This window comes from Capnocytophaga cynodegmi (genome assembly GCF_002302475.1).
GTDB lineage: Bacteria > Bacteroidota > Bacteroidia > Flavobacteriales > Flavobacteriaceae > Capnocytophaga > Capnocytophaga cynodegmi.
On sequence record NZ_CP022378.1, the window covers coordinates 2,007,531 to 2,065,201 of the forward strand.

General features: G+C 34.8%; 45 protein-coding genes (2 of these 45 cut by a window edge). 28 read left to right on the forward strand and 17 right to left on the reverse strand.

Translation table 11 applies throughout. The features are described from left to right. The 5 genes from rpoB to CGC48_RS08990 form a co-directional block, all read left to right on the forward strand. A protein-coding gene (rpoB, locus tag CGC48_RS08970) for a DNA-directed RNA polymerase subunit beta (RefSeq protein WP_098029301.1) crosses the window boundary here: on the forward strand, positions 1-219 show its end. It extends 3,591 nt beyond the left edge of the window; 219 of the gene's 3,810 nt are visible here — the last part of the coding sequence; the start codon falls outside the window, past its left edge; it ends in the stop codon at positions 217-219. A gap of 87 nt (positions 220-306) precedes the next feature. Then, positions 307-654, forward strand: a complete 348-nt coding sequence (locus CGC48_RS08975; RefSeq protein ID WP_098029814.1) for an MmcQ/YjbR family DNA-binding protein — start codon at positions 307-309, stop codon at positions 652-654. Between the two features lie 95 nt (positions 655-749). Then, positions 750-5,036, forward strand: a complete 4,287-nt coding sequence (gene rpoC, locus CGC48_RS08980) for a DNA-directed RNA polymerase subunit beta' (RefSeq protein ID WP_098029302.1) — start codon at positions 750-752, stop codon at positions 5,034-5,036. 3 nt (positions 5,037-5,039) lie between these two features. Beyond that, positions 5,040-5,348 carry a DUF3467 domain-containing protein gene (locus tag CGC48_RS08985; RefSeq protein WP_018280441.1) on the forward strand — a complete coding sequence of 103 codons (309 nt, stop codon included), beginning with the start codon at positions 5,040-5,042 and terminating at the stop codon, positions 5,346-5,348. Between the two features lie 434 nt (positions 5,349-5,782). Continuing rightward, positions 5,783-6,955, forward strand: coding sequence for a porin (locus CGC48_RS08990; RefSeq protein WP_098029303.1), 1,173 nt, complete (start codon positions 5,783-5,785; stop codon positions 6,953-6,955). A 53-nt stretch (positions 6,956-7,008) separates the two neighbouring features. Here CGC48_RS08990 and CGC48_RS08995 read toward each other — a convergent pair whose 3' ends face one another. From CGC48_RS08995 to CGC48_RS09035, 9 genes are all read right to left on the reverse strand, one after another. Then, positions 7,009-8,163 carry a VWA domain-containing protein gene (locus tag CGC48_RS08995; RefSeq protein ID WP_098029304.1) on the reverse strand — a complete coding sequence of 385 codons (1,155 nt, stop codon included), beginning with the start codon at positions 8,161-8,163 and terminating at the stop codon, positions 7,009-7,011. Between the two features lie 18 nt (positions 8,164-8,181). Further along, on the reverse strand, positions 8,182-8,868 hold the full coding sequence (locus tag CGC48_RS09000) for an outer membrane beta-barrel protein (RefSeq protein WP_098029305.1): 687 nt from the start codon (positions 8,866-8,868) through the stop codon (positions 8,182-8,184). A gap of 181 nt (positions 8,869-9,049) precedes the next feature. Then, positions 9,050-10,408 (reverse strand): DUF5723 family protein, encoded by a 1,359-nt coding sequence (locus CGC48_RS09005; protein ID WP_098029306.1) that lies wholly within the window; start codon positions 10,406-10,408, stop codon positions 9,050-9,052. A gap of 121 nt (positions 10,409-10,529) precedes the next feature. Next, on the reverse strand, positions 10,530-12,521 hold the full coding sequence (gene uvrB / locus CGC48_RS09010) for an excinuclease ABC subunit UvrB (protein WP_098029307.1): 1,992 nt from the start codon (positions 12,519-12,521) through the stop codon (positions 10,530-10,532). A gap of 29 nt (positions 12,522-12,550) precedes the next feature. Continuing rightward, positions 12,551-13,933, reverse strand: coding sequence for a 5-methylcytosine restriction system specificity protein McrC (locus CGC48_RS09015; RefSeq protein WP_098029308.1), 1,383 nt, complete (start codon positions 13,931-13,933; stop codon positions 12,551-12,553). Beyond that, entirely contained in the window at positions 13,933-15,399 is a 1,467-nt protein-coding gene (locus CGC48_RS09020; RefSeq protein WP_317045455.1) for an McrB family protein, read from the reverse strand. Before CGC48_RS09020 ends, CGC48_RS09015 begins: the two co-directional genes overlap by 1 nt. Before the next feature lie 5 nt (positions 15,400-15,404). Then, the gene (locus CGC48_RS09025) at positions 15,405-15,962 is read right to left on the reverse strand and encodes a GNAT family N-acetyltransferase (protein WP_098029310.1); all 558 of its coding nucleotides are present in this window, start codon (positions 15,960-15,962) and stop codon (positions 15,405-15,407) included. Between the two features lie 19 nt (positions 15,963-15,981). Then, entirely contained in the window at positions 15,982-16,272 is a 291-nt protein-coding gene (locus CGC48_RS09030) for a DUF721 domain-containing protein (protein ID WP_041991131.1), read from the reverse strand. Positions 16,273-16,285: 13 nt separating this feature from the next. Next, positions 16,286-16,690: a hypothetical protein gene (locus tag CGC48_RS09035; protein WP_098029311.1), complete on the reverse strand. Its 405-nt coding sequence runs from the start codon at positions 16,688-16,690 to the stop codon at positions 16,286-16,288. 105 nt (positions 16,691-16,795) lie between these two features. Here CGC48_RS09035 and CGC48_RS09040 point away from each other — a divergent pair, with 105 nt between their 5' ends. From CGC48_RS09040 to creD, 3 genes are all read left to right on the forward strand, one after another. Further along, positions 16,796-17,419 (forward strand): hypothetical protein, encoded by a 624-nt coding sequence (locus tag CGC48_RS09040; RefSeq protein WP_098029312.1) that lies wholly within the window; start codon positions 16,796-16,798, stop codon positions 17,417-17,419. A gap of 94 nt (positions 17,420-17,513) precedes the next feature. Continuing rightward, positions 17,514-17,822, forward strand: coding sequence for a winged helix-turn-helix domain-containing protein (locus tag CGC48_RS09045; RefSeq protein ID WP_098029313.1), 309 nt, complete (start codon positions 17,514-17,516; stop codon positions 17,820-17,822). 81 nt (positions 17,823-17,903) lie between these two features. Next, positions 17,904-19,274, forward strand: a complete 1,371-nt coding sequence (gene creD, locus CGC48_RS09050) for a cell envelope integrity protein CreD (protein ID WP_098029314.1) — start codon at positions 17,904-17,906, stop codon at positions 19,272-19,274. A gap of 44 nt (positions 19,275-19,318) precedes the next feature. Here creD and CGC48_RS09055 read toward each other — a convergent pair whose 3' ends face one another. From CGC48_RS09055 to CGC48_RS09065, 3 genes are all read right to left on the reverse strand, one after another. After that, entirely contained in the window at positions 19,319-20,284 is a 966-nt protein-coding gene (locus CGC48_RS09055) for a hypothetical protein (RefSeq protein ID WP_098029315.1), read from the reverse strand. 87 nt (positions 20,285-20,371) lie between these two features. Continuing rightward, positions 20,372-20,848, reverse strand: a complete 477-nt coding sequence (gene ribH / locus CGC48_RS09060) for a 6,7-dimethyl-8-ribityllumazine synthase (RefSeq protein WP_098029316.1) — start codon at positions 20,846-20,848, stop codon at positions 20,372-20,374. Between the two features lie 91 nt (positions 20,849-20,939). Further along, the gene (locus tag CGC48_RS09065) at positions 20,940-21,728 is read right to left on the reverse strand and encodes a tetratricopeptide repeat protein (RefSeq protein WP_041991143.1); all 789 of its coding nucleotides are present in this window, start codon (positions 21,726-21,728) and stop codon (positions 20,940-20,942) included. A 288-nt stretch (positions 21,729-22,016) separates the two neighbouring features. Between CGC48_RS09065 and CGC48_RS09070 the strand changes: the two genes are divergently transcribed. The 10 genes from CGC48_RS09070 to CGC48_RS09115 all read left to right on the forward strand — a co-directional run bounded on the left by CGC48_RS09070 (position 22,017) and on the right by CGC48_RS09115 (position 40,624). Then, positions 22,017-22,535, forward strand: a complete 519-nt coding sequence (locus tag CGC48_RS09070; RefSeq protein ID WP_098029317.1) for an inorganic diphosphatase — start codon at positions 22,017-22,019, stop codon at positions 22,533-22,535. A 78-nt stretch (positions 22,536-22,613) separates the two neighbouring features. Then, positions 22,614-23,696: a glycine cleavage system aminomethyltransferase GcvT gene (gcvT, locus tag CGC48_RS09075; protein WP_098029318.1), complete on the forward strand. Its 1,083-nt coding sequence runs from the start codon at positions 22,614-22,616 to the stop codon at positions 23,694-23,696. 392 nt (positions 23,697-24,088) lie between these two features. Continuing rightward, complete coding sequence (gene ccoS / locus CGC48_RS09080) at positions 24,089-24,280, forward strand: cbb3-type cytochrome oxidase assembly protein CcoS (protein ID WP_098029319.1); 192 nt, start codon at positions 24,089-24,091, stop codon at positions 24,278-24,280. 16 nt (positions 24,281-24,296) lie between these two features. Continuing rightward, entirely contained in the window at positions 24,297-26,483 is a 2,187-nt protein-coding gene (gene ccoN / locus CGC48_RS09085) for a cytochrome-c oxidase, cbb3-type subunit I (RefSeq protein ID WP_098029320.1), read from the forward strand. 5 nt (positions 26,484-26,488) lie between these two features. Then, positions 26,489-26,686 carry a CcoQ/FixQ family Cbb3-type cytochrome c oxidase assembly chaperone gene (locus CGC48_RS09090; protein WP_098029321.1) on the forward strand — a complete coding sequence of 66 codons (198 nt, stop codon included), beginning with the start codon at positions 26,489-26,491 and terminating at the stop codon, positions 26,684-26,686. Next, on the forward strand, positions 26,683-27,534 hold the full coding sequence (locus CGC48_RS09095; protein ID WP_098029322.1) for a cbb3-type cytochrome c oxidase N-terminal domain-containing protein: 852 nt from the start codon (positions 26,683-26,685) through the stop codon (positions 27,532-27,534). Before CGC48_RS09090 ends, CGC48_RS09095 begins: the two co-directional genes overlap by 4 nt. Before the next feature lie 112 nt (positions 27,535-27,646). Next, a complete protein-coding gene (gene ccoG, locus CGC48_RS09100; RefSeq protein ID WP_098029323.1) occupies positions 27,647-29,071 on the forward strand; it encodes a cytochrome c oxidase accessory protein CcoG in 1,425 nt (474 codons plus the stop codon). A 250-nt stretch (positions 29,072-29,321) separates the two neighbouring features. Then, positions 29,322-37,592 (forward strand): T9SS type B sorting domain-containing protein, encoded by an 8,271-nt coding sequence (locus CGC48_RS09105; protein ID WP_098029324.1) that lies wholly within the window; start codon positions 29,322-29,324, stop codon positions 37,590-37,592. Positions 37,593-37,696: 104 nt separating this feature from the next. After that, entirely contained in the window at positions 37,697-38,620 is a 924-nt protein-coding gene (locus CGC48_RS09110; protein WP_098029325.1) for a PorP/SprF family type IX secretion system membrane protein, read from the forward strand. Between the two features lie 39 nt (positions 38,621-38,659). Further along, entirely contained in the window at positions 38,660-40,624 is a 1,965-nt protein-coding gene (locus CGC48_RS09115) for an OmpA family protein (RefSeq protein ID WP_098029326.1), read from the forward strand. 54 nt (positions 40,625-40,678) lie between these two features. Here the strand turns inward: CGC48_RS09115 and CGC48_RS09120 are convergent, their stop codons facing one another. Further along, positions 40,679-41,497, reverse strand: a complete 819-nt coding sequence (locus tag CGC48_RS09120; protein ID WP_098029327.1) for a nicotinic acid mononucleotide adenyltransferase — start codon at positions 41,495-41,497, stop codon at positions 40,679-40,681. A gap of 170 nt (positions 41,498-41,667) precedes the next feature. Here CGC48_RS09120 and CGC48_RS09125 point away from each other — a divergent pair, with 170 nt between their 5' ends. Next, entirely contained in the window at positions 41,668-43,293 is a 1,626-nt protein-coding gene (locus CGC48_RS09125) for a S8 family peptidase (RefSeq protein ID WP_198537136.1), read from the forward strand. A gap of 67 nt (positions 43,294-43,360) precedes the next feature. Here the strand turns inward: CGC48_RS09125 and purH are convergent, their stop codons facing one another. After that, on the reverse strand, positions 43,361-44,893 hold the full coding sequence (gene purH, locus CGC48_RS09130; RefSeq protein WP_098029328.1) for a bifunctional phosphoribosylaminoimidazolecarboxamide formyltransferase/IMP cyclohydrolase: 1,533 nt from the start codon (positions 44,891-44,893) through the stop codon (positions 43,361-43,363). A 72-nt stretch (positions 44,894-44,965) separates the two neighbouring features. Between purH and CGC48_RS09135 the strand changes: the two genes are divergently transcribed. Next, a complete protein-coding gene (locus CGC48_RS09135) occupies positions 44,966-46,210 on the forward strand; it encodes an ABC transporter permease (RefSeq protein WP_098029329.1) in 1,245 nt (414 codons plus the stop codon). 28 nt (positions 46,211-46,238) lie between these two features. On the opposite strand, the gene CGC48_RS09140 is transcribed toward CGC48_RS09135, so the two are convergent. Both CGC48_RS09140 and CGC48_RS09145 read right to left on the reverse strand, forming a co-directional pair. Then, on the reverse strand, positions 46,239-46,853 hold the full coding sequence (locus CGC48_RS09140) for a response regulator transcription factor (RefSeq protein WP_082020276.1): 615 nt from the start codon (positions 46,851-46,853) through the stop codon (positions 46,239-46,241). Positions 46,854-46,859: 6 nt separating this feature from the next. Next, positions 46,860-48,770: a sensor histidine kinase gene (locus CGC48_RS09145; protein ID WP_157909899.1), complete on the reverse strand. Its 1,911-nt coding sequence runs from the start codon at positions 48,768-48,770 to the stop codon at positions 46,860-46,862. A 266-nt stretch (positions 48,771-49,036) separates the two neighbouring features. Between CGC48_RS09145 and CGC48_RS09150 the strand changes: the two genes are divergently transcribed. The 8 genes from CGC48_RS09150 to CGC48_RS09180 all read left to right on the forward strand — a co-directional run bounded on the left by CGC48_RS09150 (position 49,037) and on the right by CGC48_RS09180 (position 57,256). Then, the gene (locus CGC48_RS09150; RefSeq protein WP_098029331.1) at positions 49,037-50,116 is read left to right on the forward strand and encodes a lipocalin family protein; all 1,080 of its coding nucleotides are present in this window, start codon (positions 49,037-49,039) and stop codon (positions 50,114-50,116) included. Between the two features lie 182 nt (positions 50,117-50,298). Beyond that, a complete protein-coding gene (locus CGC48_RS09155; protein WP_098029332.1) occupies positions 50,299-51,327 on the forward strand; it encodes a TolB family protein in 1,029 nt (342 codons plus the stop codon). Between the two features lie 162 nt (positions 51,328-51,489). After that, positions 51,490-51,819, forward strand: a complete 330-nt coding sequence (locus CGC48_RS11855; protein WP_232780489.1) for a hypothetical protein — start codon at positions 51,490-51,492, stop codon at positions 51,817-51,819. A gap of 189 nt (positions 51,820-52,008) precedes the next feature. Then, a complete protein-coding gene (locus CGC48_RS11860) occupies positions 52,009-52,608 on the forward strand; it encodes a TolB family protein (protein WP_232780490.1) in 600 nt (199 codons plus the stop codon). Positions 52,609-52,730: 122 nt separating this feature from the next. Beyond that, positions 52,731-53,762, forward strand: coding sequence for a TolB family protein (locus tag CGC48_RS09165; RefSeq protein ID WP_157909900.1), 1,032 nt, complete (start codon positions 52,731-52,733; stop codon positions 53,760-53,762). Positions 53,763-54,076: 314 nt separating this feature from the next. Next, positions 54,077-55,159 (forward strand): hypothetical protein, encoded by a 1,083-nt coding sequence (locus CGC48_RS09170; protein ID WP_157909901.1) that lies wholly within the window; start codon positions 54,077-54,079, stop codon positions 55,157-55,159. A gap of 106 nt (positions 55,160-55,265) precedes the next feature. Next, positions 55,266-56,588, forward strand: a complete 1,323-nt coding sequence (locus CGC48_RS09175) for a methylmalonyl-CoA mutase family protein (RefSeq protein ID WP_098029335.1) — start codon at positions 55,266-55,268, stop codon at positions 56,586-56,588. Further along, positions 56,552-57,256 carry a hypothetical protein gene (locus tag CGC48_RS09180; RefSeq protein ID WP_098029336.1) on the forward strand — a complete coding sequence of 235 codons (705 nt, stop codon included), beginning with the start codon at positions 56,552-56,554 and terminating at the stop codon, positions 57,254-57,256. The genes CGC48_RS09175 and CGC48_RS09180 overlap by 37 nt, the downstream gene beginning before the upstream one ends. A 41-nt stretch (positions 57,257-57,297) precedes the next feature. On the opposite strand, the gene yidC is transcribed toward CGC48_RS09180, so the two are convergent. Continuing rightward, a protein-coding gene (gene yidC / locus CGC48_RS09185; protein ID WP_098029337.1) for a membrane protein insertase YidC crosses the window boundary here: on the reverse strand, positions 57,298-57,671 show its final stretch. 1,498 nt of this gene lie beyond the right edge of the window; the window shows 374 of its 1,872 coding nt (coding positions 1,499-1,872); its start codon lies off the right edge, out of view; the stop codon is at positions 57,298-57,300.

The window sequence follows — 57,671 nt, forward strand, 5'->3', positions numbered from 1 at the left end:
TTCGGAGAGATGGAGGTTTGGGCTTTGGAGGCTTATGGGGCTTCAAGTACGCTTCGCGAAATCTTAACGGTAAAATCTGACGATGTTATCGGAAGAGCTAAAACTTATGAGGCTATTGTGAAAGGAGAAGCAATGCCAGAACCAGGTTTGCCAGAGTCATTCAACGTATTGATGCACGAGCTTAAAGGTCTTGGGTTAGATATTCGCTTGGAAGAATAAAAAAATTTAAATTTTTGAAACTTTGCCAGAATGTTTGTTTTGGCAGAGTTTTGAGTGTTTCTTGGATTATTAAAATTTGATTTTTTGATGAATATTGAAGAACTACGTGAATTTTGTTTGTCACTTAGAGCTTCAGAAGAAAGCTTCCCGTTTGACGATGAAATATTGGTTTTTTCGGTCAAAGGAAAAATGTTCTGTTTGGTAAACATTGTAAAATATGAGTTTATAAACCTCAAATGTGACCCAGAGGAAGCCATTGAACTTCGTGAACAATATCCTGAAGTTACAGCGGGTTGGCATATGAATAAAAAGCACTGGAATAGCGTTTATATTAACGGAAAGATTTCCAATAATTTGCTCAAAAAGTGGATTGTTAATTCATATAATCTTGTAGTGAAGGGACTTCCGAAGAAAATCCAAGAAGAATTACTTTAAAAATTTGAAATTCTTTCAATAAATTCTAAAATAAAATGTATTAAGAACCTTTTAAAGGTTTTACAATAAAATAAAAATTTTTACAACCATATAGTATGGCAAGAGATAAAAATACAACTGTTTCAAAATTCGATAAAATTTCTATCGGATTGGCTTCGCCAGAGTCAATTCTAGCGGCTTCTCGTGGAGAGGTTATCAAACCCGAAACCATCAATTATCGTACCCACAAACCTGAGCGAGATGGTTTATTCTGTGAGCGTATTTTTGGTCCAGTAAAGGATTATGAATGTGCTTGTGGAAAATACAAACGTATCCGTTATAAGGGCATTGTTTGTGATAGATGTGGTGTGGAAGTAACTGAGAAAAAGGTGCGTCGTGATAGAGTAGGCCACATCAATTTGGTAGTACCAATTGCTCATATTTGGTATTTCCGCTCATTGCCTAACAAAATAGGATACCTATTGGGGTTGCCATCTAAAAAGTTGGATATGATTATTTACTACGAACGTTACGTAGTTATCCAGCCAGGTATCGCCAAAGGACCTGATGGAGAGGATATTCAACCATTGGATTTTCTTACAGAAGAAGAATATCTTAATATAATGGAGTCACTTCCTGTTGAGAATCAGTATTTAGAAGATACCGATCCTAACAAATTTGTGGCAAAAATGGGAGCAGAGTGTTTGTTAGATTTGCTCCAGCGATTAGATTTAGATGAACTTTCGTATGATTTGCGTCACAAAGCGAATAACGAAAGCTCAAAACAACGTAAAACAGAGGCTCTCAAACGTTTACAAGTAGTAGAAGCTTTCCGTGAAGCGAAAAATAATCGTGAAAATAAACCTGAATGGATGATAATGAAGGTGATTCCGGTAATTCCGCCTGAATTACGTCCGTTAGTTCCGTTAGACGGAGGGCGTTTTGCTACTTCCGATTTGAACGATTTGTATCGTCGTGTTATTATCCGTAATAATCGTTTGAAACGACTTATGGAAATCAAAGCTCCAGAGGTAATCTTACGTAACGAAAAACGTATGTTACAAGAGTCAGTAGATTCGTTGTTTGACAATACGCGTAAATCTTCAGCTGTAAAAACTGAATCAAATCGTCCGTTGAAATCACTTTCTGATTCCCTAAAAGGGAAACAAGGACGTTTCCGTCAGAACTTGCTTGGAAAACGTGTGGATTACTCAGCACGTTCGGTGATTGTTGTAGGTCCTGAATTGAAATTGTACGAGTGTGGGCTTCCTAAAAATATGGCGGCTGAGCTTTACAAGCCTTTCGTTATTCGTAAGTTGATTGAAAGAGGAATTGTAAAAACGGTTAAATCTGCCAAAAAAATTATTGATAAAAAAGAACCTGTAGTTTGGGATATTTTGGAGAATGTGATTAAGGGTCACCCAGTTCTTCTGAATCGTGCCCCAACATTGCACCGTTTGGGGATCCAAGCTTTCCAACCTAAATTGATTGAAGGTAAGGCAATTCAGTTGCACCCATTGGTGTGTACAGCGTTTAATGCGGACTTTGATGGTGACCAGATGGCGGTGCATTTGCCTTTGGGACCAGAGGCTATTTTGGAAGCCCAACTTTTGATGTTGGCATCACATAATATTTTGAATCCTGCTAATGGTTCGCCAATCACTGTACCTTCACAAGATATGGTTTTGGGGCTTTATTATATGACCAAAGGAAGACGTTCTATACCTGAATATCCAATTAAAGGAGAGGGAATGACTTTCTACTCAGCGGAGGAAGTAAATATTGCTTACAACGAGAAAAAATTAAGTTTGAATGCCTTTATCAAAGTGCGTGTTCGTGACTTAGATGAAGAAGGCAATAAAGTGTATAAAGTATTGGAAACCACTACGGGTAGAGTTCTTTTCAACGAAGTGGTTCCAGCAGAGGCAGGATACATCAATGAAGTATTGACTAAAAAGTCATTGCGTGATATCATCGGACATATTTTGAAATCTACAAGCATTCCTGTTACGGCAGATTTCTTGGATAAGATTAAAAATATGGGATACAAATTTGCTTTCCAAGGAGGATTGTCATTCAGTTTGGGCGACATTATTATTCCGAAAGAAAAAGCTGATATGATTGCTGAAGCCAATGGTTTGGTTGACGGAATTATGATGAACTACAATATGGGTCTTATTACCAACAATGAGCGTTATAATCAGGTGATTGATGTTTGGACATCAACCAATGCTCAGCTTACAGAGTTGGCAATGAAACGTATTAGTACTGACCAACAAGGATTTAACTCTGTGTATATGATGTTAGATTCTGGTGCGAGGGGTTCAAAAGAGCAAATTCGTCAGCTTACAGGTATGCGTGGACTTATGGCAAAACCTAAAAAATCGACAGTAGGTGGGGGAGAAATCATCGAAAACCCGATTTTGTCGAACTTTAAAGAAGGTTTGTCAATCTTGGAGTATTTCATTTCAACACACGGTGCTCGTAAAGGTCTTGCCGATACCGCTTTGAAGACCGCCGATGCGGGATATTTAACACGTCGTTTAGTAGACGTTTCACAAGATGTTATCATCAACACAGAAGATTGTGGAACATTACGCGGTGTAGAAGTTCGTGCTTTGAAGAAAAATGAGGAAGTTGTTGAAACTCTTGGAGAACGTATCTTAGGACGCGTGTCGCTTCACGATGTTTATAATCCACTTACAGAAGAATTGCTTGTTAAGTCAGGAGAGGAAATTACTGAAAAAATAGTTGCTAAAATTAATGAGGCTCCTATTGAAATGGTTGAAGTACGTTCTGCTCTTACTTGTGAGGCTAAACACGGAATTTGTGCTAAATGTTACGGACGAAATCTTTCTACTGGAAAAATGGTTCAAACAGGTGAAGCTGTCGGAGTTGTGGCTGCACAATCTATCGGAGAGCCTGGTACACAGCTTACGCTTCGTACTTTCCACGCAGGAGGGGTTGCTGGTAACGTTTCTGAAGAAAATAAGGCAGAAGCACGTTTTAGTGGTATCCTCGAAATAGATGATTTACGTGCCGTAAAAGGTAAGGACAACGAAGGAAATCCAATTAGTGTAGTTGTGCGTTCTTCTGAATTGAAAGTAGTTGATCCAAATACAGGAATGGTGTTACAAACACACGATATTCCGTACGGAGCGAGTATCTTTGTGAAAGATAAACAAGAAGTTACCAAAGGGACTTTGCTTTTCCAATGGGATCCGTACAATGCCGTAATCATTTCTGAGTTCTCTGGAAAAATTGCTTATGAAGGTATTGAGCAAGGAGTTACTTATCAGATTGAAATTGATGAGCAAACAGGCTTCCAAGAAAAAGTAATTGTGGAATCACGTAATAAAAAATTGGTTCCAACATTATTGATTTTGGATAAGAATGGTGAGGTATTACGTTCTTATACTTTACCAGTTGGAGCTCACATTATGGTTGAGAATGCAAGTAAGGTGGAAGAAGGTAAAGTGTTGGTGAAAATTCCGCGTAATTCCGCAAAATCTGGGGATATTACGGGAGGTTTACCTCGAGTTACAGAGCTTTTCGAAGCACGTAACCCTTCAAATCCAGCGATTGTTTCTGAAATTGATGGTGTAGTTTCGTTTGGAAAAATTAAACGTGGAAATAAAGAAGTTATTGTTACCTCACGTTTGGGAGAAGAGCGTAAGTATTTAGTGAAACTTTCAAGCCAAATTTTGGTACAGGAGAATGACTACGTACGTGCTGGTAAACCACTTTCTGATGGGTCTGTAACACCAGATGATATTCTGAAGATTAAAGGACCATCAGCTGTTCAGCAGTATTTGGTAAATGAGGTTCAAGAAGTGTATCGTTTGCAAGGTGTAAAAATCAATGATAAGCATTTTGAGGTAATCGTTCGTCAAATGATGCGTAAAGTTGAAATTCAAGATCCAGGGGATACTTTATTCCTTGAAGGTCAGCTTGTTCATAAAGATGATTTCATTGAGGAAAATGATAAGTTATTTGGCAAGAAGATTGTTGAAGATGTTGGTGATTCTGAGAATTTGAAAGCTGGACAAATTGTTTCTCTACGCCAGTTACGTGATGAAAATTCACTACTTAAACGTGCCGATAAAAATTTGGTAATTGCTCGTGATGTTATTCCTGCAACGGCAACACCTGTGTTACAAGGTATTACAAGAGCTTCTTTGCAAACTAAATCGTTCATTTCAGCGGCATCATTCCAAGAAACTACAAAAGTGTTAAACGAGGCAGCTGTAAGCGGAAAAGTAGATACACTTGATGGCTTGAAAGAGAATGTTATTGTAGGTCACAGAATTCCTGCAGGTACAGGTTTAAAACGTTATGAAAAAATTCTTGTGGGCTCAAAAGCAGAATTAGAAAACGCTGGTGAAAAGAAAAAATCAAAATAGCTTATGAGTGATTTGAAAGAAAATGAAGGACAATTGAGTATTGAACTTGATGAAAAAGTCGCTGATGGCATATACTCAAATTTGGCAATTATCAACCATTCGATGAGTGAGTTTGTCGTTGATTTTGTAAATGTGATGCCTGGTATTCCAAAGGCAAGAGTTCGTAGTCGCGTTATTTTAACGCCACAACACGCAAAACGTTTGTTGAATGCGTTGTCTGAAAATATACAGCGATACGAGAAAGCCAATGGAATAATTGACGAAAATTCACATCATTCCATTCCTCTGTTTGGATTAAAAGGGGAAGCGTAATTGGTTTAAAATAGAATAAAAGCAAGGTCATAAAAAATATTTTTTATGACCTTGCTTTTTTATTTGTAAAATAGAAGAATAAAAAAAGAGACTGCTGAAAAATCAGGCAGTCCCAAATCAACAAAAATATAACCATCTCTCTTACGAACTATAAACAAATGATTTTATATAGCTCACTTAAGAAAAATAATAACTATGACGCAAATATATGTAAAAAATAATTATAAAAAAGCTTTTTATAGTTGTTTTTTTATCAAATAGAGGAATTTAACGTTTTATATTGTTGTATTTTCATTTTTTTATGAATATTATGCAAGTGATGTCTTATGATTTATTCGTTGCATTTGTATCATATAAACTTTTGCATCTAAACAGAATAAATTGATTGATAGGTTTTTTTTGTTATCTTTGCGGAGTTAAAAAAATATAATGAGATGAAGAGATTGTTTTTTTGTTTGTTGATGGTAAGTTCTTCTTTTTTGTTTGCACAGAATGCAATGAATGAGGATAAAGGGCAATTAACACCTTACTACGATTTCAAAAAAGGAGTGGGTATAACTGCTCCAGATAGCTTATTTCAAATGAATATTCGTTTTAGGATGCAAAATCGTTTCGATGCTGTTGTCGATAAGAATGATGAAGTAGGTTATGAGGCTTATATCAGGAGGTTGCGTTTACGATTCGAAGGTTTTGTTATAGACCCTAAATTTGGCTATACCATCCAGCTTTCTTTTGCTCCTCGTGATGTAAATGGAAATCACATTATCCGTGATGCGATTGTTTTCTATAAGCCTAATAAAAATTGGTTGTTCAGTTTTGGGCAAACCAAATTACCTGGAAATCGTCAACGAATTAATTCTTCTGGAGCACTGCAACTTACAGATCGTTCAATTAATAACGCTACTTTTAATATTGATAGAGATTTTGGTTTTCAGGCTCATTACTTAAATCAGCATAACGATAAATTTTCATATAACCTTAAAACGGCTGTCACTATGGGTGAAGGACGTGACTTCATAGGTAGAAATACAGGACTTGCCTATACAGCTCGTTTTGAGATTCTTCCACTTGGTAAATTTAAAAAAGGTGGAGAGTACTTTGAAGGCGATATTTTAAGAGAAGAAACACCAAAACTTTATTTTGGAGCTACGTATCATTATAACCACAATGCCACAAAAACACAAGGACAGAATGGAAATACGTTGGCTAATGAGCAAAAAAGAAATTTACAATCTGTATTGGTTGATGGTTTGATGAAGTATAATGGTTGGGCAATTATGGCTTCTTATATGCAACGAACAGCAAATAATCCGTTGATTGATCTGAGAGCAAAATCTTTTGTAGAGGCTGGACGTGGATTTGATGCTCAATTGAGTTATGCCTTCCCTAGTAATTGGGAAATTGCTTCTAGATATTCCCATCTTTCTCCAATCAATGATATAAAAGATGTAATGCCAAAACGAAACCAGATTTCATTAGGGGTTACTAAATATATTTGGGAACACGCTTTTAAGGCTCAGATGGAAATTACCAGAACTAACAAAATGTTACTTGATAGCTCTCAAAAAGAATGGTATTTGCGATTCCAAGTTGAGATAGGAATTTAGTGAAAAATTGATAATAAAGATAAAAGGTTTCTGAATTTCAGAAACCTTTTTTATTATATCTGTTGGTTCGAAGACGTTTCAAATTTCTTCAAATTGTGATTTTTTAAAGCTGCTTCTACTAACTCGGGTAATCTGTCAGGAGTACAAGCAAAACAAGGAATACCTAATTTACTGATTTCCTTTCCCAATTTTTCGTCATAATCAGGTTTTCCTCTATCTGAAAGAGCTAACAGTACCATTACTTTTACTCCTTCTTCATACATTTGTGAAAGTCGTCGGAGCAAACCAGCCCGTACACCACCTTCGTACAAGTCTGAAATTAAAATGAACATCGTTTTCTTAGGATTTTCAATCAATGTTTGGCAATATGTAACAGATTTGTTGATGTCTGTTCCTCCTCCGAGTTGTATTCCAAATAGCATATCTACAGGGTCTTGCCTACAGAGTTCAGTAAGGTCAGTAACTTGTGTGTCGAAAGCAACTACGTGAGTATTTAATGTTGGCATACTTGCAAATATGGAACCCATTACTGAAGAGTAAATGATTGAATCAGACATTGAGCCACTTTGGTCAATATCCAAGATGATAGTCCAGTTTTTCTGTTTTTGTGTTCGCTCGAAGAAGTAAAATTTTTCAGGAATTAGGCGTTTTGTTTTTATGTCGTAATTTTTAAGGTTTCGATTAATTGTTTTTTTCCAATCGGTAGAAGCAAAATTGGCGATAGGGGAGTGAGCTTTCCTGTTTAAAGCTCCTGTTACGGCACGACGCAAATCTTGTTCCATTCGTTTCATAATTTCATCAACAACTTCTTTAACGAGCTGACGTGCAGTTTCTTTTGATTTTTCAGGAATTTGCCCTTTCAATGCCATTAAGGTTCCTACCATTGAAATATCAGGTTTTACATTTTTAAGTGTTTCTGGTTCAAACAGAAGTTTCGTAAGTCCTTTACGTTCAATAGCATCGGATTGAATAATACTGACCACATCTTGTGGAAAGAAAGTACGTACATCAGTCAGCCATTTGGCTAAATTTGGAGCAGAGGAACCTAAACCAGCTTTTTTACTTCCATTATTTTTCGTTGTATGCTCATCATAAATAGCAGATAAGGCATAATCCATAACAGATTGTTGCTCATTTAGAGAAACATTCTCCAACGCTTTTGTATCCTGCCCAAGAATTAGCCTCCAACGTGTTGTTTTTTCTTCCATAGCTTAATTTTCAATGAATTACAAAATGTAAAAAATCAATCCCATTTGTAAAAGTGAAGATCTTAAAGAAGTGTTGTTTTCCAGTTTAGCATCTTTAAGAATGGAAGATAAATTGTATTGTATGAAAAAGTTCCACGTATTGTATCCAAAAGCAGAGTAGACTTTAAAATGCCATTTTTTGTTAAGGTCTGAGTTATTAAAATAGATAGTAATATCATCTCTTTTGTAGAGGCTTTTTGCACTGAAAACGTACCCTAACCGCATTCCTGTGTAAATTCTCCAGAATTTATGGCTTTGGGCAGTTGATGTTCGCCAACGAAATTCAATAGGAAATTCAAGGGTATGTGTTTCAAAATAATTTTTGTTGATATTCAGGTCGTTTAAGTTTTTAATGATATGATATGAATCGGAGGTGTTTTCACGAAAAATATTGCTATAAACTAAATCATAGGAATAGCCTACGCCCAAAGCTAAACCGATATTTCTTCGTTCATTCATCGGTAAATCTTTCTGAAAACCAGCGTGAATTCCTCTCGAAAGACTATGTTGAACAACATTACTTGCTTCAGAAATTAAATAGTCGTATGTTAGTCCCACATAAAACTGGTCTTCCAAATATTTCTCACCTCGTCCTTTTTTTTCTTTCTTCTCAGTTGTTGTTTGAATCATTCCATCGTCAGAGTCATCTTGTGAAAAAACTGACATTGGAAAGCCAAGACAAACTAATAATAAGCATATTAAGTGTTTCATCATTCAAAATAAGTAAATATTTACAAAGGTAAATTTTTTATTTTAATAATCAAGATTTTTGTTTAAAGATAGGGCAACAAAAAAACAATGCACTAAAATAGCACATTGTTTTTAAAAAAGTATTTAAGTTTGAATATTATATTTCAAATTGAAGTCCTCCAAATACATTCAACTGTTTTGCGTTTTTGGATAACAAATTGCTGACAATACTTCTTGAACCAATGAAAAGAGGACCTAAACGAACCGCTGTTCCTACATTTGTTCCCATTCCAACAGCGGTTGATACAGGAAGGTAAAATCCAACGTATTTCCACTCTACTCGTGGAGTAACCACTAACCCACTTGCGTAATAGGAGTTGTAAACTTTGCTGGTATTAGTAATATTGAAATTTGCTGATACATCTACAAAAATAGGACCAGTAACGCGTACGTCAGCATTTAATCTGAGTGATGTAGGCAAAGATGAAGTAATCGAACTTCCTTTTAAAGAAGTTTTTGAAACAAAAACGCTTTCGTCCATACTTTTTTGAATATCAGACAAGTTAATATTGTGGTTTCCTACATTCAAAGAATATTTTTGAGAATCATCACTAACGGAATATTTTAAACGACCGATATCAGTAAAAGATAATCCTAATTTTAAGTCATAAGGAGTTGTTGTACAACTTGGGCAACCTTCTTTGCGATATTCATATACAAAACCTAAGTCAAATCCTAAAGCAGAAACTTGAGGTTTTAAAATATCGCTAAAATTTGGGTTTTTAGTTATATTAACCCCTCCATTTGATAATAAAAATTCTGCATTTTGGTTTCCTTGAACGTCTATGTTAACGATAACATCATTGTTGTTTTCAATCAACTTAGCTTTGATGTTTCCGTTGATTTCAGAAAAACCAGCGTATGTACTAATAGCTCCCCTTACAAATTTTGCAGTAAGCCCCGCTTTGAAAGAATGATTACTTGTTTTTGCTAATAATCTTGACCAAGTGAAAGCAAATTCAGAGAAAGCATTAGCAGAGATACTTTGTCTGTCAAGGTTGAAAGAATATCCCGCTGGAGAAAGATTTAGCTCGTTTGAATTAACTAAAAAAGATTCAAGTACCTTAGCATCAATATCTCTTGCGTTCATAAAAACACGTGCTCTTGATGTGAAAGCAAAAGCATTTTTTCTTCCCACGTGGAAGTAAAAAGAAGGTCCTAATACATCAAGATTGATATTTGCGTTGATGTCATTGTGTGAAGAGACCTGTGATGTGAATTCGTTAAAACTTTTCTTCAAATCAAAATTTATTCCCATTTTGTTGTTACCAAAATTTGCATCAACTGAGGCAACATTGATAGCAAATCGGGCCATTCCATCAACAAAATTTGCAGGATTTGTCGTGCCTTTGTACATACCACCATACTGACTGGTGTTTAGTCCAGAGAAAGATTGCTGTGCATTGATTGCGAGAGTAGAGAAAATTGCAACCGAAAATAAAAATTTCTTTATCATTACAAATAAATTGAAAAATTAACGCGGCAAAGATATAAAAAAGTTTAAAAGTTAATTAAATAGTATGAAAAAATACTCTTTTTTTCGATAAAATAGAAATAAACTTAATAACACAAAAGAATTAAAATTTTAGTTCTTCTAATTTTTTAATCTCGTCACGATATTGAGCGGCTTTGACAAAGTCGAGTTCTTTGGCGGCAGTTTCCATTAGTTTGCGAGTTTCTCGGATTTTTTTCTCGATTTCTTTTTGTGAAAGAAGTTCTGTTTGAATCTCTTTTTCTTTTTTAAACGAAGGGTCATAATGAAATTCGGTAATCGGACTTTTGCTAAGTGTATTTTCGATTTTCTTATTTAATGGCTTGGGAGTGATTCCATTACGTAGATTGTAATTCATCTGTTTTTCACGTCGATAGTTGGTATCATCAATGGTTACTTGCATACTTTGAGTAATTTTATCGGCATACATAATGGCTTTTCCGTTTACGTTTCGGGCAGCTCGTCCCACCGTTTGGGTCAGCGAACGTGTAGAACGCAAAAAGCCTTCTTTGTCAGCATCTAAAATGGCAACAAGCGAAACTTCAGGTAAATCCAAACCTTCACGAAGTAAGTTTACACCGACCAAAACATCAAATAATCCACGACGTAAATCTTGCATAATTTCAACTCGTTCAAGGGTATCCACATCGCTGTGAATGTATCGGCAACGCACCCCAATTTTGGTCAAATATTTAGTAAGCTCTTCCGCCATTCGCTTGGTGAGAGTGGTTACCAAAACACGTTCGTCCTTTTCTACACGAAGCTGAATTTCTTCTGCCAAATCGTCAATTTGGTTTTCACTCGGACGAATTTCGATTTCGGGGTCGAGCAATCCTGTCGGACGAATAATCTGCTCTACATAAACCCCTTGCGTTTTTTGAAGTTCATAATCGGCAGGTGTTGCACTTACGTAAATCACCTGATTTTGAAGGGCTTCGAATTCCTCAAATTTCAGTGGACGATTATCCAAAGCTGCGGGTAAACGAAAGCCGTATTCTACCAAATTTTCCTTCCGACTGCGGTCGCCTCCGTACATTGCGTGTACTTGCGGAATAGTTACGTGACTTTCATCGATGACCATCAGAAAATCATCAGGGAAATAATCCAACAAGCAAAACGGACGCGAACCAGGCTCTCTTCCGTCCAAATAACGCGAATAATTCTCAATTCCAGAGCAATATCCCAACTCGCGAATCATTTCTAAATCGAAATTCGTGCGTTCTTCCAAACGTTTTGCTTCTAGGTGTTTACCAATTTCTTTGAAATATTCTACTTGTTTGGTTAAATCCTGCTGAATGTCCCAAATGGCTTTTTGTAACACATCGGGCGAGGTTACGAACATATTGGCAGGATAGATATTCAAACTATCGTAACGTTCTAATACTTTGTTAGTTTGAGGGTCGAAAACCTCAATTTCTTCGATTTCATCTCCAAAGAAATGAATGCGGAAAGGCGTATCGGAATAGCCAGGATAAACGTCCACCACATCGCCTTTCACTCGGAAATTTCCGTGAATGAAATCGGCAGTGGTTCGGGCATACAAACTTTGCACCAAGCGATGCATAAATTTGGTTCGTGGAAGTACTTCGCCTCGCTTTATGGCGATTACATTCTTCTGAAATTCAATAGGATTCCCGATTCCATACAGACACGAAACGGAAGCCACAACCAACACATCGCGTCGCCCTGAAAGCAAAGAAGAAGTAGCACTAAGCCGCAATTTTTCGATTTCTTCATTGATGGATAGGTCTTTTTCGATGTATGTTCCCGTAGTGGGAATGTAGGCTTCGGGTTGGTAATAATCGTAATACGACACGAAATATTCCACCGCATTGTTTGGGAAAAAGGCTTTAAATTCGCTATATAATTGAGCAGCAAGGGTTTTGTTATGAGCCAAAACAAGCGTGGGACGTTGTACATTCTGCACCACATTAGCTACAGTAAAGGTTTTTCCTGAGCCTGTCACACCGAGTAAGACCTGATATTTTTCCCCTTTTTCGATGCTTTGCGTGAGTTGCTTAATGGCTTGAGGTTGGTCGCCAGTAGGCTGAAAATCAGATTGTATAGAGAATTGCATTTTTATAAGTTAGTTTTATATTTTTCGAATTAAAGTTCGTTGCTTTCATTTGTAGGTAATTTTATATCCAACTTGAAAACTTTATAGTATAATTCTATTTTCTTCTTATTTTCAAAATTGATTTCTATGTTACCATTTTTAATGGTAGGATAGATAATCAGGCAATCTATGTGTGTATCGTTATCTTCCGAAAATCCTATTTTTTCGCGTACTTTTTTGAGTCGAGCGTAGCCCGAAACCTGCCGAATATCTTCGTGGATATGTCCGTAATCGTATTTTAGTTTGTATTTGGTATCGATAATTAGGGAGTTTTCACCATCGGAAATGAGAAAATCCAATTGATTTCCGTGTGTACCAAATTGATAATGAATTTTGGAATGTAAATCCTCATTTTCCAACAATTTTTTATACACATACAGCTCAAAAAGTTTAGGCATATCTATCCAAAATGGAGGAATTTCTATCTGCTCCTGTTGTGTTGCCCTTGAGATATTATAAGAAAATCGTTTTAAGATTAAATTTCCTATTTGTATGGCTTCTTTATATTCCTTAAAAAAGGGATTATGTTTGATGTTTTTTAACTCACTTTGCTCAATATCAGTCGAAATCAATTCAAAAGCAGGACGACAATAACCAATAATTTGATTGACCTCTGTTTTATTAGGAAAGCCCTTGAAATTCTCTATATAATGAGAACAAAACTGAAAAACTTTTTTCAAAAATTGATTTTCTAAATTGTCTTCGCCAAAAACTTGATACTCGCAAAAAGTTTTAGTGAATCGGTTTTTCAATACATTTTGTTTGATGTGCGTACCGACTAAAATTTTACCTTTTACACGATTGTTCAGATTTTCTCTGACCTTGTAATACGATTTTTTCAAGCCTTTTCTTACAATATTTTTCAGAATTCCCAGAAACTGAACCACCAAAAAAGGCGTTAAAGTATCCTGCTTCTGCTCAATAGGTATTGGTTTTTCATTCCAAAAAATATTGACTAAATCGGTGGTGTGGTGTGTCGGTATAGTAGAAGCATAGACATCAAGCAACATTTTTACGAAATTGATTTCCTTTATATTATCATCCTCATTTATAGATACTTTTTCTTCTGAATCTACATTTTTTTCAAAATTTCCAATATGCTTTTGATTGATTTTCGGCTCAACTTGTACAAACTTTTCTCCCTCTATCAACCAATCTGCCCCGATGTAATAATTGGCTTGTAAATGATAGCAATTCTCTTTTTTCTCAAATAAAAAAGGAGAAGTATTGTTGAAAATCTTTCTTGGTTGGTATTTTTCTAAAAGAGCAAAAGAATCCAGAGACAAAGAATGTTCATCTTTATCTAAATCTTGTTTTTCCTTATAAATTTTAACCGAATAATGTTCTTTTAAAAGAATTTCATTGTCACACATTAAAGTTTATTTATCTCATTAATAGCCAATTCCTTTAAAACGCCATCTTTTACATATTCACGCAAAATAGGTTTGATTTCGTAATTCAAACGCGTCTGAATATCAATGTCTTTCGTGATAAAATACGAATGACCTAACCAAACATCTTTTGCGTCAAATTCGCTTGATAAATGTTCGGATTTAACAATTTGTTCTTTTGAATAATCTTTATTTAAATCGAAATCCTTTATAAATAACTCGCTAACAGCAATAAATTTATCTTTTGCAAAATGTTCGCCCAACTCCTGCGACAAATCTTTTGGAAACATATCCACAAACGCAAAACGCCTTCTGATAGCATAGTCGATATGTCCCACACTGCGGTCGGCGGTGTTCATCGTACCAATAATATAAAGATTCGGAGGAAGTGTGATTTTATTACTTCTATCAACTGCGTACATCGAGTCCACTGCCTCTCCATGATATTCCAAAGCGTAAATCAGTTCTCCCAAAACCGAAGAAAGATTGGCACGGTTAATTTCATCGATGATGAGGACATAGTTATTGTTTGAATCTTTTTCCGCATTTTCTGCAAACTCAGTCAAAACTTTATTTTCTGCTTCGTAAGTTATTCCATCTCCGTTTGAGTTAGGTTTGGCAACAATCCCACGCACAAAATCCTCATACGAATAACTCGGGTGAAATTGTATGATTTGGAATTGGTCATTGTTTTTTAAATCTTCTTCTTTCTTTAGTTTTAGTAATGCTTTTGCTAATTCTTTCGCTTCTCTTGTTTTTCCTGTTCCTGGAGGACCTTGTAAAATGATTTGTTTTTTATATTTGAGGAGGTTGAGAGTCTTTTCTAAATTCATATCTTCCTTGTTTTCAACAATCTGTTTATTAGATAATGTTTCATATAGTTGCCATGGTATAGTTACTAAATCATAAATATTATCATTAGGATATATTTTCTTTATTAGTTCAATTACTTTATTACTAATCTCAAAATAATCTTTATCTTTTATTTTTTTATCTTTTGGTAATAAATTATTGATTAAATTTTTCGCTTTATTTAAATCTTTTGGATTAACAATAGTGCAAAGAATTTTAGGTTGTAAACCTGCTATTAATCGATTAACAGCAGCTTTTCTGTGTTGAGAAGTATGTTGTCTAATTATATTATCAAGATTTCCATACAAATTTATCCGAAGTGTTTCTTGGCTTTCTGCTATTTCCTTCAAAATGGGGGCTATTTCAGTTTCCCAATTTTGTTTTATTTCCTCTTTTTCTTTATTACTAAAATAGCCTTGTTTCAATGATGAAACGCATTGTCCTTTACTTCTCTCAAAATATTCATAAAAAACATCTTTATCCCAATCCTGCCAACGAGATTTAGTCTTTGCTTCCTCTATAAAACGAGGCACAAATTTTTTATAATCTTCTTTCCAATTTTCCCAAATTTCTAATCCTTTTATTATTTTTTCCAACTTTTTCATAGTACATCAAAAACCAAATGTTTATAACTTCCACCTGCTAGTGATTGTTTATTCACGTATTCAAATCCTAAGCGAGTATAGAGCTTTTCGGCTTGTGGATTTTTTTCATCAACAAGTAGCCCTATTTTTCCAAGTTTGTTTTTAGAAACATACTCTTGCAGAAAAGTAATTAATTGTGAACCAATGCCTTTTCCTTGTCCCTGAGGGCTTACGCTCACTGTGTCGATATAAATTTCCCCCTCGGAAGTTTCGTCTTCAACAATGATTTTTCTTCCAGAAATTTGCTCAGCCAATGTTAGAACAGGCTTTCTAAGTTCGTGCAAATCGGCACCATCATAAAAAACTAAAGAGCCAATAGCTTGGCTATTTTCTTCAAAAACAATTGTATTTGTATAGGAATATTGATTTCTTTCCTCCAAAAAAAGCATTTTTAAGAAAGAAATTGCTTGAGTTTTATCTTCTTTTCCAATGAGTTTGAAAACAATTTCTTCCATTGCCTGAAACATCAGTGGAGCTACAAAATCAGCATCGTTTTTTATTGCAAATCGAATCATTTTTATTGTTTCTTAAGTTTTAACTCGTTAGATGTAATTTTTTTACCACTTCTTCTCCTAACTCTTCATTGATGAGAGCTATAATTTTTTCTTTCCCGTACCCTAATTCCTGACAAAGAGCAGGAGATGATAATTGAATGTAAAGCACATCTCCCTTGAGTTCGACTGATGTGGTGTATTTTATGATGGCGTTGCCCATCAATCGCTCCCAAATTTCTTGTACTTCCACTTTGTGGAGACCATATTCTAAGCGATTTTGCTTAATAAGTTGTTTAATAACGGAAGATAATAATTGAGTGTTTCCTTCCATAAGACTTTAATAATTAATTTTTTACTTTCTTGTAATGATAAGTAATATTGGCTTCATTTTTAACTACGAAAGAAGTTTCATTCACCAATTCCAAAATTTCTGTCCATTGATTTTCGCCATTTTTATAATTCATTTTGAAAACGTTATCTTCCTTAGTAATTTTGAAAATTTCACTATCATCGCTAGTTTGAAAATTACCCGTTATTTGTGGATACACTTTTTTGCGAAAGCCTTCAGAATTTTTAATTTCAATATAATCGTACGTAGTGTTTACCTTGTATTCTTTTGTAGTTTTATCTGGCATAACCACTTTTTCAATTTCCCAATATCCGTTGAGATGTTGCAAATCAGATTCCTTAATTTGTTGATTACAAGAAACTAAGATAATGAAGATTAATGATACAAGTAACTTTTTCATATTAATGGAAGTTTAAAAACGATTCCAAAGATATGAAAAAAATATCTGAAAATTTTGTAGTATGAAAAATAATGACTTACTTTGCAATTCAAAGCACTTTTAAAGATGGAAAATAAAAAATATCTTCAAGATTTACAAGATATTAAGCAAATAATGCAGAAATCTACTCAATTTCTGTCACTTAGTGGACTTTCAGGGGTTTTAGCTGGGGCGTATGCTCTTGTTGGGGCTTATGTTGTACATTTGCTTCTGAAAAATCATTATCTTTATAATCAATATGTTATATTGGAAAGTCGTACGTTTAAAGCCATTTTAGGGGTAGCTTTTGTAGTTTTATTATTGTCTGTTACAACGGCTTACATTTTATCAAGTAGAAAAGCAAAGAAAAAGGGAGAAACACTCATTAATGCTACATCAAAACGAGCTTTTTTAAATTTTGCTATTCCAATGCTAACAGGAGGAGTGTTAATTTTGTTACTTTTAAGAAATCAATATTACGGATTATTAGCTCCTATGACGCTCATTTTCTATGGCTTATCTTGTGTGAATGTTAGTAAATACACTTTCCGTGATGTGCGTTATCTGGGAATTACTGAAATCATTTTAGGGCTTTTAGCAGTTGAATTTTCAGGTTATGGATTGGAGTTTTGGACGATAGGTTTCGGAATATGCCATTTGCTTTATGGTTCGATAATGTATTTTAAATATGAAGTAAAAGCTTCAAAATGAAATATAATAAATTCAATTCTACAGAAATCATTATGATTCTTTGAAAAAACATTTGCTTGATAAGCGTATAGATAAATTTTTAGTAGTCGAAATAGTGAAAAATATTCTTCAGCATATTAACAAAGCTTTTGATAATCGAGTGAGACTCGGTATAATGTCCGTTTTGGTTGTTAATGAAAGTGCTGATTTTAATACACTTAAGGAACTTCTTGATATTACAGACGGAAATCTTGCAAGTCATACGAAAGCTCTTGAGAATGAAGAATATATAATTGTAGAAAAAAAGTTTATCGGACGTAAAACCAACACGAGTTATAAAGTAACTGAAAAAGGAAGAAAGGCTTTTCAAGAACATTTGAATGCTTTAGAAAAGATTATAAATCAGGAAAATATGAAAGATTGATTTTAATCTATCTTTTTTTATAATTTAACTTTGAATTTCAAAGTGCTTTTAATAGATAAAATAACTAAATAAATTAATTTTATGGAAACAAATCAAAAATCGTTTTTGGCAAATGTATTACACTCGAACACAACACGTTTGATAATGATTGGAGCATTAACATTGTTCTTGCTCATTCCTCTATTTTTAGTAAAAGGACTAATTAATGAACGAGCCGTAAGGCAATCAGAAGTGATTAGGGAAATTAACTCAAAATGGGGTAATGAGGTCTTCTTTTATGGACCTATTCTGAAAATTCCCTATCTAACATACACACAAAGCGAGGTTTATGATAATAAAACGAAAACAACCATTATTGAAAAAACATCTGAAGAGCATTATGCGTACTTTTTTCCTGAAGAACTCAAAAATGTTTCACAGGTACAAACCGAAATCAAAAAGCGAAATAATTATGAATCTGTGGTTTTTACCACTCAAATGGATTTTTCAGGAAAATACATAAAACCTGATTTTTCTTCAAAAAACGTCTCTGATTCCGATATTTTGTGGGATAAAGCCACGATTCTTATCCGAACTACGAACCTTTCAAGTATCAAAAACAGTGTTAAAATGCTTTTTTCGGGCAAAGAATACGTTTTTGAGCCAATTTATGAGGCACAAACTAATGAAGATTATAGTTATTATAGCGAAAATAATGGTTACAGAGCAGTTTCATCGCTTGAAACACCGTTTTTTAATGCAAAAGACCATTTCGAAAACGGAAATTTTAGTTTTTCAATAACCTATGATGGAAGTTCTAAAATCGGAATTGTTCCTATCGGAAAAGTTACTGAAAGTACTATCAAATCCGATTGGAAAGACCCGAGTTTCAGCGGAAATTTTCTTCCATTTCAGAAAGAAATTACAAATAACGGATTTTCAGCTAATTGGAAAATTTTACACATTAACCGACCTTTTTCACAACAAACTTTTGGTTCTTTGCCCGATATTGGAAAGTATGCTTTTGAAGTGGATTTTGTGATTCCGGTTGATGAATATCAGCAGAATGAGAGGGCAGCCAAATATGGATTTTTAGTTATAGGACTTACGTTTTTGATTTTCTTTTTGATACAGACAATCAGCAAGATAAAAATTCATATTTTTCAATATACAATGATAGGTTTGGCATTAACGATGTTCTATACATTACTAATTTCTATTACTGAACATAGCAGTTTTTCAAAGGCTTACTTAATTGCTTCGGTGATGGTGGTTTTGCTTATTGGTTTGTATTCGATTTCAATTTTGAAAAACAGAAAATTTCCGATGTTTATAGTAGCTTCTTTATCAGCTCTCTATGGCTTTATTTATGTTATCATTCAGTTGGAGAATTACGCTTTATTGGTAGGAAGTATTGGTTTGTTCCTCATTTTAGCCTTGGTGATGTACGTTTCCAGAAAAATAGAATGGTAGTAAAAAAGGCTGTTAGTTGAGATTTTCGACTAACAGCCTTTTCATTATTTTTTAGGAAGAATTGGTTTTCCTTTCATATCTAACACAAAATGTTTTTTGCCTTTTAAAGCAAGAAAATAAATTTTTGCTTTATCTCTATTTTTGAAATCTTTTTCATCAATTTTTTCTGTAGTAGAGATTATCATTCGATATATTTTATATTTCTTTTGCGTTTTGATAATCCAAGTTTGTGTAGTAAGGTCTAAAACACCTGATAGTGTGATGTCACTAACATATGTATCTTGATTGTTTTGCACTGAAAATCCTAAAACATCATAAAAAGAAAAAGGGTAACTTATTAATTCTCCGTAGAGAATTTTTCTACCTGAAAGTGTGATAAAACCTTTTTGATTTTGAAAATCTTCTACATAAAGCACCTCTTCTCCATTGTTTTTATAAGGAGTAGAAATTAATTTTTTAAAACGAAAACCTTCTTGTTCCAAGCCCTCTTGATTAATAAGAACATCTTCTTCTTTTTTGTGAAGTATGGCATAGTAGGAATTATTATGTTTTATGGGGCTAGATATGTTTTGATTATCCCAATCACCTCTTTTATAGGATTTGGAATAAGCAGTCATTTTACCTTTTATATTTACATCAAATCCCAAATTTTCTTTTGTTGCCTTGCTTTTTGGGGGGGTATCTTCATCAGCTTCCATTTGAAAAATTTGTATCTTTTCAGACTTAAAAGAATAATCAGACTTGATATTCACCTCACAGTCTTTTAAATATGTTCTAAAATGTGGATTAAACATTTCGGCATAATCTAACACAAAATCAGTTACTTGTTTTTTTGTCTTAGCATCTACAAATGCCCACTTTTCTCCGTCTTTAGAATAAGGAACAAGGTCTGTGGGGTCGTAATTTTTAATTTTGTTGATAATCTGGATTTGAGCTTCTTTCTCACAGTCTTGTGCTGTGGTTTTATATCCAATTAGTGATAAAGAAACCAGTAGAATTATTTTTTTCATTGTATGTTTTTTTTATTGTTTAGTATTAGACTATTTCTTATAACTTTTTGTCAAAACAGAAAATAAAATTGTGTCAAGGTTCTTGACCTATAAAACTACCATTTTAATGGCAGCGATGGCGGCTTCAACACCTTTATTTCCGTGTTTTCCTCCACTTCTGTCCAAAGATTGTTGTAAATTATTGTCCGTCAGAACACAAAAAATAACAGGAGTATCTTTCGTTGCATTTAAGTGAGCAATTCCTTGTGTAACGCCTTGACATACAAAATCAAAGTGACGTGTTTCGCCTTGAATAACACATCCAATAGCGATTACAGCATCAACATTTTGAGTATCAATCATTTTTTTGCTTCCATAGATAAGCTCAAAACTCCCAGGAACTTCCCAACAGATGATGTTTTTTTCTTCAGCTCCACAATCTTTTAAGGTGTCAATAGCTCCTTTTTTTAGTCCGAATGTGACTTGCTCATTCCATTCAGAAGTGACGATGCCAAAACGAAAAGGCTTTGCACTGGGAATTGTATTTTTGTCGTATTGCGATAGATTTTTATTTTCAGTTGCCATATCTGTTTTATTTTTAAATATTTACACCTGCCATTTTGGAGTTAATCCAAAAGATGACAGGTGTGTAATTGTTTGTTATGAAAAATGTATTCTAGCTATTTATTTTCCCAAGAAGAATGTCAATAGTTCTTGCTTCTTCCGAATTAGGGAATTCATCTTTAATTCGTTCAAAATATTTGTTTGCCTCCTGATTATTGTTCTGTAACATAGCTGTAATTCCTGCCTTTTTCAAATAAATAGGCGTGGTGAACTCATTTTTGCTATGTTCAAAAGCTTTCTTGTAGAAATTTAATGCCTCAGCGTTATTTTTTTGTTGAGAATAAGCATCACCGATATTTCCTAAAGCCAAAGCTCCGAGAATTTCATCGGGAGAATTAAATTTTTTCAAATGCTCAATAGCTTTTTCATAATTTCCTTGATTCATATATGCCATTCCAGCTGAATAGTTTGCCAGATTTGCAGCTTTTGTTCCGCTGTAGTTTTCAATGATTTCCAAAAAGCCATATTTTCCATTTCCCCCTTTTAGTGAAACAGTAAATAAAGAGTCCTTAACTTTGTCATCTGTAGCGTTTAAAGCTTGGTCAAAAAATTCTTGAGCGAAGAATAGTTCATTGGCACCTTCGTTTTCTTTAGGTATTGATACGAACCTTTGATAAAGTAAGTACCCCAACCCAACTACCGCTACAGCAACTAATGTACCGATGATTGTTTTTTGATTTTTCTGAACCCAAGCCTCTGCTATTGAGGTGTTTTCTTCAATGGTGTCGAATACCTTTGCAGTAGTACTTTCCTCGTGAAGTAATTCTTCTTGGAATTCATCTAAATCTTCTGTCTTCTTTTTTCTATTAGGTCTGTCGTTTCTCTTTTTGTAAACTGCCATATCTCTTTCTTTAAAAGTTCGGCAAAAATAAAACTTTTATTTTTATTTGAAAGAAGTTTTTGAAAATTTTTTGGTTATTTACGAAGAAGTTTTTGTCTTTATAAAGTTCGTGGTTTGCTATGTACAATAGATTTATGGTTGGGAAAAGGAAATTCATTTTGGTTATTCTGTAATAAATTAGTTTTGAATGAGTGTTTTTATTCAGAAAGTTTTAATTTTAAATTGTTTTTATTGGTCTTTTCCGAATTATTTGTCTATTTTTGCAACTGTTAAAAATATTAAAAGAATATGTCTAAAAAAGAACAATTATCTTTCGATGTGTTAATCGAAATTCCGAAGGGAAGCCGAAATAAATATGAATACGATTTTGAATTGAAAAAAATTAGATATGACCGAATGATTTTTTCTTCGATGATGTATCCTGCTGATTATGGTTTTGTTCCCGAAACGTTGGCGTTGGATTCTGACCCATTGGACGTATTAGTTTTGGTTTCTGAGCCAACCTTTCCTGGTTGTGTGATGGAAGTAAAACCACTTGGAGTTTTCCATATGGCAGATGAAAAAGGTCCTGATGAGAAAATGATTTGCGTTCCAGTTTCTGACCCAGTTTGGAGTAAACTTAACACGTTAGACGACGTGAATCCGCATTTGATTATGGAAATTGAACATTTTTTTCAAGTATACAAAGATTTGGAAAAGAAAAAGGTAGCTGTAAATGGTTGGGGAAATCTGGAGGAAGCTGTGGAAATCTACCACGAATGCCGAGAGCGTTACGCTACAGGGGATAAGAAATTTTCGATAAGGTAATATAAAGATTTCAATAATATCAGGTTGATTTCTGATAAAAATAACTAACCACTGAAATTTAAAAAATAATAGAATAATATGAAAAACACAGCTTTAACCGATGTTCATATTGCGTTAGGAGCAAAAATGGTTCCTTTTGCTGGTTACAATATGCCTGTTCAGTATGAGGGGGTTAATGTAGAACACGAAACAGTAAGAAATGGAGTTGGGGTGTTTGATGTAAGCCATATGGGAGAATTCATTCTCAAAGGAAAACACGCCTTAGATTTGATTCAAAAAGTAACCTCTAACGATGCGACAACATTGTATGATGGAAGGGCACAATACAGCTATTTGCCAAATGACAAAGGAGGAATTGTTGATGACCTTATCGTATATAAAATTGCAGATGAACATTATCTGTTGGTTGTCAATGCTTCTAATATCGAAAAAGATTGGGACTGGATTAGCAAACATAATACTTGGGGAGTGGAAATGGAAAATGCCTCTGACCAATATTCATTGTTGGCTATTCAAGGACCTAAGGCTTTGGAGGCAATTCAGCCACTTACATCTGTAAATTTATCAGAAATAAAAAACTATCACTTTGTAATTGGTGATTTTGCAGGTGTGAAAGATGTAATAATCTCTGCAACAGGCTATACAGGTAGCGGAGGAGTTGAAATATATGTTAAGAATGAACATATAAAACACGTTTGGGACGAAATTTTCAAAGTGGGAGAACCTTTTGGAATAAAACCTATCGGTTTGGCTGCCCGTGACACGCTTCGTTTGGAGATGGGATTCTGTTTGTACGGAAACGATATTGATGATACAACTTCCCCAATATCAGCGGGATTGGGCTGGATTACTAAGTTTACGAAAGATTTTATAAGCTCCGATATAATCAAGTCAGATAAAGAGAACGGAGTTGATAAAAAGTTAGTAGGTTTTGAAATGCAGGAGAAAGCAATTCCACGTCACGGATACGAAATTGTTGATGCACAAGGAAATGTAATTGGAAATGTTACCAGTGGAACTATGTCGCCTTCGCTTGGTAAAGGAATTGGCTTGGGGTATGTTCCTACTGGACTTTCTAAATTAGGAAGTGAAATTTTTGTCCAAATTCGTAAAAATAAAGTTCCTGCAACGGTGGTAAAGCTGCCTTTTTATAAAGGATAATTTTTGCAGATATCTGAAAATTAGCAAAATAATTTTTTAATTAAGCTCGAAAATCGGAACCACAGATTCTGATTTTTGAGCTTTTTGTTTTGTTTTAATGGAGAAAATGGCTTCAATCAAATTCAATTTTGCATTTCCAGAAGTTATTTATTGTGAGGCAATACTTGTTTAAATTGAAGAAGGTTTTGATTGTTTTAAAAGTTATGCTAAAAAAGAAAGAAAATTTTTACTTTTTTTAACTTTATAACTGATTTGTTTTCAGTGGTTTGTGTTATTTTTGTCTGAAAATAAAACTTTAGATTTATTAAAAATAAAAAAAAAAGATATTTGTCACTTTTTTAACTGATTAAGATTATGTACTTTTGCCACATCTATACAATAACTGTTTTCAGATGAGTGTGATATATATGTTGATTAGCATAAGTATTGTGGTAGCATTGCTGTTTTTTTTTCTGTTCATAATGGCAGTGCGGAAAGGACAATATGATGATAGTCACACACCCGCGGTACGAATGCTTTTTGAAGATGAGCTCGTTGATAAAAAAACAGAAAATATAACTGAAGAAGAAAAACTAACTGAATAATTAATTAAAATAAATAATGGAGAAGCAACAATTTTACTATGACAACAAAATTGTACGGAAATTCCTTTTTGCAACGCTCTTTTGGGGAGTTATAGGAATGGTAGTGGGGCTATGGTTGGCCTATTTGTTTTTATTTCCGACAATGTCTAACGAAATTCCTTGGTTGAGTTTCGGACGCCTTCGTCCTTTGCACACAAATGCTGTTATTTTCGCTTTTGTGGGTAATGCTATTTTTGCGGGGGTTTACTATTCGCTACAACGACTTTTGAAAGCTCGTATGTTTAGTGACTTCCTTAGTAACTTCAACTTTTGGGGGTGGCAGCTAATAATTCTTGCGGCCGCGATAACTCTTCCGCTGGGTTACACTACTTCCAAAGAATATGCCGAATTGGAGTGGCCAATCGATATAATGATTGCTTTGGTGTGGGTAGCTTTTGGGGTGAATATGATTGGTACGCTTTTAAGGAGAAGACAACGTCATATTTATGTGGCTATTTGGTTCTATTTAGCGACATTCGTTACGGTAGCTGTACTCCATATTTTCAACAACTTGGAGCTTCCTGTAACAAAGCTTAAGTCTTATTCTGTTTATGCAGGGGTTCAAGATGCATTAGTTCAGTGGTGGTATGGTCATAATGCGGTTGCTTTCTTCTTGACGACACCATTTTTAGGTTTGATGTATTATTTTGTTCCAAAGGCTGCAAATCGTCCAGTATATTCTTACCGATTGTCAATTATCCACTTCTGGAGTTTGATTTTTATCTACATTTGGGCAGGTCCGCACCATTTGCTATATACGGCTTTGCCTGAATGGGCACAAAACTTAGGTGTTGTGTTCTCAGTAATGTTGGTGGCTCCTTCTTGGGGAGGTATGATTAATGGTTTATTAACACTTCGTGGTGCTTGGGATACAGTTCGTGAGAGTCCTACATTGAAATTTATGGTGGTAGCTATCACAGGTTATGGTATGGCTACTTTTGAAGGACCAATGCTTTCGCTTAAAAATGTAAATGCGATTGCTCACTTTACAGACTGGATTATTGCTCACGTTCACGTTGGGGCATTGGCTTGGAATGGATTTCTTGCTTTCGGTATGATTTATTATATTGTACCTAAAATGTGGAAGACAAATCTTTATTCTATGAAGTTGGCGAATTTCCATTTCTGGATAGGTACTTTGGGTATTGTATTTTATGCTTTACCGCTTTACGTTGCAGGATTTACTCAAGCGTCGTTATGGAAACAATTTAATCCAGATGGAACTTTAACATATGGAAACTTCTTGGAGACAGTAACTCAAATTATGCCGATGTATGCCCTACGTGCTGTTGGGGGTACTCTATACCTAATCGGTGTTCTTGCTGGAGTTTATAATATTATAAAAACGTTGCAAACAGCTCCTAAGCTGGAAGATGAACTGGCTCAAGCTCCTGCTTTATCAACAATTAGTGGCGGAAGATTACAAGGAGAAACTTTACATACTTGGTTGGAAAGAAAGCCTATTCAAATGACAATTTGGGCAACAGTTGCTATCTTAATTGGAGGTATTGTGCAAATTGTACCAACTATCTTTGTAAAATCGAACATACCTACAATTTCAAGTGTGAAACCATATACACCTCTTGAATTGGAAGGACGTGATTTGTACATTCGTGAGGGATGTGTGTCTTGTCACAGCCAAATGGTTCGTCCGTTCCGTAGTGAGGTAGAGCGTTATGGAGAATTTGCAAAAGCAGGTGAATTTATTTACGATCGTCCTTTCTTGTGGGGAAGTAAACGTACAGGTCCTGATTTGCTTCGTTTAGGAGGAAAATATTCTGATAACTGGCATTTCAACCATATGTACGACCCAACGAGTACTTCACCAGGAAGTATAATGCCCGCATATCCTTGGCTTACAAGAGATAAACACGATAGAGGTAATATTGAGGCTAAAATGCGTGGATTGGTTAAACTGGGTGTTCCTTATACAGAAGAAGATATAGCTAACGCTCATAAATCAATGGACGAACAGGCTGCAAGTATTGAAAAGAATTTGTACAACGATCCTGATTTTGTTAAGCAATATGAGGCTTCTAAAGCAAAAGCTGAGAAAGCAGGTGAAGAATTCATTCCGATGAAAGATCGTGAAATTGTTGCACTTATTGCTTATTTGCAACGATTAGGGACAGATATTAAAATTAAAACTGCAAACGCTGAATAACAACAATGATTAAGTCTATTAAGGAAATAATGGCATCGGCAGAGGGATACGAATTTTTTCCCATAGTGTCACTTTTGATATTCTTTATCTTTTTCTTAGCACTATTTTGGTGGGTTTTTGGCTACAAGAAAGAATCCATTGACCAGATGAATAACATTCCTTTCGATAATGACGAAGAAAATAACAACAGTACTTTATCATGAAAAGAAATTTAATACCATTTTTACGAGTAATAACCATTGTTGGTGTTGTAGCTCTTGTTTTGGAACTTTTATACGGAAGCAAAGGGGAATGTGCAATTGCTAAGTATTCTCAAATTCAGATGCTTCTGGTTTTTCTACTTTTCGTCTTGATTTTTACAGAGGTCGTTTTGCGAGGAGTTAATAATTTAACTTATGGCATTAAACCTAAGTCAGGATTTGCAGCAGAAGAGGGTTCTTTATGGAAGCGTTTTTATGCAAGTATGGTTAATCAAGTTCCGATTGAACGTGAAAGTGAAATTATATTAGAACACGAACACGACGGGATTAAAGAGCTCGATAATACATTGCCTACTTGGTGGGTGTATTTATTCTATGCTACAATAGTTTTTATGGTTGTATATCTTATTCGATTTGAAGTTATTAAAGACTATAATCAAGTAGAAGAGTACGACAGAGATGTAGTTCAAGCTAAAATAGAAATTGCAGAGTACAGAAAGAATAATCCAAATTTGTTAAACGCTGATAATGTCAAGCTTCTTACTGATGCCTCTGATATTGAGGCGGGTAAAAAAATCTTCCAGATGAATTGTGTTGCCTGTCACGCTATGGATGGTGGGGGAGGTATTGGTCCTAACTTAACTGATGATTATTGGATTTTAGGAGGAAGTATCAATAAGATTTTTAATACCATTTCAGAAGGAGGTAGAGATGGAAAAGGTATGGTGGCTTGGAAAGCTTTATTGAAACCAGAAGAAATAGCTCAGGTAGCAAGTTACATCAAAACCTTAAAAGGAACTACTCCAGCAAACCCTAAAGCTGCTGAAGGAGATTTGTATACAGAAGAATAACAGAGAGTTAGATTTTTAAATATTAATGGTAAAGGTTAGAGAATTTGATGTTGAGTGGTTTGCTATTCACTCATATTCTCTAACTTTTTTGTTGTTTTTATAATAAAACGTTATGGCACAGCAAGGTAAAGATGTATTTCGTGATTCTATCGGAACTATTGATGAAGAAGGGAAAAGAGCTTGGGTATATCCGAAGAAACCCTCAGGAAGATATTATCGTTATAGAAAGTATGTGAGTTATGTTCTTTTATTAATACTTTTTGCGAGTCCTTTCATAAAAATTAATGGTAATCAGTTTTTACTATTTAATGTACTTGATCGTAAATTTAATATTTTCGGACTCCCTTTTTGGCCACAAGATTTTTATCTGTTTGTAATTTCTATGATTATAGGAATTGTTTTTCTTTCTTTGTTTACAGTAGTTTTTGGAAGAATTTTTTGCGGTTGGATTTGTCCTCAAACCATATTTATGGAAATGGTTTTTCGCAGAATTGAATACTGGATAGATGGAGATAGAGGAGCACAAATGCGATTGAATAAACAACCTTGGAATGCTGAGAAAATTCGCAAACGTGTTCTCAAATGGACAATTTTTTTCTTAATTTCATTTTTAGTCGCAAATGTATTTTTGGCATATTTAATAGGCTCTGATATTCTTCTTACATATATTATTGAAGGTCCTATAAATCACTTGAGTACGTTTGTAGCATTATTTATTTTTACTTGCGTTTTCTATTTCATATTTGCTTGGTTTAGAGAGCAGGTTTGTATCATAGCTTGTCCATACGGGCGATTGCAAGGAGTCCTTCTGGATAATCGTTCAATCATTGTTGCGTACGATTATGTTCGTGGTGAAGGAGAAAAGGGACGTAAAAAATTCCGTAAAAATGAAAATCGTCAGGAGCTTGGTCACGGCGATTGCATTGATTGTTCGCAATGTGTACACATTTGTCCTACAGGAATCGATATTCGTAACGGAGCTCAACTGGAATGTGTGAATTGTACAGCCTGTATTGATGCTTGTGATGATGTAATGGATAAAACAGGCTTTGAACGTGGTTTGATACGTTTTGCAAGTGAGGAAAATATCGCTAAGAAAGCTCCTTTCAAGTTTGATTTAAGAATGAAAGGTTACACCGCTGTGCTTACAATTCTTGTCGGAATATTGATAGGAATGCTATTTGTACGTACTGACGTTCAGGCAAATGTATTGCGTGTGCCAGGTCAGTTGTACAATCACGAAGAAGGAGGAATAATCAGTAATATATACACATACAAAATAATTAATAAAACTACACGTGATTTTGATAATGTTACTATAAAAGTAGCTGGAAAGTCAAATGCAGAAGTAGTATTAGTAGGGAAGACGTCAATTTTTGTTCCAAAACAAGGAATGGCAGAAGGGACTTTATTTATAAAAATTGAAGAATCTTCTTTGGAAGAAGAAAAAACAAAATTGATTTTAGATGTTTATAGCGAAGGAAATAAAATAGAGACAGAAAAAACTATATTTCTAGGGCCTCGTATATTTAAATGATTTTGTTATTGTATTGATTGTTAATGTTATATCTCGGGTTATACAATCAAATTGTATTTTTGACTTCGTTTTATAAAAATTATTATTTAGTTTATTTTCAATTTTACTATTCTTAAATTAGCTGGGAGTTGATTTTAAATTAAGTACAATGATTATTGTTAATTTAATCATAAATTGCTATGTTGTAATTTATTTTGATTAATTAATTGATATATTTGCCTTTGAATGCACTTAAATAAAAAAACTCACTATGAGAAAAATTGTTAAATATTTGTATATGAGATGCTTGTATTTTGTTTTTGGTCTCGTTTTCTTTTTGGGAATGAACTTAATAACTGCGCAGGTTACATTTCCACCTAATGGGGTTACTGTTACAGTAGGAGATAACTATAGTTTGGTAGAAAATAATTATGAGCTAGGAAAGTTAAATGTTCAGGTCCAGTTTAGCACGACTGCAGATGCCGATGTTACAGTAACTTTTCCTGAAGGGGTTACGATGAAAACTACTTCATTAACAAAAAGTTCAGGTACAGGAACTATTGAAAATATTTCTGAGAGTGGCTCAACATTGACTTTCACTATAAAAGGTGCTTCGGGTACAGTCAATTTTTCATTGGATAAACTAATTTCTCCTCAAGCACATCAAAGGCACAGGAGTGGAGATACTTCATATGTGTTGCAAGATAAGATTCAAATAACTCAGAAAGGGGATACTAAGGAAGAAAAATCCAAGGCGTATAACTACGCTTATCCTATATTAGGCTTGTCTAATGTGGCAGCAAACAATACTGCTGTTATGGGGGTGAATACCAGTGAATTTTCTATAGTTAATACTGGAAATGGTAAAGCTACAGATATTTACTTGGTACTGGAGTATCCAGCAAATATTACTCATAATGAAGTCTCTATGGGTGGAATATCACTTAGACAAATTTCAAATACTGGTAATAAGTATATTTTTAAAATAAGTAAGGATAGTTATAACAATGGTAACGGCTTGTCCAACGGACAACCTGCACTTAATTTTATTCATAAGTACAATGTAACTTCACGTTGTATTAGTGGTGCAGAAATCAAATATGTAGTAAACTGGGGGGAAGGTGATGCTGAAAGTACTTGGTATCAAAATTCAGGTAACGAGGCTTCACGAACTATTAGTTCGGAATCAGGTGCACCGAATATTGAAGTCACAAGAAGAGATGCAAACAAATCTAATGCTAAATTTGATAACACAGATTATACGAAAACGTACTTCACGATTAAGGGAGGGCATTGTGTTGCAGAAGGAAATGTTGTTGGAACCTTGCGAGTTTCCTATACAAACTATGGATCAAATACTTCGTTGAGTTCAGCTATATATGATTTAGGTTTGTATTTGAGAGAAAACAGACACGACGGAGCAAAGGCGTTTCACAGACCAAATAATGCTCGTGTTGGTAACGCCAATTTAACATTAACACCAACACCAGTGCCTAGTGCTCCAGGTCAAAATAAACTTTATAAGGCAGATTTCAGTAAGATTAACTCTGATCCTGATGGTCCCAATCAAGGTTTGGCAGATTTGGATAATGATGGCATTTTTGACGATTTACCTTCTGGAGCTACTTTCATACTTGAGTATGACTTGGTTAAAAATAGATCTGCAGCCGAGTTTGAGTCAAATTGCGTTACCTCAAATATTCCAGGAGGGACTAATTTTTCAGATTATTTACTTTATGAATATAGTAATTATGCTACTTACCAAACCCGTTGTGGTGAACAGATTGGTGGGGTGGGGGTAAATCCGTTAGACAAAGCAGTTTATTTAGAAAATCGTTCTTTTAGAAGGCAGTTCCACGTAACTGATGGTTCGTTCACTCCAAGTACGTTATACAGAGGGGCGTCTCCTCTTGAGGGGCGTTTTGTATTTGGGTCGTCAAATTTTGTTGCCACAGATATGGGGAATAAAAGTAGTACAGGTATGAATGATGTTAAGTGGCGTGTTCAGTATAAAATCACTTTACCAGCTGGGGTAAAGGCTACCAATATAAAATGGTATAATGCCGATGGATATCCAGCTACAGAGTCTTCCAAACCATACGATGATTCCTCGGTTGTTACAGGTACAGAATTGATGATATTGGCTCCTGAAAATAATAGACGAGGATATGTTACAATGGATTTTGAGGCTAATTGTGGTAGTAACATTACAGATGCAATAAACTACGAAATAAACTTGTTGGAAGATTATGGTACACCAATACAGTGTGCAGTGAAGTTGGTATGTGGTAGAAAACCTATTCAAGTGATTTGCGAAGCTAATTGTGCAAATGATGGTCCCATAATGATTGAAACTTCGGGTGAACGAGCTGAAAATTCATTAGGTTGGACTGACCACACAATGCAAACTCGCCATACAAAAGCTTCGCTTAAGGCAGCTAATTCTTTGATGTTAAAACGTTCGTTGCATCACGATGATATTGAAATTACAGCACGAGGACGGCAAGAACGTGGCACAGCTAATAATTTATACTATTCTTTTACTACAAATGAAGGGGTTTCATTAAATCCTAAAAGTATTGTAGTTAAGTTTGTTTCGGGAAGTCTTGTGGGAACTACTCGGACTCTAACTGCTACAGAGGCACGTGTTGTTACTAGTGAAGTGGGCAAGGGAACACAGCTAAAACGTCAAACAAAAATTGTTTGGAATTTGACTCCTGCTTTGGGGGGAAATACGTTGCAGCCTCAGGATGTATTTGAGGTAGTGGCAACCTATCAAGTGGGAAAATATAGTGATATTGATGAAGTGTATTTAACCAGTTCGGTAGAGCGTTTGGTAGGGCAATCATCATATTTTTATATGCTTGATAATGCAGGGAAAGAACAATATTGTGGAGCTTCGTTAACTCCAGAGATGTATACTTCACTTACCACAACTTTTGATGGTAGTAATGGACCTAAACAAACATTTTCGGGTTGTACCAAAACTAATATAGGAGGTGGTTATGTTGCCTTTATGGCACGTAGAACACCTTCATCAAATACAAAACTTATTGGAGAATTCCGTCCAGATCGTTTGTTAAAACAAATTTCAGTTACGTTGCCCAAAACTCTTGTGGTATCAAATCCAATGACGTACTATGAATATGCTACAAATTATGATAAAAGAGGAATAGCAGTACGTAATACGGTTAATGTTCCTTTATCAGATTATGAAAAAACAGAATCGGGAGGTTTTGTGACTTACACTCTTAAAAATGAATATTATCCAGCTACAAAAACCTATAAATTACCTCCAGGATTATTGGTAAATCATAATGCGTATTCTGCTGTGTTGAGAATAGAAACAGTGGGTTCATGTGATTCACCTGAATCTTTTGTGGAACAAGGACGTGTTTCTAATCACCCAGAATATTATGATTATTTCTATCATTATGGAGCAATCCAGCCAGATGGAAGTAATGCACCAATACATAGAGATTCGAAAACTTTCCAAGCTGCTATGGAAAATAAACCAGAAGTTGGGTTAGCTGTGATAGGAAATACTACGTTGAAGGTTACGAACCTTGAACAAGAGGTCAAAGTAAAATTAACTAATAAGAATGCTTTATCAGCAGCACCATACACTTGGTTGTCTATCCCTGATGTACAAGGAGTGGAAGTGGTTGGCTTGGAAGAACTTACAGGTACTACCCGAAGAGCAATTTCTAAAGAGATGTCTATTACTGGTGAATCAATGTTCTACTTGGGCGAAGCAGTATTACCAGCAACTGGTAAAGAATATATCATAAAGGTACGTTTGACCAATTGTACACAAGCCACGTTAAAGGTATTTTCAGGGTGGAATTGTAGTAAGTATCCTGCCTCTTATAACCAAACGTGTAGTAGTGCTACAGATTCAAAATTAGTTGATTCTGAAAAATCTATAACTTTGGTACATTCAGGTAGTGAGATTCAGCTTAAAAGAACAACTACGCCCAATCCAGATCCGCAGGACCAAACACGTGCAAGATTACATATGTGTGCTGACAATTGGTACGAGTATGAGATTAATAGTGGTGGAGATGGAGATGTTGTTGAGCCTAGAATATCAATTGCTAAAGAGGTAGGTGTTACTATTGCCGGTGTTGAAATTTATTATCCGTTTAATGCTATATCGCCGAGTACTTTAACTTCACGTGACGAAGGTGGATCAGTGGTGTATGATTTATTACCAACTGGTCAAGTTCTTTTGGGAAGAGAATCCACAAGTGATGAAAACAGACGTAAAGTGCGTGTACGTGTGAACGTGAAACCTGATTGTGATTTTCGTGGAGGTTCTACCTTCGGTATGGAGGTGTTAGGAAAAAACACTTGTGGGGGAGCACTTGAGGGAACTCGTGATAACGCCATTACTGCAGCAATTGATGGAGTTGCAGAAGCTAATTACAAAGTAGTTAATACGCTTACGTATAGTAGTGGTGATGCTAATAATTGTGCTTCTGGTGCTGTTTATGAGGGTAGACATAGTATTTCTGCTACTTCAGGAGTAACTACCGGAGAAGGTGGTAGAGTTGTGATACGCGTTCCTAAAGGATTTAAAATGGTTGCAAATTCATTTAGTACAAAAGCACAATCAGGAACCTTCAGTTTGACAGATGTGGTACTTGAAGATGTTAACGGAACAGTGTTACCTTCTGGTGGTATTGAATATCGAATCAGAGTACCTAAAGATATGGCTAATGACAATTGGTTTACTTATCAATTTACTTTGAAACAGCCTGATGGAGAGAAAGCAACCAATTGTGGAACAGAAGCAAAGATTGAATACTATACCGTAGATACAGTTGGTTCAGTACCTTGTCCTGGCGGTAATGCTTGTACCAACATAACAACAGCAACTTCTGAGGTAAAAAGTCTAGCAATAAAAGCTGATCGAGCTTCGTTGTTAATTAAAAATATAACAACAAATTCACAAGTAAAAAATAACAAAGAGGAACTTACAATACAATTTGACTTAGAAAATATTTCAAACATTGCTTATTCAGGAAGCTTAAAAGTATCACTATTTGATGATACTAATAATAATGGCAAAGTGGATGAAAATGAAAACACTTTGGGAAACATTATTCTAGCAAACCAAACTTTTACGGGGAATACCACAATAACTGGCCTACAAGGAGTGATTGAGTTATCACAAGAGCAAATATGTCGTTTGAGAGCTAAAATTTTGTCAACAGAAAATCATTGTTTATGTGATATGTCCGATGTAAAAGTTCCTTCGCCAACGGCAATTTCTGGATTAGTTGAAAAAATCATAGTTTGTGAATTGGAAACAAAGCAATTTGAGTATAACCCAGACGCTCCACAGAATTACGTTTCATATAATTGGACATCTTCTGATTCTGATGCTATGAACTATTTATCGGGAGTTACCACCAAAAATCCAACATTTACCTATACTGGAACGAAAATAACAGTAGCAAGGACATATAGTTATACGTTGACCATAAGGAGAGCCAATGGTTGTGAAGCATCACAAGAGGTGACGGTAACAGTTAATCCTGCTCCCTCGGCACCAGCAGTGCTAGCACAAACTTTTTGTAGTAATACTTTACCAACTATATCTAATTTGGAACCTAAGGGATCAAATTACAGGTGGTATGATGTACCCACAGGAGGAACACCTCTTTCAGGTACTCAGGCTTTGAATACGGGAACATATTATGTTGCTGATGTTGTGGGAGGATGTGAAGGAATTCGTGCAGAGGTTACTGTGACACTAATTACTTGTAACGTTATAGATGCTGTAGATGACGATTTTGGAACGATTCCGGTGGGAAGCACTACTACACAAACAGTGATCAATAATGATACCTTGAACGGGAATCCTGTTGTTATTGGTACGAATGTGGGAGAGGTAACTCTCTCATCAGGTACTATGCCAATAGGAATTACATTGGACCCTACTAATGGTCGTGTTAGTATTGGTAATAATGTTCCTATTGGTATATATACATTCACTTATGAAATTTGCGAGAATGGGGTTACTACTGCAAATTGTGATACGGCTACAGTTACAGTTGTCGTTAGTACAATTGAAGCAAATGATGATGATATGAGTAGTTCTCCAGTTGATGGAGCAACAGGAAATTCTAACCTTGTAAATGTGCTTACAAATGATACTCTTAATGGTATCCCAAACATCCCAATCTCAGACGTTACTATTACTGTAACTACTCAAGCAACACCAATAGGAGGAAGCTCAAATGTTCCAGTTCTTGATCCTGCAACTGGGAATGTAAGTGTCCCAGCGGGTACTCCGGCGGGAGCATATACAATCACTTATCAGATTTGTACAAAATCTACTATTTGCGATACAGCAAATGTAGTGGTTGTAGTTACAGCTCAGACAATAAATGCACAAGATGATACTTTTGCTCCTGTTGTTGGAGTTACAGGAGGAACAGCAGGTAGTGTACTTTCTGATAATGGAAGTGGTACAGACACTTTAGGTAGTGTTGCAGCAACAACTGCAAATGTTGATATTTCTGTGGTCACATCCGCCTCACAAATTAATGGTAATCCAAATGTACCTACTTTGGACACGAATACAGGTGAAGTTAACATATCAGCAAATACACCAGCAGGAACTTATACCATAGTGTATCGTATTTGTGAGAAATTAAATCCAACGAATTGTGATACAGCAACAGCAACAGTTGTGGTAAGTCCAACAGATTTGGAAGCTGTTCCAGATGACTTTAGTGGAACACCAATTCGTGGAACTGATGGAGGAAACACATCAAGTGTTCTAACCAATGACAAATTGAACGGAACTCAATTAAATCCTTCTGATGTTACGCTCACTTGGGGAGCTACTCCTCCGAATGGATTTACACCAAATACAGACGGAACAATTACAATAGTGCCAAATACCCCAGCAGGTACATATACTTTGACCTACACAATTTGCGAGAAATTAAATCCTACAAATTGTGAAACAACCACAGTTACAGTGGTTATAGTTCCAGATGTAATAGATGCTAAAGATGATACTTTCAAACCTATCACAGGAGTTACAGGAGGAACAGCAGGTAACGTGCTTTCTGATAACGGAAATGGTACAGATACTTTAGGTAATGTTTCAGCAACAATCACAAATGTTGATATTTCTGTGGTTACACCTGCCTCACCAATTAATGGCAATCCAAATATTCCTACTTTGAACACAAATACAGGTGATGTTAATGTACCAGCCAATACACCAGCAGGAACTTATACTATTGTGTATCGTATTTGTGAGAAATTAAATCCAACGAATTGTGATACAGCAACAGCAACAGTTGTGGTAAATCCGACAGATTTGGAAGCTGTTCCAGATGACTTTAGTGGAACACCAATCCGTGGAACTGATGGCGGAAATACACCAAGTGTTCTAACCAATGACAAGTTGAACGGAACTCCTTTAAATCCTTCTGATGTTACGCTCACTTGGGGAGCTACTCCTCCGAATGGATTTACACCAAATACAGACGGAACTATCACAATAGCACCAAATACACCAGCAGGAACGTATACCTTGACCTACACAATCTGTGAGGTTTTAAATCCTACAAATTGTGAAACAACCACGGTTACCGTATTAGTAACAGCATCGCCAATTGTGGCAAATGATGATGACTATACAATGTACCCAATATATACAACCATTGGGGGAACCGTAAGTACATCTGTGTTGGTAAATGATACGATTGAAGGAGTGACAGCAACTTTAGGAACAGTTACTATTTCAAATCCTACTACACCAAACACGAATATATACATTGATACCGCTAATGGAATGGTTGTGGTACTACCAAATACGCCAGTAGGTACGTACACATTGACCTACACAATTTGTGAAAAAGCAAATCCTACAAATTGTAGCAATCAAGCGAATGTAACAGTAGTCGTTTTAGATGTTCCGAAGACAAATGATGATTCTGCAACTACAGAAATAAATACTCCTGTAGTGGTAAATATTTTGGAAAACGACCAAAATGTTCCAACAACAGGAAGAGTTTCAGTTGTGAGTGATCCGTCAAGAGGCAGTGTGCAAGTGAACGATGGGGGGACACCAAATGACCCATCTGATGATACAATTACCTATACTCCGAATCCAGGTTTTGTTGGTACAGATACTTTTGTGTATGAACTTTGTGATGCAGCTGGTAATTGTTCGAATGCTACAGTTACAATAGAGGTAGTAGCAGGAGGAGATATAATACCTTATAATGCAATTTCTACCAACGATGATGGTTCAAATGATATATTCTATATTAAGGGTATTGAAGGATATCCGAATAATACCGTAAGAATTTACAATCGTTGGGGTGTTAAGGTGTTTGAAGCTCAGGGATATAACAATACTACAAAAGTCTTCAGAGGATTATCTAACGGACGTGTAACTATAGAGGCTCCTGAGAAATTACCACAAGGAACATATTATTACATAATAGAATATGTAGATAAAAACAATCAGACGAAGAGAAAAGGAAGTTGGTTGTACATTAAAAATTAGATAAATATATCGAAAAGCTCCAGTGTTTTTAAATCACTCGGGTTTTTCGAAAATTATTGAAATAGATGACATATAAGACAATAAACATATAAATATATTATACAATGAGGAAAAGTAATGCTTTTTTAATGTTAATGTTACTACTATGTACAGGTGTTTTTGCTCAGCAAGAATCACAATACACACAGTATATGTACAACACAATGATGTTTAACCCAGGATATGCAGGTTCAAGAGATGTTGGTAGCTTCTTTGGCTTGTATAGAACGCAGTGGGTGGGGCTGGAAGGCGCTCCGAAAACAGCAACATTGAGTTATCACACACCTATTAGAGATAAAAATGTGGGGTTGGGGGTTTCATTATTTCACGAATCAATCGGTCCTCAGCAAGATAATACATTTTTGGTGGATTTTTCATATACGTTGAATTTTGAAAATTCAAAATTAGCTTTTGGTCTGAAAGGTTCTGCTGGATTTTTCCAATTAGATGTTAATAAATTGCATTTATACGATGGTCAAGATTATAGCTTTACTGGCGATAATAGTATTTTCAGACCTAATGTTGGGGCTGGACTTTTCTGGTATTCAGATAAGTATTACTTAGGTTTCTCTGTTCCAAATCTTTTGGAAACGGAAGTTTTCAGAAGAAATGATCAAAATAGAGAAGTATCTGTTTTGAAAAATTCTCAACATTATTACTTGATAGGTGGATATGTGTTCGATTTAACAGAAAATACCAAGTTCAAACCTGCAGTACTTAGTAAAGTTTCCTATGGAGCTCCGTTTCAGTTAGATGTTTCAGCAAACTTTATGTTTAATGAAAAGTTTGTTTTGGGTGCAGCTTGGAGATGGTCAGCGGCAGTGAGTGCGATGGCAGGTTTCCAGATAAATGACCGATGGTTTATTGGTTATGGATATGATTTCGAAACTACAGAATTATCAAGATATAATTCAGGTTCACACGAAATTTTCTTGCGTTACGAACTAGTGAAAGCTCACAAAAAGGTGGTTTCTCCAAGGTTCTTCTAAGAAAATTGTTACATCAATCTTAATTTTATCATTAAAGAAATGAAAATGAGGAATTACAAAATGTACATACTTGCAATAGCGTTGTTTAGCAATGTTTTGTTGGTTTTTTCACAAGAAAAACAAATGCAAAAAGCCAATGAGATGTACAAAAGTTACGCTTATATAGATGCAATCAAAATCTATGAAAATATTGCAAAAAAAGGGTTTGTAAACCAAGAGTTACTTGAAAGGCTTGGGAATTCATATTATTTCAATGCTGAGTACGATAAAGCTTCTACTTGGTATGAGAAACTTTTCGAAAACAAGGAATATAAGGTACAGCCAGAATATTATTATAGGTATGCATTGTCGTTGAAATCATTGGGGAAATATGCTGAGTCAGACCAAATGATGAGTAAGTTTGTAGAAATTACAGGAGCAGATGATACACGTGCCATATTGTTTGAGGAACACAAAGATTATAGAGAGGAAATAAAGGAGAATTCCAATCGATTAGAGCTACTTCAAACAGGAGTAAACACAGAACATTCTGAATATGGAACCGCTTTTTATGGTGATAAAGTAATTTTCGCTGCGAGTAATACAAGTTTGATTAAACCTGTTTCAAAATGGACAGGAGAGAGTTTCTATGATTTGTATGAGGCAAACCGTGATAGTATTAGTTTATCAAAAAAGACACTTTTTTCATCAAAAATCAATACAAAATTCAATGAATCCACAGCTGTATTTACAAAAGATGGTAAAACAGTTTATTTTACCCGAAATAATTATGTGAATAAAAAAGTAAGAATGGATTCAGAAAATACCATCCTACTTAAAATATTACGAGCTACCAAAGATGATAGAGGAAATTGGGGAAATATTGTTGAGATGCCATTTAATAGCAATACTTATAGTGTAGCTCATCCGGCATTGAGCCCAGATGAAAAATATTTGTATTTTGCTTCTGATATGCCAGGAACTTTGGGTAGTTCTGATATATTTCGAGTAGAAATATTAAAGAATGGTTACGGGAAGCCTGAAAATCTTGGGAATATTATTAATACAAGCGGAAGAGAATCTTTCCCTTTTATTTCAAAAGATAATGTATTGTATTATTCCTCAGATGGTTACCCAGGATTGGGAGGATTAGATATCTTTGCCACGAAATTATATGATAATGGAACTACTTCAAGGGTTATAAACATTGGTGAACCAGGTAATAGCGTAGATGATGATTTTTGTTTTGTGATAGATAAAGAATCAAAAGTAGGTTTTCTAACTTCTAATCGTACAGGAGGAAAAGGAAAAGATGATATTTACGGATTTTATGAGCGTATTCCTTTGAATTTCACTTGTAACAAGATTCTGAAAGGAGTAGTTAAAAATTCGGAAACTATGGAAATTATTTCAGGAGCCACAGTTTCTTTGTCTGGTAAAAAAATGGATTTGTTAAAAACAGAAGCCAGTGATCCAGCAGGAGGATTTGCCTTTGGAGAAGAATTTATAAATTGCCAGGATTCACATTTCTATCTGAAAGGAGAAAAAGAAGGATATGAAACGGCAGAGGTGAAAGTGGAAATGAAAGGCAAAGGAAAAGAAATTCATTATGAAATCCTGCTAAAACCAAGAGTTATAAAAGTAACAGAAGGAGACGATTTAGCGAAAGTATTCAAGATAGAAAACATCTATTTTGATTTTGATAAATCAAATATTCGTTATGATGCATCAGTACAATTAGCAAAAATCTTGGAGGTTATGAAAGAATATCCAAATATGAAAATAGATGTTCGCTCGCATACAGATAGTAGAGGTTCAGATAGTTATAACTTGGCTTTGTCTGATAGGAGAGCAAAATCAACTGTTAAATGGATTATTGATAATGGCATTGATGCTAGTAGAATAACAGGAAAAGGTTACGGAGAAACACAACTTACCAACCATTGCTCTAATGGAGTGAAATGTACACCTGAAGAACATCAAGCCAACCGAAGAAGTGAGTTTATAATTATAAGTTTAGAATAGCGGAAAATTTATAATTAAAAAAGGGAATCGTTTTAAACGATTCCCTTTTTATTTTTACTCTTTTAATTTTTTGTAAACGATATTTTGTACTCCTCGAAAACGATATGTTGTTCGCGAATTTATGTGATAAAGCTCAATTTCAGAATCGTTCAAAATGCGAATTTCAAAACTTTCTGTCTCATTTCTGTAATTCAGATCTAATATTTTTACGTTGTTTGTATTTCGTATGTTTTCAATGTTGTATAATCCTCTGAAAAGTGGTGTTATATGATTTGGGTGTTCTGAAGTTTCAAAAAAGTAATCTCCGTTTAGACTGTAGAACTTAATGAAATTCTCATTATCAAATGGGTTTGCCGCACCTTCTCGGCTGGTATATGTTTTCTCCCAGAAGTTGTATTCTTGCAAAAAATAACGCATATTTTCAAAGAACAATTGATCGTAGTTGAAGTCACGTTTGTAATAGCCTTCCAATCTGTAAACCGAATTCGAGTCTACATCGTATAAATCAATTTGATTTGGGGAAACTTGTACAATTTTAAAACGATAAGAACCATCTCTATCGTGATGAAATGTTAGGTGCATATCAGTAGTAAAGAAGTTTCCTATTACACGTCCGTAACCCCTTCCGATGCTTCCAATTCCTACTAAGTTGTTGTTAGCCAGTATAGTATTCCTGTCAAAAGTTATGGTAAAGGCTTTCTGTAAAAAAGGAATTCGTTCACTGCCACGTGTAGCATCAACATTTACAAACCACAAATCATAGGAATGTAAAAAATCATACAATGTAAGTCTATCATTATCATATTCATCACGAACAGAACAGCTATTCAAAAATAATATAATAATAAAACCAAAAAATAATAATCGTTTCATAATCAGTTATTTAAGTAATTATAGAAATCTCATCGTTGTACTATAATCAATAGTTGTGCCATTTTTATAAAAGGCAGGAATAAAAACGTGTTCTTCTTTTGTGCTTTATTTAAATTTATTTACCTTTGCACCAGTTGTTTTTTAGATTAAATCGTATAAATATATTACAAATGAATATTAGAAAACCATTTTTATTAGCATTTTCAGGAGCGATATTGGTAGGGTGTGCCAGTCCTTTATCAAAAATTGCATCAGCAAGTCCAGATGTAGTGCCAGATATGTTGCCAAAACAAACAGAAAAAATTTCTGATGATCAATTAAAAGTTTGGCCTCATAAAGATCTTACTTCTTTTCCAGGTATTGGATTATCAGGAGCTTATGAGTTGTTGAAAGGCATTAAAACAAGTAATAAAGTTGTTGTAGGAGTAATTGACTCAGGGATTGATATCAATCACGAAGATTTGAAGAATGTTATTTGGGTGAATCCTAATGAAATTCCTAACAATAACATTGATGATGATAAAAATGGTTATGTAGATGATATTCACGGCTGGAATTTCTTGGGGGACATTAACCAAGAAAATATGGAGCTTACTCGTATTTATAAATCGGGAGATAAAAGCAATCCTGATTATCAGAGAGCTAAAACTGAATATGAAAAACAATATGAGGAAGCTTTCGCAGAAAAAGAATACTTTGAACAACTCAATCAAATGGTGTTGTCCGCGGACGATATTTTGAAAAAGGAGCTTAAGAAAGATAAATACACATCTGATGATGTGGCTAAAATTCAAACTACTGATAATATGTTAGCTCAGTATGTTGAGTTTATGCAACAACTCCTTGAACGTGTGGGAGATTCTGAAGCTATCAAAGAGGAGTTAAAAGGAGCTCTTAACCATTATTCAACAAAATTAAATTATTATTTGAATCTAGAATTTAGTCCTCGTAAGGATATTCTTAAAGATGATGAGAATGACTTCAGTAAGATAGGATACGGAAATAATAATGTGATAGGTCCTGATTTGGAGGGGTCGCTACACGGTACTCACGTGGCTGGTATTATTGGTGCTCAACGTGCAAATAATGTGGGAATGGACGGAGTTGCAGATAACATTGCCATTATGGCTATAAGAGCTGTTCCTGATGGTGATGAGTACGATAAGGATATCGCTTTAGCAATTCGTTATGCGGTTGATAACGGAGCAAAGGTAATTAACACAAGTTTCGGAAAAGGATTTTCTCCTCATAAGGATAAAGTTTATGAAGCTATCAGATATGCAGCATCAAAAGATGTGTTGATTGTGAACGCAGCGGGGAATGATAGTAAAGATATTGACGTAGAGCAAACATATCCAAATGATGAGGTAGAATTGAAAGAAATTTCAGATAACTTCCTTACTGTAGGGGCTTTGAACTATGAATTTAATGATAAGTTGATTGCTTCGTTTTCAAACTATGGAAAAAGAAATGTAGACGTGTTTGCTCCAGGAGTAAAAATTTGGGCTACTGCTCCAAGTAATAGTTATAAATTTTTGCAAGGAACATCAATGGCTTCTCCTGAAGTGGCAGGTTTGGCTGCATTAATTCGTTCTTATTTCCCAAATTTGACCGCTTCACAGGTGAAAAAAGTGATTATGCAATCAGGGGTTACTCCTAAACTTCAGGTATATGTGGGAGAAACTGAAGATAGAAAGAAAGTAGATTTTTCGGAATTGTCTTCTGCAGGAACTATGGTAAATGCACGTAATGCGGTTATCTTAGCAGCTAAAATGAGTCAAGGAAAGAAAAAATAAAAATACATTTAGAAATAAAAAAAGCCCGACTTCAATCGGGCTTTTTTTTATATATTTTGTGAAAAAATTAATGCTTGAAATGTCGTGTTCCTGTAACTACCATAGTCATATTATGCTCGTTACAATAATCAATCGTCAATTGATCTTTGATAGAACCACCGGGTTGAATAACTGATGTAATTCCTGCTTTATCTGCTATTTCTACACAGTCAGGAAAAGGGAAGAAAGCATCACTTGCCATAACAGCATTACTTAGGTCAAATTCAAAAGATTGAGCCTTTTCAATAGCTTGTCGCAAAGCGTCAACACGGCTTGTTTGCCCAGTTCCACTTGCTAAAAGTTGCTTGTTTTTGGCTAAAACAATTGTGTTTGATTTGGTATGTTTACAAATTTTTGAAGCAAAAAATAAGTCCTCAAGAGCTTCTTCATTTGGTTTTTGGTTTGTAACGTACTTGATGTCTTCTGCAGTATCTGTTTTTAAATCTTTATCTTGAACCAAATAACCATTCAAACAGCTTCGAATTGAAGTTTCAGGTAAATTGATGTTCTTTTGAGTTAAAATGATACGATTTTTCTTTTCTTTTAGTATTTCCAAAGCCTCATCGCTATAGGTTGGAGCGATAATTACTTCAAAAAATAAAGAATTAATGTCACTGGCTGTAGCTGAATCAATTTTTGTGTTTGACACCAAAATTCCACCAAAGGCAGAAACGGGATCTCCCGCTAAAGCCGCTGCATACGCTTCCTGAATATTTTTTCGTGTAGCTACTCCACAAGCGTTGTTGTGTTTTAGAATAGCAAATGTAGGGTCGTCGTGCTTAAATTCCGAAATAAGATTTATAGCAGCATCGACATCTAATAGGTTATTATACGAAAGTTCTTTTCCGTGTAATTTTTCAAATAAATTGTCGAAATTTCCATAGAAATATCCTTTTTGATGTGGATTTTCCCCGTATCGGAGTATCTGACCTTTATTTTCACTGATTTTCAATGTAGTTATTTCTTCCGTTTGGTTGAAATAATTGAAAATAGCTGTATCATAGTGAGAAGAAACTTGAAATGCTTTAGCCGCAAAATTTTTACGTTGTTCTAAAGTGGTCTTTCCTTGAGAATTCACTAAAATATCAAGTAAATCAGGATATTGCTCTACAGAAGAAACACATAAAACGTCTTTGAAGTTTTTGGCTGCGGCACGTATTAAGGAAATTCCTCCAATATCAATCTTTTCAATGATATCGCTTTCTATGGCTCCACTGGCTACAGTTTTTTCAAATGGATACAAGTCCACAATTACGATATCTAATTGAGGGATAGCGTATTGTATCATTTCTGAAACATCGCTGTCGTTGTCTTGTCTGTTCAAAATTCCTCCGAAAATTTTTGGGTGTAAGGTTTTTACTCGTCCACCAAAAATGGAAGGATACTCGGTAACAGTTTCCACAGGAATAACATCGACTCCTAAGTTTTTGATGAAAGATTCAGTTCCTCCTGTTGAGTAGATAGTAATTCCTAAGCTATTCATTTTATGAATAATAGGTTTCAATCCTGTTTTATCAAAAACAGAAATTAAAGCAGATTTGGCTTGTTTTGTGAGTTTCATTAGAAAAATATCTTATATTTGGCTACAAAAATAAAGTTTTTTGACGGATAATAAAACCTATTGATTAAAATTATGTTTATATATCTGCAATTGTTAAAAGAGAGTTTCAACTTCGCACTGAAGTCGTTACGAGATAATAAACTTCGTACATTTTTATCACTTTTGGGTGTTACAGTAGGAATTTTTTCGATTATTTCAGTGTTGTCGGCAGTTGATTCTTTAAATAGAAATATACAAGAAAATCTTTCAGGGTTGGACAAAAATTCTATGTACGTATCAAAGTTTTCGTTTGGTCCTACCGATGTTCCTCGTTGGCAACGGCTTAATTTTCCGCAGGTTACATATCAAGAGTATGAGTTTTTGAAAAAAGAAATTCCCAATGTGGAAGCTATATCTTATGTAATTTTTGGAGTAAGTTCTTCTATAAAATACGAAGGAAAAACTATTGAAAATGTTCCTGCAAGTGCTGCTACTTCAGAGATTGTTGATATTGAAGATATTAAAGTTGAATACGGACGCTTGATGAGTGAGTCCGAATCAAATGTGGGAACACCAGTTATCGTCTTAGGACATCAGATTGCTAAACAACTTTTTGAAGATGAATATCCTTTAGGTAAAGAGGTGCGTTATTTTGGGAAGAAAATGAAGGTAATTGGCGTTCTTAAAAAATATGGACCAATGTCGGAAAGTGATGATAAGGTATTTATATTATCAACATTTGTACGAAGTTTTATGAATACAGGAACACAAGGAGTTCCCAGCGGAATTGCCATAAAGCCTAAAAAAGGAGTTAATATGCAAGAATTTGAAGATGTTCTTGTACAGCGTTTTAGAAGATACAGAGGCTTAAAGACTGAAGAGATTAATAACTTTTTCATTAATAAAATGTCCACCTTTACAGATATGATTGACCAAACTATAGGTATGATGAATTTGGTTGGGTGGATTATTGGTGGATTTTCGATTTTGGTTGGTGGCTTTGGGATTGCTAATATAATGTTTGTCAGCGTTCGGGAAAGAACAAATCTTATCGGGATACAGAAATCATTGGGGGCAAAAAAGCATTTTATATTGTTTCAGTTTTTGTTTGAAGCTGTACTTTTAGCCTTGATTGGCGGACTTTTAGGTCTACTCTTTGTATGGCTCGGAACTTCGATTGCTTCACAAATGATAGAAGAATTTGAGTTTATACTTTCTTTGAAAAATATTGTTATTGGTCTTGGAGTTTCATTTGTAGTTGGCTTAGTTTCAGGGATTATTCCCGCGTTGAGTGCAGCAAGATTAGACCCTGTTGAAGCCATACGCACAGGACAATAATACTGATTGTTCAAATTCTTATGAATGATTAAACGAGTCCTTTTGCTTTTTGTAGTAGATTTACCGTTTTATTTACATTGAATTTTTGCATCAAGTTTTTGCGATGTGAATCTACTGTTAATGGGCTAATATTCATTTTGTCAGCTATCTGTGCAGAAGAAAGCCCTTCGGAAAGATATTTTAAGACCTCTCTTTCACGTCGTGTAATAATGGGAATTTCTTCGGAATTGCTTTCAGAAGGCATTAAAAGATTAATAATTTGTTTACTTAAATAACTATTTCCATCGTAAATTTGAAGTATAGCTTCTTCAATTTCAGCCATTGGACTGCTTTTAAGCAAATAGCCTGAAGCTCCGTCATTTATCATCTGTTGAATAACGAAAGGGTCGTCAATATTACTAAGTCCCAAAATTTTTATATTGGGGTAGTTCTGCTTGATGTTAAAGCATATTTCAGAAGCTTTTCCGTCAGGAAGATTAATGTCAAGCAGTAGAACATCAGTGATAACATTTTTTAAAACTTCGTCAAGTTGTTTGATATTTGATGCTGTAGCTACAACTTCCATCAACGGATGTGTAGTGATGAAGCTTTGTAGTCCCTCATTAATTATAGGGTGGTCGTCGCATATAATAATTCGTATCATAATTATTTATATTTTACATTCTATATTTATGGTAGTTCCAATTCCTTCTTCCGAGTAAATTTCCATTTTTCCTCCAAGATAATTTACACGAGCTTCGATATTGTTTAGTCCCATATTTCTTGAAATACTTTTGGGATCGAAACCTTTTCCGTTGTCCTCGACTTCTATAAGAAGGAGATTGTCTTTAAATGTGGCTTGTAGTTGTATTTCAGAGGCTTGGGAGTGTTTTACGGCATTTGTTAACAATTCTTGTACAATTCGGTAAACGGATAATTGCCATTTTTTGTCTTGTAGATCTGAAAGCCCGTTTGTGTAGATTTTAATATTATGTTTTTCATTTTGTAAGGATTGGCAAAAATCGGATATAGCAGTTTGTAAACCATACTTTTGCAGAGCTGAAGGGTCTAAATTGTGGGCAGTGTTTCTCAGCTCAACAATTGCGATATCTAATTGTTTTACAATTTTTTGTAATTCTTCTTTTTTCTCATAATTTTGAGACAATATTTCCACATTCATTTTTATTCCTGTGATGCGTCCGCCCAATCCGTCGTGTAACTCACGTGCCAATCGATTACGTTCCTGTTGCTCACCTTCCATCAGAGCGTGTGTAATTTCAATTTCTTGCTGTTGTTTGCGTAACAAGAAATCTTTTTTAGTACGTTTACGATTTACATTCCAAGCATATAAAACCCAAGCAGTTATAACTCCGAAAAGAGAAATTCCCCCATAAAGCAGGATTTGATTTAATTTGTTTTTGTTTTCCAGTTGTATGATGGCTTTTTCCTTTTCAGCAGTACGATATTGCATCTCCATATCGGCAAACATTTTTTTTCTGTTTTCTTCCATTAGGCTGTCTTTCAGAATGTCGTGTTTTATCATCAAATCGTAAGCGTTGTTGTGATTGCCAAGTCTGGCTTCCAGATTAGCAAGGTCATAAATTAATCGTATTTGATTCTTTTTGATGGTTTTATTTATGGAGGTTTTTAGGAGTTTTTGTGTTATTTGTTTTGCTTCATCAAATCGGTTTAACATTTTAAGAATGCGAACTTTTTCATATTCTAAAGAATTTTGGTCCCACGGAATATTATTTTTTGAAGTAAATTTAAGTCCTATATCTATACTTTCAAGAGCTTCCTCTGTTTTTCCGATAGTAGCCAAATAACGAGCTTCATTTAGATAAACAAATCCAGTAAGTTTACTTTTGGGATATTGCCTCCAGAGCGAAACGGTTTTATTGTATAAATCAGACATATATTCTTTATCTTTCTTTTCCAAATATACATCGAACATATTCAAGTAAGTCCACAGAAGAGCCTCATTTTCTTTGTCTTCTTTTTGAGCCTGATCCAAAGATTTCTGATAGTATTCCAAAGCCCTGTCATATTCCTTATTGTTGCCCAAAATCATACCGACATCTGTAAAATATCCCATCAGAAGGTCAGAATCACCAGATTTTTCAGCAAAAGGAATGCAATATTCCAACGTAATATTCAGAAGATTATATTCTCGGTCGTTGTATTGCTCTAAAACTCCGTAATTGTGCCACAGCCTTGCACGATACCGATAAGCCTCTTCCGTAGTGTACCATTTTAAATAATCATTGGCTTTTTGGTAAAGTTTTTGACTTTTTTGATGGTCATAATCAAAGTAAATACCTGCTTTATTGAAGTAGTAAATTCCTTCCAAATAAGGTTCTCCTTCTGCTAATTGGAATGCTTCCTCCCGAAGTGTTTTGAGAGCTTGTGTAGTGTCAGTTTCCGATAAAATATTCGCAAGTTCCATTAGTATATAGAACTTTTCTCTGTTAGATGAGGCTTCATTTACTGCTTGACGTAACCTTTCCACCCTTTGAGCTTTCAACATTGAAAAACTCAGAGTGACTACAGCTAAAATTAGTATTTTGAAATACTTAAACAAAGTTATTGATGATTTTTTACGGCATAAATATAGTAATAAAAAATAGAAATAGAAGAAAAAAAGTAAATTAGTGTAAAAAATACCTAAAAAAGGGGATTGACATACAAATTCCCGATTACTAATTTTGTATTATAAAAAAGATAACAAAAGAAAATTACTTGATGAACTACCTCATTTGTGTTGAATCACGCTGTGAAAGTGCTGATGTTGAGGTTAAAAACAAATCGTTTTTTGAAATTAGAAAAAGAACTTAAAAATTACAAACAATGAAAAACTTAAAAAGACTTAATCAGAAAATTAAATTACTTTTGGTTATGGTTTGCTTTGCTTCGTGTGGGAAAGAAAGCGAAGCAAGTGAACCTTTTCAAGGTGTTTGGAATCTTAAAGCCATCGTTCAAAATGGGCAGGTGGTTGATGTTACAAGACCTGAATTGCCGTGTTTTAAAAATTCTAAACTTACCGTAGGGGCAACAAACTTTGAATTATTTTTCTCTGCTTTGAAGTCGCAAAATTCCACGGATTGTGATAGTTCTACCGAATCAGGAACTTGGACGAAACGTAACGGAAAATATTTCATCTCTCAAAATGGGCAAGAAATAGAGTTTCCTATACAATTTAGTGATAACAACACTACTTTGCAGTTCACTTATGGAACAGGGGCTGGAGCTTTTGATATGGTTTTCAAGAAAGAAGGAAGTTCTTCGGGAGATACTAATACTGGAACTAACGCTACCAAGCCTGGAACGGGCGTTTATGCAGGTATTTGGTTTATCGGTTCAAGTAGATATGACCTTGCTATCTACCTTCGAGATGACGGAACATACACCGAAGGACTTCGCAAGAGCGATTGGAAAACTCGAGTTGACGGAAACTACACCATTCAAGGTAATAAACTTACCACTACGAGTAAATCAGGTGAGAAATCGTACTATGAATATATGGACAACTATAGCTATATGTTAGCTGATGGAGCCTATTTTATGTTCAAAGTAGAATTTGTCAATCAGATTCCGCCCAGTGGCTACAAGTTTCAAAATATTGCAGTGCTTGATGCTGCAGGTAATTTTTCAGCTTCAGGGGTGAGTGGCTATCTGTATTTTGATGGTAATGGTAAGTTCTCCAATGATAAAAGTGCTTTCACTCAAACCTCGGGAAGTGGCATAGGAAGTGGCAGCTATTCAGGGCAAAAATACGTCGGAACGTACACCATTTCCGACGGAAATCTAACTCTCCGATACAGTAACGGCACGACTTCTACACATAGTTTCTTCTACGGGAGACCTTCTACAAAAGGAGATGACGCTACCATCGTGGTAGATGGATACACCTATTTCCAAAAAGAATAAACAAGGAATAAGTAAAAAATCAAGAATTTAAAGTTAAAATTATTTGATTCACCACTCTTAGCGAAGTCTATGGGTGATGAGAGGGAGCTTCGACTTCAATCAGTTCGATAATAGAAAGTGAAAGGTTTTGATAATCAAATAATAAGAACTTCAAAATCGTAAAAAATAAATTTAAGAATAATATGAAAAAGATGTACGTGATGTTATTCTACATATTCAGTCTGTTAATAGCTTCGTGCAGTAAAGATGATGGGGGAGAAGGAAATACTTCGGCAAGTCATCTTTCAGGAACGATACATTGGCAATTTGCAGGTAAAGTAGGTAAATACACACTTTTTAACGGAAATTATAATAAATCAGTATTTCTGATAGGTTCAAGTTCTACTAAAAAAGGATTTGATGTGTCGTGGGACGGAAAGAAATATATGATTGCATCAGAAACTTGGGATTCAGATGTACAGCGTTTTGTACTTCGTGATATGGGAGAAAAAATGGCAAAAGTTGATGATGACAGAAATCTTATTAATGTAACCATCGAGTGGGATAAAATTGGAGATACACAACCTATCATTGCTCCCAACGAACAATATTTTGCACTTGAGCCACAACGTTGGGCAAAGATGCCAATCGTTATTGTTAATGCCAAAGGTAGAATAGTACGCGAATGGACAGACCCTAAGGAAGCGTTGGATTATCACGAAAAACCCGTATGGGACGCTCAAAACGTGTTGTATTTTCGCATTGGCAATAGTGTTTGGAAGTGTGCCCCCGACGGAGAATATGCTGATGCTCAGCAAATCATTTCCAATATTAAAGGCGGAAGTTATTTGGCAGTAAGTCCTGATGGTTCAAAGTTTGTTTTTCGTAAAGATTATTTCTTATGGATGTGCAATTCAGACGGAAGCGATATGCGACAAATTACTACTTATGATATTTCTAGAAAGAAAAACTACAAGGGAGATGCTCGTCCAGCATTTTCACCCGATGGCAAACATATTGTTTTTACCACAACTGGAACCACGGGAGCTGGGTGGACAGATGCTGATTTGGATATAAACGTAACAGGCAGTCGTTTCGGGTATTTGTGCATTATTCCTGCAGACGGAAAATTACGAAATCTTGATGAGAAGAACAATGGAGCCATCTATTTGAAGAATCCTGAAGGTGCTGCAGGTATTCCTTGCGATGGTCATTTAGTTTGGAGACCTTAAAGCGCAAGGAAGAAACAAGTTTTCAAGAACCAAGTAACAAGAAATTTAAGCAGTAAAATCATTTAATTTGTCACGTTGAGCGAGTTGGTGAGTAAGAAAAAGGCTTCGACTTCGCTCATCCTGACAAGAAGAGTAAAAGTTTAACTATAAAAATTGATAAATATGAAAAAGATATTAATAATATTTACAAGTCTTTTATGTACATTGGTGTATAGTTCTTGTTCTAAAGAGGACAATGGAGGAGGTGGGGCATCGTCATTAAATAATTTGCCCGGAACATTATACATCGAATTTGCTACTGATGGCATTCGTTCGTACGATTTTAAAACAGGAAAGCTCTTTAAAGTGACCAAAACGGACAGAGGACCAGGAGTTACAGGTTATGATTTCTCCTACGGAAGCAAAGAAATAGCATTGTCGATAGGTACAAGCCGTACTTTTGACTCCTATCAAGATAAGCAAACTTTTATAATGAGACCTTTTGAGGGATAATATACGTGGTACAGTACGATTTCCGACCCCAATGGAATACCTTCCAACGGTAATGTCTTTAGTTTCAAATATCAATATAATGGTATTAGCCCCGAAGGAGAATTCTATCGCGAAGCCCCAATACGGGTTTCTCCCAATAAAAGATACGTTGCTGTAGATGGCAACTATTGGGAAGACAGAGGAGTACTTTTGTTAGACACACAGACAGGGAAACTTTTAGCTGAGTTTTATACCTCTAAAGCGGATTTAGAGTACCAATCTACACCAGTTTGGACGCTTAACAATGAGCTATTTTTTGCTATCAGAGGGGTGCTGTATCGCTGGAGAGAAGATTATGGAACACAAGTAGAGCAGGTTTTGAACATCAATAATGGTAATAGGGCGAGTTATGTGGCTGTAAATCCGCAGGGAACACGAGTTGCTTTCCGATACAAAAATCATTTGTGGATACAGAATATTGACGGAAGTGGATTGCAACAGATTACCACCAGTCCGCCATCAGGAAGTTCTAAAGCCGACGGAGAGTATCAGCCTGTATTTTCACCCGATGGGAAGTATATCGCCTTTGTAGGTTCACCTACAATCGGTCGGATGTGGACAGATTATGACCCTTTGCAACCACGTTTGCCTCACGTTACTGTAGTTGGCGGAGCGTATGGATATGTATTTATCATTCCTGATAATAACAAACTCTATGATTTGAAAGACCCCACCAGCGGAGCCATAATGATTAAAGACAATTATGGTTATTCTGTGGCAGGTTATTTCAGTAATATGATTTGGAGATAGAAAAAGACTTTGACTTCCCTTTCTTTGATAGAAACAAACAATCTGAGGCATCACATTACAAACAGAAACATTACATAATGGTATCTTTTAGAAAGTAACTTTAATGCATAAATATGAAAAAGATGATGTTATTATTCAGAATAATGTTATTGGCTTTCTTGTCATCTTGTTCCAAAGAAGGCGAATCAAGTGCAGGAGCACATAATCTTAGCGGAAATTTATTCATTCGGTTTACTGACGAGGTGTCTGTATATAATCTAACGGATAATAAATATACGGAAAAAGTAGCAAAAGTAAGTTCGACACAAGTTTTACAAACGTATGATGTGTCGTGGGATACTTCAAAGGTGCTTTTTACCCTTGATGTACAAGGATTTAATCATAAACGTATTGTATATAGGAGCATTAGCGACTCTGTAACGCATCAAGAAGTAAGAACCGACGGTAAGAATATCCACGATTTTGAATACGAATGGGGAGATGTAATCACCCTTGATGCCTTTATTTCTCCTAATGAGAAGTATATTGCACTACAAGGACAGGGATATTCGGATATGCCTACGATTATCATCGATGCACACAAAGATAACGAAGTAGGGCGTTGCAATCCGTCCAATACAAAGTATTACGATTGGGGGAAACCTGTTTGGACGTTGGATAATACGTTATACGTACAGGTGGGCAATTCGGTTTACAAGATGAGTCCTGCCGACGGATATAAAACGTATCAAAAGGTATGCTCTGCCGATGGAGGCGGTTCGTACAGAGTGAATCCACAAGGAACAAAGTTTGTATATTGTAAGGACAAACATCTGTGGCTTTGCGACATCGATGGCAGCAACCGCCAACAAATCACAACCAGTACTACTTACGATTGGGCAAGTTGGGACGGTGAAGGTTTCCCTACATTCTCCCCCGACGGGAAATTCATTGCTTTTACCTCGCGAGGCTCTCGTGGTATGGCGTGGAGTGACCACGATTATCCTGATGGCTCGTGGGTAGGAGCAGTAGGCGGAAAATTTGGCTATATATCTGTGATTCCTGCCAATGGGAAGCTCTATAATCTTGACGATAAAAACAGTGGAGCCATCTCCCTAACCAGAAGCGGAAATAGAGGTATTCCTTGTGATGGGCATTTGGTTTGGAGAAAATAAAGAAATGTTAAAAAAATACACAAAAATTAACTAATATTAACTTCTAAAATGCCCAGAAATAGGGATTGATTACAATGTATATTGTACATATTTTTGTGATGAAAAATTGTTTATAGATGGGACTAACTACAAATCATTGAAAAGGGAAGCATACATACTAAGTTATTAAAGGTATCTGTTTTTTAGATATTTTGATTGATGAGAAGTTTTGCTTTTATTTCAATGAGAGATGAAGATGCAAACTATTGTTGCGTTATTTTTTCAATAATATTTTGTTATTGTATGAGCTAAACTTCAATCAAAAAACAGGTGCTATGAAGAAAATAATTTTGTTCTTTTTGAGCATATTATTGGTAAGTTGTTCAAAAGAGGGAAAAGAAGGTTCTTCTGTTAAAGGTACGTTCAATGTGCAATTTCAGGCAGATTTGGCAAATACCATCTACACATCAGCCATTTTTGGATTAGCAGAGGTGGAACGACAAACAAATCAAGCAATTGATTTTTTCTATATTGATTTTGAAGCGGAAGAAAATGGAGTTATTGAAGTTGTGATTGAAGAAACTGCTTTAAATTATAAAACAGAAATAACTAAAGAAGTTACAACAGGGCATAATAGTTTTTCTCCAAAAATAAAATGGAAATATGATGTTCTAAAGCAAATGAAACAATCTGGGTATGCTGATTTTACTTTTTTTTGTAGAAATACAGCAGGGGATAAACTCGGAAGTAAGGATATAAAGGTGCGTTATACATCTATCAATGAATGTGTACTCGTAGCTAAGTTACAGGGAAAAGTGTATCCGTTGTTCCATTTTATGGGAGCTTATGTAAACGAAGATAGCCCAGTGATTGATGTTTTCTTAAAAGATGTTCTTAATACAACTGATTTAAAGGCTTTTACTGGTTATCAAGGAGAAAATTTGAATGCAGTTGCCGTGAATGTTATAAATCAAGTACGTGCGATGTTCCTGACACTGCGTTCTAAGGGTGTGAAATATAGTAGCATAACTGATACAAGTAATAATTCGTCAAATCCTAATGTGATAAGTCAGTACATTCGATTTGCAGATGAAGTGATGAACAATACACAGGCTAATTGTGTCGATGGAACAGTTTTTCTCTGTAGTGCTTTGCGAAAAGTAGGAATAGAAGCATTTATGGTTTTTCAGCCAGGACACGTCTATTTGGGGTATTATGCTAATCCTGATAAAAAAAGACCTTTTCTTTTGGAAACTACGATGGTAGGGACAGACTATTCCTTTATGCAAGCGACTGATATTAATGTTAATACGTTCAATAAAAACATCGAAAAATACAATAATAAAGACTATATGGATATGTATTTCATTATAAATATAAATGATATACGTTCTTTAATTAAACCTATCGGGAGATAGGACATTATTTTTTCTCAAACTCAGATTTTGTAATTTGAGTGCTAATCATCTCTGTTAAGATTCCAAAAGTGAAATTATTTTCATAATTTTGGAATCTTATTTTATTATGATGGAAATGTATTCTGAAGAAACTCCAAAAACAACCATTAAGCAATGGAAGCAGCAAATTCAGTTTGAGTTACAAGGAACTGATTATAACGATTTATTGTATAAGTCACACGAAGGAATTTCCGTACTTCCGTTCTATTCCTCTGAAAATAGGAAAGTTACCTACGAAGTCAATACAGAAGCAAAAGGAATGATTTCACTTTATTGCTCAAATGTACAACATACCCTTCAGCGAATTGACTTTTGGTTATCCCAAAATGTTCAATATTTTTTCATAACACTGCATTATTCAGAAAATAATTGGGGAGAATTTTTATCACAATTACCAGAAAAGGGAGTTTATTTTATTGATATTCATTACTTAAATCCGTCTCTCGTTCAAAAATTAAGTAGTTTGATAAAAAATGTCAGCCAGAGAATATTTATTTGTAACGATTGTATTAATGAATTTCTTAAGAAAGGAAAATGGGGTAATAATCAAATTTCTGATTTAGAGATTGTTAAAAATAGTATTTCTAGCCAAAATCCTGTGATTTTTGTAGATACAACATTATACCAAAACGCAGGTGCAGGAATAATACAACAGATTGCTTATGGAATTTCTCAAGCGATGGAATATTTTAAATTAATAGATAAATATAATATTATCAATGAGTTAAATTTGTGTTTTAAAGTTGCGGTAGGAAATAATTTTATGCTTGAAACCTCAAAAACAAGGGCTTTTAGGCAGGTTGCAGAAAGTGTTTTTGAAACATTTGGTTATAATATAAAAATTTTCTTTATCGCTGAACCTTCCAATAGAGGGCTATCTATCTCAAAATCAAAATATAACGAAAATTGTATTTCACTTGCCTATGAAAGTGCTATTTTAAGCGGAGCAGATTTTGTAATTCCAAAAAATCCAATAATTTATAAAAAAAATACCATTGAAAGTGATTTAAGTAATGCAGAGCAAATACAGAAAATTATCCAAAATCGAAAAGCTTATTTTTTAAATGGAATATGTAGCTTTGAGACAATTTCTTATGAGATTGCTAAAAAATCACTTGTATTGTTTCAAAGTATTGAAAAGTCAGGAGGATTGCTGGAACAAGTGAAAAATCATACTTTGCAAAGAAAAATAAAAGAAAAAGCTCAAGAAGAACAAATCTTATTTGAAGAAAAATTACAGAATATAAATTTAAAAAATCAGTTTTTTGCATCAAAGGAAGAATGGGAGTTGTATCCGTTTGTAAAGCAAAAAACAGAAAAAACGTTAGTGGAACCCTTGATAGCGAAACGATTATGGGAAAACATAGAGAAAAGGCAATTGAAAAAGTAATTTCAGAAATTCAAAATATAAGTTTAAAAGGTTTAGAATCAGAGGTTTTAGAAATGGAACACATAGCGGGATTTCCTCCTTATTTGAGAGGATACCACGCAATAGGAAATTTATTGCAATCACCTAAATATGAAAGGATACATATATGGAGTGAAAATTTAGACTCTGAAGATCAAGAATGCTTTGAGATATTATTCAATAATATGGAAAATCTATTGAGTGCTAAAAATGTTGATAAAAAATCAATAATTATTCGAGAAGTTTCTAATTTAGCTCAAATAATTGATAATATTAATCAAATAAATTATATTTATCTCTTGTGTGATTCAGAATATTCATTTTTACGAAGTTTTTTTAAACAAATTTCAAGGGAAATGCTTTCAAAAGTTAGATTTTTACTATTTTTTGGAGAAAATACGTTTGATAAAATAGAAAAAATAAGGGAAATTCGTGCTTTTTATTCTGAAATTATGAAAGAAATGGGATATTCTTATAAGGTTCCTATTTCATCTTACATAAGTACAATAACAGAACAGCTGTACGCATTAGCCGCTCAATCGGATGTGTTGTTATATGAAACTGACAATTTGTATATAAATGATGAGTTAAATCATTTTCTTGTAGAAAATACATTGATTTCAAAAACGATTGACCCTTTTTGGAAATAAAAAAGGCAATTCAAAAACGAATTGCCTTTTTTGTATTATATCTATTTTTTTTGTTGAGCTTTTCGCTGTGCTTCAGCTTGTTCCATCATTTCACGCATTTTACGTTGGAAGTTACTTTCCTTTTTAGGTTTTTTCTTATTTTCCTCAATCTGTGCGTGAATTTTCTTTTCATCAATAATCCAATATTTGATGGCTAACATTATGAAAATAGTAAGTAAGTTTGATACAAAATAGTATAAACTCAGTCCACTAGCATAATTGTTAAAGAAAAATAACATCATTATTGGCGATAGATAAATCAAAAATTTCATATTAGGCATTCCTGGTTGCTGTTGTTGCATACTTTGAGACATTGTCATCAGTGAGTAAATTAGAATAGCAACTGAAGCTAAGAAAGGGAACAAACTAACGTGAC

What these genes read in the sequence shown, in the direction of transcription:
- CGC48_RS08975 (WP_098029814.1), top strand. Translation starts at nt 307, where the DNA reads ATGAATATTGAAGAACTACGTGAATTTTGTTTGTCACTTAGAGCTTCA.
- rpoC (WP_098029302.1), top strand. Translation starts at nt 750, where the DNA reads ATGGCAAGAGATAAAAATACAACTGTTTCAAAATTCGATAAAATTTCT.
- CGC48_RS08985 (WP_018280441.1), top strand. Translation starts at nt 5,040, where the DNA reads ATGAGTGATTTGAAAGAAAATGAAGGACAATTGAGTATTGAACTTGAT.
- CGC48_RS08990 (WP_098029303.1), top strand. Translation starts at nt 5,783, where the DNA reads ATGAAGAGATTGTTTTTTTGTTTGTTGATGGTAAGTTCTTCTTTTTTG.
- CGC48_RS08995 (WP_098029304.1), bottom strand. Translation starts at nt 8,163, where the DNA reads ATGGAAGAAAAAACAACACGTTGGAGGCTAATTCTTGGGCAGGATACA.
- CGC48_RS09000 (WP_098029305.1), bottom strand. Translation starts at nt 8,868, where the DNA reads ATGTCAGTTTTTTCACAAGATGACTCTGACGATGGAATGATTCAAACA.
- CGC48_RS09005 (WP_098029306.1), bottom strand. Translation starts at nt 10,408, where the DNA reads ATGATAAAGAAATTTTTATTTTCGGTTGCAATTTTCTCTACTCTCGCA.
- uvrB (WP_098029307.1), bottom strand. Translation starts at nt 12,521, where the DNA reads ATGCAATTCTCTATACAATCTGATTTTCAGCCTACTGGCGACCAACCT.
- CGC48_RS09015 (WP_098029308.1), bottom strand. Translation starts at nt 13,933, where the DNA reads ATGTGTGACAATGAAATTCTTTTAAAAGAACATTATTCGGTTAAAATT.
- CGC48_RS09025 (WP_098029310.1), bottom strand. Translation starts at nt 15,962, where the DNA reads ATGATTCGATTTGCAATAAAAAACGATGCTGATTTTGTAGCTCCACTG.
- CGC48_RS09030 (WP_041991131.1), bottom strand. Translation starts at nt 16,272, where the DNA reads ATGGAAGGAAACACTCAATTATTATCTTCCGTTATTAAACAACTTATT.
- CGC48_RS09035 (WP_098029311.1), bottom strand. Translation starts at nt 16,690, where the DNA reads ATGAAAAAGTTACTTGTATCATTAATCTTCATTATCTTAGTTTCTTGT.
- CGC48_RS09040 (WP_098029312.1), top strand. Translation starts at nt 16,796, where the DNA reads ATGGAAAATAAAAAATATCTTCAAGATTTACAAGATATTAAGCAAATA.
- creD (WP_098029314.1), top strand. Translation starts at nt 17,904, where the DNA reads ATGGAAACAAATCAAAAATCGTTTTTGGCAAATGTATTACACTCGAAC.
- CGC48_RS09055 (WP_098029315.1), bottom strand. Translation starts at nt 20,284, where the DNA reads ATGAAAAAAATAATTCTACTGGTTTCTTTATCACTAATTGGATATAAA.
- ribH (WP_098029316.1), bottom strand. Translation starts at nt 20,848, where the DNA reads ATGGCAACTGAAAATAAAAATCTATCGCAATACGACAAAAATACAATT.
- CGC48_RS09065 (WP_041991143.1), bottom strand. Translation starts at nt 21,728, where the DNA reads ATGGCAGTTTACAAAAAGAGAAACGACAGACCTAATAGAAAAAAGAAG.
- CGC48_RS09070 (WP_098029317.1), top strand. Translation starts at nt 22,017, where the DNA reads ATGTCTAAAAAAGAACAATTATCTTTCGATGTGTTAATCGAAATTCCG.
- gcvT (WP_098029318.1), top strand. Translation starts at nt 22,614, where the DNA reads ATGAAAAACACAGCTTTAACCGATGTTCATATTGCGTTAGGAGCAAAA.
- ccoS (WP_098029319.1), top strand. Translation starts at nt 24,089, where the DNA reads ATGAGTGTGATATATATGTTGATTAGCATAAGTATTGTGGTAGCATTG.
- ccoN (WP_098029320.1), top strand. Translation starts at nt 24,297, where the DNA reads ATGGAGAAGCAACAATTTTACTATGACAACAAAATTGTACGGAAATTC.
- CGC48_RS09090 (WP_098029321.1), top strand. Translation starts at nt 26,489, where the DNA reads ATGATTAAGTCTATTAAGGAAATAATGGCATCGGCAGAGGGATACGAA.
- CGC48_RS09095 (WP_098029322.1), top strand. Translation starts at nt 26,683, where the DNA reads ATGAAAAGAAATTTAATACCATTTTTACGAGTAATAACCATTGTTGGT.
- ccoG (WP_098029323.1), top strand. Translation starts at nt 27,647, where the DNA reads ATGGCACAGCAAGGTAAAGATGTATTTCGTGATTCTATCGGAACTATT.
- CGC48_RS09105 (WP_098029324.1), top strand. Translation starts at nt 29,322, where the DNA reads ATGAGAAAAATTGTTAAATATTTGTATATGAGATGCTTGTATTTTGTT.
- CGC48_RS09110 (WP_098029325.1), top strand. Translation starts at nt 37,697, where the DNA reads ATGAGGAAAAGTAATGCTTTTTTAATGTTAATGTTACTACTATGTACA.
- CGC48_RS09115 (WP_098029326.1), top strand. Translation starts at nt 38,660, where the DNA reads ATGAAAATGAGGAATTACAAAATGTACATACTTGCAATAGCGTTGTTT.
- CGC48_RS09120 (WP_098029327.1), bottom strand. Translation starts at nt 41,497, where the DNA reads ATGAAACGATTATTATTTTTTGGTTTTATTATTATATTATTTTTGAAT.
- CGC48_RS09125 (WP_198537136.1), top strand. Translation starts at nt 41,668, where the DNA reads ATGAATATTAGAAAACCATTTTTATTAGCATTTTCAGGAGCGATATTG.
- purH (WP_098029328.1), bottom strand. Translation starts at nt 44,893, where the DNA reads ATGAAACTCACAAAACAAGCCAAATCTGCTTTAATTTCTGTTTTTGAT.
- CGC48_RS09135 (WP_098029329.1), top strand. Translation starts at nt 44,966, where the DNA reads ATGTTTATATATCTGCAATTGTTAAAAGAGAGTTTCAACTTCGCACTG.
- CGC48_RS09140 (WP_082020276.1), bottom strand. Translation starts at nt 46,853, where the DNA reads ATGATACGAATTATTATATGCGACGACCACCCTATAATTAATGAGGGA.
- CGC48_RS09150 (WP_098029331.1), top strand. Translation starts at nt 49,037, where the DNA reads ATGAAAAACTTAAAAAGACTTAATCAGAAAATTAAATTACTTTTGGTT.
- CGC48_RS09155 (WP_098029332.1), top strand. Translation starts at nt 50,299, where the DNA reads ATGAAAAAGATGTACGTGATGTTATTCTACATATTCAGTCTGTTAATA.
- CGC48_RS11855 (WP_232780489.1), top strand. Translation starts at nt 51,490, where the DNA reads ATGAAAAAGATATTAATAATATTTACAAGTCTTTTATGTACATTGGTG.
- CGC48_RS09165 (WP_157909900.1), top strand. Translation starts at nt 52,731, where the DNA reads ATGATGTTATTATTCAGAATAATGTTATTGGCTTTCTTGTCATCTTGT.
- CGC48_RS09170 (WP_157909901.1), top strand. Translation starts at nt 54,077, where the DNA reads ATGAAGAAAATAATTTTGTTCTTTTTGAGCATATTATTGGTAAGTTGT.
- CGC48_RS09175 (WP_098029335.1), top strand. Translation starts at nt 55,266, where the DNA reads ATGATGGAAATGTATTCTGAAGAAACTCCAAAAACAACCATTAAGCAA.
- CGC48_RS09180 (WP_098029336.1), top strand. Translation starts at nt 56,552, where the DNA reads ATGGGAAAACATAGAGAAAAGGCAATTGAAAAAGTAATTTCAGAAATT.